Origin of the sequence: Cohnella baijiui, from assembly GCF_020731285.1 — a bacterium.
Classification (GTDB): domain Bacteria; phylum Bacillota; class Bacilli; order Paenibacillales; family Paenibacillaceae; genus Cohnella.
The window spans coordinates 1-57,671 of the sequence record NZ_JAJFOW010000008.1 but is presented as its reverse complement, the minus strand read 5'-3'; the positions used below and the strand labels follow the sequence as shown (position 1 = coordinate 57,671).

Annotated in this window: 47 protein-coding genes and 3 pseudogenes (1 of these 50 running past the window's edge); 45 read left to right on the top strand and 5 right to left on the bottom strand. The window is 50.9% G+C overall.

What is annotated here, in order from left to right; all coding sequences use genetic code 11:
- The 5 genes from LKX83_RS10910 to LKX83_RS10890 form a co-directional block, all read left to right on the top strand.
- A protein-coding gene (locus LKX83_RS10910) for an aminoglycoside phosphotransferase family protein (protein WP_227882218.1) crosses the window boundary here: on the top strand, nt 1-449 show its 3' portion. The gene continues 463 nt to the left of window position 1, outside the view; the window shows 449 of its 912 coding nt (coding positions 464-912); the start codon falls outside the window, past its left edge; it ends in the stop codon at nt 447-449.
- A gap of 688 nt (nt 450-1,137) precedes the next feature.
- A complete protein-coding gene (locus LKX83_RS10905; RefSeq protein ID WP_227882217.1) occupies nt 1,138-1,530 on the top strand; it encodes an OsmC family protein in 393 nt (130 codons plus the stop codon).
- Between the two features lie 67 nt (nt 1,531-1,597).
- Complete coding sequence (locus LKX83_RS10900; protein ID WP_227882216.1) at nt 1,598-2,587, top strand: sigma-70 family RNA polymerase sigma factor; 990 nt, start codon at nt 1,598-1,600, stop codon at nt 2,585-2,587.
- Nucleotides 2,588-2,691: 104 nt separating this feature from the next.
- Nucleotides 2,692-3,111 (top strand): GNAT family N-acetyltransferase, encoded by a 420-nt coding sequence (locus tag LKX83_RS10895; protein ID WP_227882215.1) that lies wholly within the window; start codon nt 2,692-2,694, stop codon nt 3,109-3,111.
- 264 nt (nt 3,112-3,375) lie between these two features.
- On the top strand, nt 3,376-4,017 hold the full coding sequence (locus LKX83_RS10890) for a DedA family protein (RefSeq protein WP_227882214.1): 642 nt from the start codon (nt 3,376-3,378) through the stop codon (nt 4,015-4,017).
- Between the two features lie 364 nt (nt 4,018-4,381).
- Here LKX83_RS10890 and LKX83_RS10885 read toward each other — a convergent pair whose 3' ends face one another.
- Nucleotides 4,382-5,251 (bottom strand): AraC family transcriptional regulator, encoded by an 870-nt coding sequence (locus LKX83_RS10885; RefSeq protein WP_227882213.1) that lies wholly within the window; start codon nt 5,249-5,251, stop codon nt 4,382-4,384.
- Between the two features lie 205 nt (nt 5,252-5,456).
- On the opposite strand from LKX83_RS10885, the gene LKX83_RS10880 reads away from it, so the two are divergent.
- From LKX83_RS10880 to LKX83_RS10830, 11 genes are all read left to right on the top strand, one after another.
- Nucleotides 5,457-6,833 carry an ABC transporter substrate-binding protein gene (locus LKX83_RS10880; RefSeq protein WP_227882212.1) on the top strand — a complete coding sequence of 459 codons (1,377 nt, stop codon included), beginning with the start codon at nt 5,457-5,459 and terminating at the stop codon, nt 6,831-6,833.
- Between the two features lie 55 nt (nt 6,834-6,888).
- Complete coding sequence (locus LKX83_RS10875; RefSeq protein WP_227882211.1) at nt 6,889-7,818, top strand: carbohydrate ABC transporter permease; 930 nt, start codon at nt 6,889-6,891, stop codon at nt 7,816-7,818.
- Between the two features lie 11 nt (nt 7,819-7,829).
- Entirely contained in the window at nt 7,830-8,699 is an 870-nt protein-coding gene (locus tag LKX83_RS10870; protein WP_227882210.1) for a carbohydrate ABC transporter permease, read from the top strand.
- 33 nt (nt 8,700-8,732) lie between these two features.
- A complete protein-coding gene (locus tag LKX83_RS10865) occupies nt 8,733-9,809 on the top strand; it encodes a family 43 glycosylhydrolase (protein ID WP_227882209.1) in 1,077 nt (358 codons plus the stop codon).
- A gap of 60 nt (nt 9,810-9,869) precedes the next feature.
- Nucleotides 9,870-11,885, top strand: coding sequence for a glycoside hydrolase family 172 protein (locus LKX83_RS10860; RefSeq protein WP_227882208.1), 2,016 nt, complete (start codon nt 9,870-9,872; stop codon nt 11,883-11,885).
- Nucleotides 11,886-12,635: 750 nt separating this feature from the next.
- Entirely contained in the window at nt 12,636-13,781 is a 1,146-nt protein-coding gene (locus LKX83_RS10855; protein ID WP_227882207.1) for an ABC transporter substrate-binding protein, read from the top strand.
- A 129-nt stretch (nt 13,782-13,910) separates the two neighbouring features.
- The gene (locus LKX83_RS10850) at nt 13,911-14,837 is read left to right on the top strand and encodes a carbohydrate ABC transporter permease (protein WP_227882206.1); all 927 of its coding nucleotides are present in this window, start codon (nt 13,911-13,913) and stop codon (nt 14,835-14,837) included.
- A gap of 1 nt (nt 14,838) precedes the next feature.
- Entirely contained in the window at nt 14,839-15,672 is an 834-nt protein-coding gene (locus LKX83_RS10845; RefSeq protein WP_227882205.1) for a carbohydrate ABC transporter permease, read from the top strand.
- 311 nt (nt 15,673-15,983) lie between these two features.
- Nucleotides 15,984-18,989 carry an efflux RND transporter permease subunit gene (locus LKX83_RS10840; protein ID WP_227882204.1) on the top strand — a complete coding sequence of 1,002 codons (3,006 nt, stop codon included), beginning with the start codon at nt 15,984-15,986 and terminating at the stop codon, nt 18,987-18,989.
- A 159-nt stretch (nt 18,990-19,148) separates the two neighbouring features.
- Entirely contained in the window at nt 19,149-20,648 is a 1,500-nt protein-coding gene (locus tag LKX83_RS10835; RefSeq protein ID WP_227882203.1) for a sensor histidine kinase, read from the top strand.
- Nucleotides 20,620-21,309 (top strand): response regulator transcription factor, encoded by a 690-nt coding sequence (locus tag LKX83_RS10830; protein ID WP_227882202.1) that lies wholly within the window; start codon nt 20,620-20,622, stop codon nt 21,307-21,309. The genes LKX83_RS10835 and LKX83_RS10830 overlap by 29 nt, the downstream gene beginning before the upstream one ends.
- A gap of 479 nt (nt 21,310-21,788) precedes the next feature.
- On the opposite strand, the gene LKX83_RS10825 is transcribed toward LKX83_RS10830, so the two are convergent.
- Nucleotides 21,789-22,547 (bottom strand): Crp/Fnr family transcriptional regulator, encoded by a 759-nt coding sequence (locus tag LKX83_RS10825; RefSeq protein ID WP_227882201.1) that lies wholly within the window; start codon nt 22,545-22,547, stop codon nt 21,789-21,791.
- Nucleotides 22,548-22,707: 160 nt separating this feature from the next.
- Here LKX83_RS10825 and LKX83_RS10820 point away from each other — a divergent pair, with 160 nt between their 5' ends.
- The 14 genes and pseudogenes from LKX83_RS10820 (at nt 22,708) to LKX83_RS34295 (ending at nt 36,389) form a co-directional block, all read left to right on the top strand.
- On the top strand, nt 22,708-23,220 hold the full coding sequence (locus LKX83_RS10820) for a GAF domain-containing protein (protein ID WP_227882200.1): 513 nt from the start codon (nt 22,708-22,710) through the stop codon (nt 23,218-23,220).
- A gap of 90 nt (nt 23,221-23,310) precedes the next feature.
- Nucleotides 23,311-23,964, top strand: coding sequence for a response regulator transcription factor (locus LKX83_RS10815; RefSeq protein WP_304518326.1), 654 nt, complete (start codon nt 23,311-23,313; stop codon nt 23,962-23,964).
- Entirely contained in the window at nt 23,957-25,033 is a 1,077-nt protein-coding gene (locus LKX83_RS10810) for a PAS domain-containing sensor histidine kinase (protein ID WP_227882199.1), read from the top strand. The genes LKX83_RS10815 and LKX83_RS10810 overlap by 8 nt, the downstream gene beginning before the upstream one ends.
- Before the next feature lie 259 nt (nt 25,034-25,292).
- Nucleotides 25,293-25,811, top strand: coding sequence for a hemerythrin domain-containing protein (locus tag LKX83_RS10805; protein ID WP_227882198.1), 519 nt, complete (start codon nt 25,293-25,295; stop codon nt 25,809-25,811).
- Between the two features lie 211 nt (nt 25,812-26,022).
- The gene (gene adhE, locus LKX83_RS10800) at nt 26,023-28,629 is read left to right on the top strand and encodes a bifunctional acetaldehyde-CoA/alcohol dehydrogenase (RefSeq protein ID WP_227882197.1); all 2,607 of its coding nucleotides are present in this window, start codon (nt 26,023-26,025) and stop codon (nt 28,627-28,629) included.
- 34 nt (nt 28,630-28,663) lie between these two features.
- The gene (pflB, locus tag LKX83_RS10795) at nt 28,664-30,940 is read left to right on the top strand and encodes a formate C-acetyltransferase (RefSeq protein WP_227882196.1); all 2,277 of its coding nucleotides are present in this window, start codon (nt 28,664-28,666) and stop codon (nt 30,938-30,940) included.
- A 56-nt stretch (nt 30,941-30,996) separates the two neighbouring features.
- A complete protein-coding gene (gene pflA / locus LKX83_RS10790) occupies nt 30,997-31,740 on the top strand; it encodes a pyruvate formate-lyase-activating protein (protein WP_227882195.1) in 744 nt (247 codons plus the stop codon).
- A gap of 495 nt (nt 31,741-32,235) precedes the next feature.
- Nucleotides 32,236-32,791, top strand: a pseudogene (locus LKX83_RS10785) (hypothetical protein); the annotation flags it as partial.
- Nucleotides 32,692-32,901, top strand: a complete 210-nt coding sequence (locus LKX83_RS10780; RefSeq protein WP_370639065.1) for a Rieske (2Fe-2S) protein — start codon at nt 32,692-32,694, stop codon at nt 32,899-32,901. The pseudogene LKX83_RS10785 and the gene LKX83_RS10780, both read left to right, overlap by 100 nt.
- Nucleotides 32,902-32,926: 25 nt before the next feature.
- The gene (locus LKX83_RS10775) at nt 32,927-33,721 is read left to right on the top strand and encodes a formate/nitrite transporter family protein (protein ID WP_227882194.1); all 795 of its coding nucleotides are present in this window, start codon (nt 32,927-32,929) and stop codon (nt 33,719-33,721) included.
- A gap of 360 nt (nt 33,722-34,081) precedes the next feature.
- Entirely contained in the window at nt 34,082-35,050 is a 969-nt protein-coding gene (gene pfkA, locus LKX83_RS10770) for a 6-phosphofructokinase (protein ID WP_227882193.1), read from the top strand.
- Nucleotides 35,051-35,184: 134 nt separating this feature from the next.
- Nucleotides 35,185-35,823 (top strand): molybdenum cofactor guanylyltransferase, encoded by a 639-nt coding sequence (gene mobA, locus LKX83_RS10765; protein WP_227882192.1) that lies wholly within the window; start codon nt 35,185-35,187, stop codon nt 35,821-35,823.
- A gap of 105 nt (nt 35,824-35,928) precedes the next feature.
- Nucleotides 35,929-36,012, top strand: a pseudogene (locus LKX83_RS34300) (hypothetical protein); the annotation flags it as partial.
- A 5-nt stretch (nt 36,013-36,017) separates the two neighbouring features.
- Nucleotides 36,018-36,389 (top strand): hypothetical protein, encoded by a 372-nt coding sequence (locus tag LKX83_RS34295; protein ID WP_370639066.1) that lies wholly within the window; start codon nt 36,018-36,020, stop codon nt 36,387-36,389.
- On the opposite strand, the gene LKX83_RS10755 is transcribed toward LKX83_RS34295, so the two are convergent.
- Entirely contained in the window at nt 36,359-36,814 is a 456-nt protein-coding gene (locus tag LKX83_RS10755) for a MarR family winged helix-turn-helix transcriptional regulator (protein ID WP_227882191.1), read from the bottom strand. The genes LKX83_RS34295 and LKX83_RS10755 overlap by 31 nt on opposite strands.
- Before the next feature lie 137 nt (nt 36,815-36,951).
- Between LKX83_RS10755 and LKX83_RS10750 the strand changes: the two genes are divergently transcribed.
- The 14 genes and pseudogenes from LKX83_RS10750 (at nt 36,952) to LKX83_RS10680 (ending at nt 54,802) form a co-directional block, all read left to right on the top strand.
- The gene (locus LKX83_RS10750; protein ID WP_227882190.1) at nt 36,952-37,470 is read left to right on the top strand and encodes a hypothetical protein; all 519 of its coding nucleotides are present in this window, start codon (nt 36,952-36,954) and stop codon (nt 37,468-37,470) included.
- A 247-nt stretch (nt 37,471-37,717) separates the two neighbouring features.
- Nucleotides 37,718-39,124 carry a response regulator transcription factor gene (locus LKX83_RS10745; RefSeq protein ID WP_227882189.1) on the top strand — a complete coding sequence of 469 codons (1,407 nt, stop codon included), beginning with the start codon at nt 37,718-37,720 and terminating at the stop codon, nt 39,122-39,124.
- The gene (locus LKX83_RS34290; protein WP_227882188.1) at nt 39,121-40,857 is read left to right on the top strand and encodes a sensor histidine kinase; all 1,737 of its coding nucleotides are present in this window, start codon (nt 39,121-39,123) and stop codon (nt 40,855-40,857) included. The genes LKX83_RS10745 and LKX83_RS34290 overlap by 4 nt, the downstream gene beginning before the upstream one ends.
- A 178-nt stretch (nt 40,858-41,035) precedes the next feature.
- Nucleotides 41,036-42,709, top strand: a complete 1,674-nt coding sequence (locus tag LKX83_RS10735; protein WP_227882187.1) for an extracellular solute-binding protein — start codon at nt 41,036-41,038, stop codon at nt 42,707-42,709.
- Between the two features lie 76 nt (nt 42,710-42,785).
- A complete protein-coding gene (locus tag LKX83_RS10730) occupies nt 42,786-43,676 on the top strand; it encodes an ABC transporter permease (protein WP_227882186.1) in 891 nt (296 codons plus the stop codon).
- An 18-nt stretch (nt 43,677-43,694) separates the two neighbouring features.
- Nucleotides 43,695-44,579 carry a carbohydrate ABC transporter permease gene (locus LKX83_RS10725; RefSeq protein WP_227882185.1) on the top strand — a complete coding sequence of 295 codons (885 nt, stop codon included), beginning with the start codon at nt 43,695-43,697 and terminating at the stop codon, nt 44,577-44,579.
- Between the two features lie 62 nt (nt 44,580-44,641).
- On the top strand, nt 44,642-45,802 hold the full coding sequence (locus tag LKX83_RS10720) for a serine hydrolase domain-containing protein (RefSeq protein ID WP_227882184.1): 1,161 nt from the start codon (nt 44,642-44,644) through the stop codon (nt 45,800-45,802).
- Nucleotides 45,803-45,806: 4 nt separating this feature from the next.
- Nucleotides 45,807-47,336 (top strand): discoidin domain-containing protein, encoded by a 1,530-nt coding sequence (locus tag LKX83_RS10715; RefSeq protein WP_227882183.1) that lies wholly within the window; start codon nt 45,807-45,809, stop codon nt 47,334-47,336.
- Nucleotides 47,337-47,354: 18 nt separating this feature from the next.
- Nucleotides 47,355-48,800, top strand: a complete 1,446-nt coding sequence (locus tag LKX83_RS10710; protein WP_227882182.1) for a hypothetical protein — start codon at nt 47,355-47,357, stop codon at nt 48,798-48,800.
- On the top strand, nt 48,797-50,944 hold the full coding sequence (locus LKX83_RS10705; protein WP_227882181.1) for a DUF5054 domain-containing protein: 2,148 nt from the start codon (nt 48,797-48,799) through the stop codon (nt 50,942-50,944). The genes LKX83_RS10710 and LKX83_RS10705 overlap by 4 nt, the downstream gene beginning before the upstream one ends.
- A 411-nt stretch (nt 50,945-51,355) precedes the next feature.
- Nucleotides 51,356-52,237: an alpha/beta fold hydrolase gene (locus LKX83_RS10695; RefSeq protein ID WP_227882180.1), complete on the top strand. Its 882-nt coding sequence runs from the start codon at nt 51,356-51,358 to the stop codon at nt 52,235-52,237.
- A 130-nt stretch (nt 52,238-52,367) separates the two neighbouring features.
- Nucleotides 52,368-52,937 (top strand): dihydrofolate reductase family protein, encoded by a 570-nt coding sequence (locus LKX83_RS10690; protein WP_227882179.1) that lies wholly within the window; start codon nt 52,368-52,370, stop codon nt 52,935-52,937.
- 183 nt (nt 52,938-53,120) lie between these two features.
- Nucleotides 53,121-53,530, top strand: a pseudogene (locus tag LKX83_RS10685) (hypothetical protein); the annotation flags it as partial.
- 186 nt (nt 53,531-53,716) lie between these two features.
- Entirely contained in the window at nt 53,717-54,802 is a 1,086-nt protein-coding gene (locus tag LKX83_RS10680; RefSeq protein WP_227882178.1) for a copper amine oxidase N-terminal domain-containing protein, read from the top strand.
- Nucleotides 54,803-54,885: 83 nt separating this feature from the next.
- On the opposite strand, the gene LKX83_RS10675 is transcribed toward LKX83_RS10680, so the two are convergent.
- Nucleotides 54,886-55,479 (bottom strand): dihydrofolate reductase family protein, encoded by a 594-nt coding sequence (locus LKX83_RS10675; protein ID WP_227882177.1) that lies wholly within the window; start codon nt 55,477-55,479, stop codon nt 54,886-54,888.
- A 1,211-nt stretch (nt 55,480-56,690) separates the two neighbouring features.
- Between LKX83_RS10675 and LKX83_RS10670 the strand changes: the two genes are divergently transcribed.
- Entirely contained in the window at nt 56,691-57,227 is a 537-nt protein-coding gene (locus tag LKX83_RS10670; RefSeq protein WP_227882176.1) for a dihydrofolate reductase family protein, read from the top strand.
- A 140-nt stretch (nt 57,228-57,367) separates the two neighbouring features.
- Here LKX83_RS10670 and LKX83_RS10665 read toward each other — a convergent pair.
- The coding region (locus tag LKX83_RS10665; RefSeq protein WP_227882175.1) for a hypothetical protein at nt 57,368-57,671 on the bottom strand (304 nt) is incomplete at its 5' end.

Genomic DNA, 57,671 nt, shown 5'->3' with positions numbered 1-57,671 from the left:
TTGAACGATACCGCGAGCGATTTGACGACGTGAACATTGCCGCGCCATTACCTGAGAGTTGGGTAGAAAATGCTGAGGAATGTCTGTCGTATCTGATCGCGACTACCAGTGAAAATTTCCTATTGCATGGCGACCTGCACCATGGGAACATCCTTAGCCATGGCGAAGAGAAATGGGCTGTCATTGACCCCAAAGGCATAATCGGAGACATTCATTTTGATACGATCCAGTATCTGCTTAATTACGAAGATCGAGGCGGTGACTGTGATCAAGTGCTTCGGAATCGGATTGCGATGATGGTCGACCGCCTTGGCTTGGATCGTCGCCGGATTTCAATGTGGGGCGTGGCGCGAGGAGTGCTTGAAGCGATCTGGACAATTGAAGATGGCGGAATGGATTGGCATAGAGGCATCCAAATTACGGAGCGGTTTTCTAAAATTCTGGATTGAGTAGCTTTATAATGAAATACGAATTCAGCTAGGTTGAAGCCAGCATGGGAAGGCAGCTGGCAGATACTAAACTGCACCTCCAACTGTTAGATGGTGTCTAACGGTTGGGGTTGCATTCCTCTAGACATGTAGGGTTAGAGGTTCCGATCTTTTTATTGCTGCAGCAATATCCAACTTAAACTTCGCAAAAAGCCGTTTTAAAGCGCATTCTAGCTTCATATTTATCGTGAAATTGAGTTTCGTACCATTTTGTAACTGTATGGATTCTGAACTGCAGCTGCATCGTTTACATTTACATTCTGGAGTAAACGTCTTTATCCGTTCTCCATTTATGAGTCCACTAATAACCGTTTTTTTCCAAAAGACGCCTTTTGACTAACGACATTCCCGTTGATTAGTTTTGTCCTTATCGTTGCCAGGCTTTGATTACCCATCCTCAGACTTGTAAAAGAATACTAGTGTTCCCAAAGAATGTGGTGACACCTTTTTTGTTTTAATGAAGGTGGCCATTGTACTACCTCCTTTAGCATAGACAGTACGGCGCAACTTGGTAGCAAAGCTGATCAAAATATTATGATTTATTATAGGTAATATCTATTGAGTGTATTACTTTGATATATTTCACTAATATCGCTATAAAGAGTTATCCTCGTTATAAGTGAAAAACTATATAGCTGGAGGGAATAGATTGGTTATCTCAACTAGTGGAAGTGAAGCTTATATGACCGAGCTTTTTAATGGCACTTCGAAAAATGATTCAGATGTTACCGAAGAGAAGGGGGGAAGTGGTAAATATTTCAGACCACATGATCTGATCGAATCCGGCTATGCTTCATGTTTGAATATTACAACGAGAATGGTGTTGGATTCTATGAATTTATCTTATGACGGGGTTACTGTTAAAGTTGAACTAGATAGAAGCAATGAAGAAAAGACTATTTTTAAGTATCTAATTGATATTTCCGGATCCATCGATAAAGAAACCAGAGAGGAGGTACTGAAAAGGGTAGTGAACTGTCCAGTCAAAAAAACATTATCTAAACAGCTGGAATTTATTAATGAATGCAATATTATTGAATAAGAATCTCGCTGATTGTTAATGAACGGTTTTATTCGATAATTGCGTCTTTAATTATAGAGGTGATCAATTGGCTGAAAAATCGGATGTTGAACTGGTGAGAAAATCCTCGTTCGGGGATCGCGAAGCATTCGCCGAGTTGGTGCGGAGATACTCTAATTACATTTACGGAACGGCTTACAGTTTATTAGGTGACTTTCATGCTGCGCAAGACGTAGCCCAGGAGACGTTTGTTAAGGCTTGGTTCGGGCTCGAACGGTTGCAGGATTATGAAAAGTTTGGAAGCTGGATGGCAAGTATAGCAAGAAGAATCTGTCATGATCGATTTAGAAAACGCAAGTTAGCTGAAGAGCCTCTAGCAGAAGCTGCAGAAATTCCAAACGCGGTATCTCTAGATGAATTTATTGTTCAGCGAGCCGACTCTCATGCCTTGTGGTCGGCGCTTACCGTTCTGGACGAGAAGTATCGCACGACCACGCTGTTGTATTACATGAGCGGAATGAATGCGAGAGAAATCGCCAAGGTGTTGGAAGTACCGATAGGAACGATTGAGAGCCGTCTCAAAAGATCAAAAATTTTATTAAAAAAGGAGCTGATTCACTTAATGGAAAGTACACAGGAGAATAAACTTGGCGAAGAATTCGTCCGTAAAGTCAAGGCGCGCATCAAAAACGCACTTCAAGTTAGGCTAGTTTTAGATATGAGCAAAGCCAAGGATTATTATATCAATGTATTGGGATTTACCGTGGACGGTTGGGGGCACACAGAGCGGGAAGGGGTGGGATTTCTGCTTCAGCAAGCGGAGAGGAAGGAGGATGTAAGGCCAAACGTCAAGCCATCGAAAATGGAACTTGGCGATTGGCAGGGTCCACCTACCAGTTGGGATACGTATGCTTACTCAGATTTTGATGGCGTTCAAGCGTTGTATGAAGAGTTTCGGGCAAAAGGTGCAATGATTGCTTACGATCCGATCGTCGAAGATATGGGAGAAAGACAGTGGAAAGAATTCGCGGTGAGGGATTTGGACGGTTATATAATTGTTTTTGGCGGAGGAAATTAAATCAATACTTTCCGTTAATATCGTTATATAGAGGTCGCCCCTAATAGATAATCACTGTTTCATTACGCTTTGGGTACAAATATTAATGATTAGGAGAGCATGAAATGATTAAAGAATTAGTGCACGAAAAAGAATGGATTGAAGCATTTGCAATTATGAAAGAACTAAGAACTAATCTAAACCAAAGTACATATCTTGATTTTCTTCAAAGTATGAGGAAAGAAGGATATAAACTGTTTGCATTATATGACAATGAACAAATCGTTGCATTAACTGGCATAATCATGCTAACCACTTTTTATTTTGGAAAGCATGTATTCGTATATGACTTAGTTACCAAATCGTCAGAGCGTTCTAAGGGATATGGTGAAGAACTACTTGCGCATATCCATCAATACGCTAAAGATAATGGATGTGGAATTATAGCTTTGGAGTCTGGGTTATCCCGTGTGGATGCTCATAGGTTCTATGAAACGAAGATGGGTTATGAAAAGGTTGCTTACTCTTTCACAAAAGTTCTTTAAACAAGTTAAGCGCTCATGTTGCTCGACTTGACTAACTTGCGTGTAGTGTGTCGGATGCCAAAAACATTATCCCATTAAAAGCCGCGATAATTGCGGCTTTTTTTAATTATGGGATTAAGCCTTGTCATTTGTGCCAAACATCGACCCCGACTATTGTCCAAGAAATAACTGTCCCCGGGTCTGTTCATCGACTGCAAGACGGTGGGTTATACTGACGAAGACTTAAGACAAGGTCATAAATCGCCTGCCAAGGAGCTAGAATATATGGAATGGATGAACGCACTGTTCGAGCAGTACGGGTACGGTTTGCTGTTTTTCGGATTGTTTGCGGAATCGCTGGCGCTGCCGTTCCCCGGCGAACTGGCTATGGCGATCGCCGGCCATTTGGCGTATTTCGGAAATTCGAACTATTGGCTAGATATGATGTATGCTTTTCTTGGCGCGACGATCGGCACGACCATTACGTATGCGTTGGGCCGCAAACTCGGTACGCCGTTTATTGAGAAATATGGTAAATATATATTTCTGAACAAGCAGCGTTTCACCATGCTGGCCGATTGGTTCGGCAAATACGGAAGCAAAATTTTGCTGATCAGCTATTTCATTCCGGGCTTCCGTCATTTTACGGGATATATGTCGGGCGTGCTTCGCATTCGATTCCGCACCTTCTTGTTGTTCAACCATTTAGGCGCGCTTATGTGGGTCATCGCTTATGTATCGATTGGACGGTTGTTCGGAGCGCAGTTTGAGAAGCTGTTACATCTGATCTCGACTTATTCGCGGATTGCCGTGGCGATCCTGGTCGTTGTTTTGACTCTCGTTCTGTTCTTCAAAATCCGCCGGGCTCGGCTTGCGAAAAAAGCCGGGCTGGCGGAAGCGCCCGAAACGGCATTCGCGGAAATGTAATTGGTGGAGCCTGAATGGATGAGGGGTTGCTTTTATGCGAACATACGTTTCATAGTTATGGTTATGGCGACGGTTCGGGTTTCGGAAGAACATGTATCGCAGCTTTTTTAATGATTGTGAAAAAACCATCAATCAACGTTTTTGTGAGCCCCTAAAAGCTCTTTGCGACGGAATTTACGTCCAAAGAGCTTTTTACGTGTATACAGCTAGATATTAATTCTAAGACGTAATTCCGCCATCATAGCCTCAGCTTGCTACTGGATCTTCATTCAGCAGCTTCCTGTATGTCAGCATCCAAATCAGCGTTACCAGCATATGATCGTATTCATCCTTCTTCACGGTTAATCTTGATTGGCATTAAGCATCAGTTTTTTTTCCTGTAATAGGAGGGAGGAACGTTCTCCACTTTTCGGAAAGCCCTGCTGAAGGCATAGAGGCTTTGGAAGCCAATGCTTTCTGCAATATGGGATAAGGGGAGATTCGTGAACTGAATCATTTGCTTGGCCTTTTCCAGACGGATCGTGACATGGTATTGGATCGGCGTCATGCCGTAGGCTTTTTTGAAAAGTCTGCACAAGTAATATTTGCTTAAATTGGCGAGGTCGGACAATTCATCCAGCGTGATTTCGTGATCTGTATGATGGCTGATGTAGTTCTTGACACGGTCGAGCTGCTCCCATTTGGATAAGAGGTGAGCATTGTTTTGCCAATGGATTTCCCGAAGCAGTTGAATCCACAACTGGACAAACAGACCTTTGGCCGCAATGTCGCGATAAGGAAATTTCTGCTCCAACTCGAAAATGATATCGTAGATCAGCTTCTCGATTACGATCGGGCGGTTTAGCCGGATATGGTTTGGAAGCGGGGACTCGAGATGAGGCGTGATATCCTCGCGGAAGCTTGCGCGCTCCTGTTCCGTCATCGCTTTCAAAGGCTTGTAGGATACTTTAACCGCCGGGCTATCGGGCTGATAGAACAAATCGAAGTGGACGTGCGGCTGGTGAAGCCTCTGGTTGTTGAGCAGCAAGATGGAGTGCGTTTGCATCGGCTTGAACAGGAAGATGTCGCCGGGTATCCCGTTGTAGACCTGGTCCTCCACCGTAACCTTAATCTCGCCGTCTTTGACATATAACAGCTCGTAATCATAGATGACCCGCTCCGTGATAACGAAGGGAGGATCAATGATACTGTCCCAGGCTACGCGTACATAGGGTGATAGAACGTTCATATCCATGTGAATCCCTCCTGTGCCAAATATAGCATAAATGAGGATCCGGTTGGACGAATGAAGAGAGCAATTTTGGTTAAAAAGTTAGTCAAGATGGATATGTGATTCCAGATTTATTTATTCTAAAATCGGTACTAAGCCGCATGAAGCACCAAAGCTTAGCCGGAGAAAACATGGCAATATAGCGCTTACAATTAGGGAGGATACCAAAATGAGATTATCCAGCCAAAGAGGAATTCAACTGCTGCTAAGCATTCTGCTTGTCCAAGGTCTGCTTACCGGTTGTTCCGGCAACGGGGGCAACAGCGGGCAAGGAGCGACGGAGAACGGAGGGGCATCCCAGACGGGCAAGGCTGAGACGAAAGTAGACGGCAAGGTAACGACGATCAAATTTTCCGGCTGGGGCGAGCCCAACGAGAAGAAGCTGTACGAGGACTTGATCAAGCAATTTGAGAGCGAGAATCCTGACATCAAAGTGCAGTACATTCATATTCCGGCCGATTATGCGGGGAAAATGAATACCGTTCTAGCAGGCGGCAACGCGCCAGACGTATTCTATGCCGGCGACGGCGATATCGCCCGTTGGATTAAGCTGGGAGTCATCAAAAACATCCAACAGCAGGTCGATGCAACAGGCTTTGATCTCAGCGGCATGTTTGATTCTGCAGTTTCCCGTTACCGTTATGACGGCGCGAAAATGGGCAGTGGTGATTTGTATGCGCTTCCAATGGATGTGGCCGGCACTGTGCTTTATTACAATAAGCAGTTGTTTGATGAGGCGAACGTTCCATATCCAAGCGCGGAAACGCCGATGACCTTCGAGCAGTTGGTTGAAGTCGGCAAGAAACTGACGAAGGACAGCAATGGTGACGGCAAGCCGGATCAATACGGCATGGGACCGGCTTGGTGGGAGGGATTCGTATGGGGCAATGGAGGCAAGATTTTAAGCGACGACCGCAAGGAATTCATGCTTAACGAGGACAAATCCGTCGAAGCGCTCCAATTCGCGGCGGATATGCGCAATGTTCATCGCATCAGCCCGGATGCGAGAGCGCTGCAGGCGATGAATGACGGGCAAATGTTTGAAACGGGGAAACTTGCCATGATGATCGGCGGAAGATGGTCCGTACCTGTATTCCGGAAATTGAAATTCGATTGGGACGTGGCTCCGATTCCGGCTAATGGCGAATGGAGTGGATGGAGCGCGTCTACGGGGTATGCCGTATATGAGAAAACGAAATATCCGGATCAGGCGTTCAAATTCGCTGCTTTCCTGGCAGGAGAGGAAGCCAACAAAATTCGCAGCGAACAGGGCTTGACGATGCCGGTTTACAAAGCAATGGCCAACTCAGAAGTCTTTCTGACGCCGGGCGCCAAGCCGGAGCATAGCGAAGTCTTCCTCCAAGCGGTGGAGCATGAGCAGGCGGGACCTTGGACATATGTGCCTAACAATAAATGGTGGGATATCGTGAACCAGAATCTCGGGCAGATGTGGGAAGGTAAAAAAACAGCCAAGGAATTGATGGACAGCATTAAGCCGGAAGTAGAGAAAGCGATTAAGGAAGGGAACCCGGAATTGTTTCAGTGAGTATTCACGGGGGAGGGGGATTCCCCCTCTCTCTTCATGAAAAGAGGGGATCGTCATGGCGAACAGCCAAAGCTATAGCCACCGTAAACTGCATTCTGCTGCCCCCGGCAAAGCACGACGTTTCAAGAAGGAATATCTTTGGGCATATCTGTTTATTGCGGCCCCGATCATCGGGTTCATGATATTTGGCTTTATTCCGATCTGTTACTCCGTTTATATCAGCTTCACCCAGTTCGACGGCTTTTCTTCACCGGAATTTAACGCGTTGGACAATTATCAGGAACTGTTTAAAGATCCTTTGATTCGAAAAACGGCGCTCAACACCTGTTATGCGGCCCTGGGCATACCGATTGGGATGGCTCTTTCGCTTGGCATTGCCATTGCCCTGAACCAGAAGATAGCCGGGATCAACTTCTTCCGAACCGCTTTCTTCTTGCCGGCCATCAGTTCGGTCGTCGCGCTGACGTTGCTCTGGAAGTGGGTATTCAATTCGGATTTCGGCATCCTGAATCAACTGCTCGGATACTTCGGCATCCATGGTCCCGCCTGGCTGAATGAAGAAGCCTGGGCCATGCCTGCGATGATTATTCAAGGTGTCTGGGGAGGGCTTGGGTTCAACATGGTGCTGTACCTGGCTGCACTTCAAGGCGTGCCGTCCTCCCTATATGAAGCAGCCGAAATGGACGGCGCCGGAGGCTTACAGAAGCTTCGCCATATTACGATTCCGGGAATTTCACCGACCACGTTTTTTATCATCGTCACGTCCATTATCGGTGCATTGCAGGATTTCGTGAGGTTCCGGATCATGACGGGCGGCGGGCCTAATTTCTCGACGATGACCACTGTTTACTATTTGTTCGAGAATGCCTTCCGCTACATGAATATGGGCTTTGCCTCCGCGATGGCCTGGGGGCTGGGAATCGTAATTATGATTATCACGCTGCTTAATTTCGTCCTGTCCAGACGTTGGGTGCATTACGAATGAGGGGGAGCATCATGACGGTTGCCAAAGCATTCTCTATGCCTTCCGGTAGACGCGAGAATATCGGGTTTTTCAAAAAGACCGCGGCATACGTTTTTCTGATATCCGGTTCACTGGTGATGGCGGTTCCTTTTCTGTGGATGCTATCGACTTCGCTGAAGGAGCCCGGCGTCGTCTTTGAAGTGCCTCCGAAGTGGATTCCGGAAACGATCATCTGGGACAATTACAGACTGGTGCTGATGGAGTCAAATCTGCTTAACGGGTTCTTAAATACACTGGCGGTTACCTTGCCGCCCACTTTTGTAGGACTATTCGCAAGCGCGCTTGCGGCCTATGCATTCGGACGCATGCAATTCCCAGGCAAAAATGTGCTGTTTCTCGCGCTGCTGGCGACCATGATGATTCCCGGGGTCGTGTTAATGGTGCCTTCCTTTATCATATACAAGTATTTGGGCTGGATCGACAGCTGGAAGCCGCTGATCATTCCCGGTATGTTCGGTGCGGCCGGAACCGTTTTTTTCCTGCGGCAGTTTTTTAAGACGATCCCAAGCGAACTGGAGGATGCCGCCAAAATAGACGGCTTGACACCGCTCGGCATTTTCCTGCGCATCATGGTTCCATTATCCAAGCCGGCCCTGGCCACTCAGGCGATATTCGGTTTTCTTGGCGGTTACAACGACTATATGGGTCCGCTCATTTACTTGAATTCCCCCGAGAAGTATACGCTGCAGCTCGTGCTCGCCACGTTCCAAGACAATTACAACGCCGAATGGACGCTGATTATGGCCGGTTCGGTGATTGCGCTTATACCGACGATTATCCTGTTCTTTTTCGCGCAGAAATATTTTATTGAAGGCATTGCGATGACAGGGATGAAAGGCTAGCGAACGATCGAACCGTAAAGAAGGTGTGTTGGTATGAAGAAGTCCGGCAGGATAAGAGGGTATGCAATCGCTGTTACAGTTGCTATTGTTCTCGTTGCCGCGGTTGCGATATGGATGAATCTTCGAGAACGGCCTGAGGAGGGCAAAAGAGTGAATTATACAAATCCTGTATTTGAACCTGTATTCGCGGATCCTTCCGTGATTCGAGGTGACGATGGATATGTTTATGCCTATGGTACGGAGGACGATTGGGGGGACGGGAAAGGATCGCGCATCGTACCTGTGCTTCGATCGAAAGATATGACCCGGTGGGACTATGTCGGGGAAGCCTTTGAGCAGAAGCCCGATTGGATGGACGGCGGAGTGTGGGCGCCGGACGTCGCTCAGTTTCAGGGCAAATATTATATGTATTACACGATGTCGTTGTGGGGCGATCAAAATCCAGGCATCGGGCTGGCCATTGCGGATTCGCCGCAAGGACCTTTTGCCGATCAAGGCAAGATCCTTAGCAGCGACGAGATGGAAGCGTATTCGATCGATCCGATGTTTATTGTAGATGAAGGTCAGCCGTATTTGTTCTTCGGCGGCATTACCTCAGGCATCTTCGGCGTACCGTTGTCCGCTGACGGACGATCCGTTGCCGGGGAGAAGTTTCAAATCTCCGGAACCGGATATGAGGCACCGTATATAATCAAACGGGGAAAGTATTATTACTTCTTCGGCTCAGCCGGCGCCTGCTGTGAAGGTGCGGACAGCACTTACCGCGTTGGCGTTGCCAGAGCGGAGTCGCTTCATGGCCCGTACCTGAATCAGGCCGGCGAGGATATTCGCTATTCGGAAGGCAGCACGATTCTGGGCGGTTATTTTCCCGCAGATGCGGAGCACCCCTTTGTCGGGCCGGGCCATAATTCGGTGATCGCGGACGATGAGGGGACAGACTGGATTGTCTACCATGCGATCGACATCAACTATCCGAAATTCGGCCATGGGGTGACAAGACGCCCTTTGATGATCGATAAGCTGGTTTGGAAGGACGGCTGGCCATCCGTAGAGGGGGCCGTTCCCAGCAATGGAGAGATGCCTGGGCCAATATTTCATGGCAAGCGTTAGGACTGGCGGCAGCGGACTTTTCCGAAACCGGCGGTTTTCGCGGAGAGGGGGGCAGATCGAATGCAGCGGATTCCCCCTCGTCAAATGCGGTTATTCAGCCTTGCCTTTGCCTTGACTGCGCTCCTCGGAGCGCTTGCATGGTATGTCAGGGAGGAAGGCATGCAGGGAAGTAGCGCTTCGACGCAAATCGAGCCTTACGGCTTGGAAGCGATGGAGAGGCTTGACCGATTGCCTTATGTGCAGCCGTATACCTATGCCGGCGGAGCGTCCAGCTATGACCGGAGCGAAGGCAATGCCGACGGCTTCGGAGCAAGCAATTTTCTGTATCAGGACGAGAACGGTGAACAAGTCATGCTCGACCTGAAGGGACCGGGGACGATATACCGGATGTGGTTTACCGGTTTCGATTCCATGTCGGCCGACATTAAGATTTATTTCGACGGAGAGCCGACGCCCCGCGTGAGCATGAAGTTACAGGAGATGCTGAACGGGGCGAACGAGCCATTCCTTGCCCCGCTTGTGGTGGGTGATGCGGACTCCAGCGGCGGCTTTGTCAGTTATTTGCCGCTCTCGTTCGCGAAGTCGGTGAAAATTACAACGAATGGGATGGGGGACAGCTTTTTCTACAACATCGGTTATCATATGTATTCTCCCGATACGGCGGTAAAGACTTGGGATGGCAGTGAAGACAGCGGAGAAGCGCGAAAGATCTGGGAAGCAGCGGGCACGAGTCCGTTCAGTGAAGAGGGAACGGAGCTTGAATCGGGAACGGTTCGTTTGCCGGACAGCGGTTCGGAGGCGGACCTTCTCAACATAGCCGGTCCCGGTGAGATTTTATCCTTGAAGCTGCGCATCCCGGGGCTGGCCCCTGATACGGGACAGTCGGAGGTTCTGAACAGCATCCGTCTGCGCATGTATTGGGACGGAGAATCCGAACCGGCGGTAGATGCACCGTTAGGCGCTTTTTTTGCAATGGGGCAATTCGGACCTTATGGAACGAGAGCCCTGCCGGTCGGGATGGACGATTCGGGTACGATGTATGCTTATTTTCCGATGCCCTTCGAACGGGAGACAAGAGTGAAGCTGGTCAATACCGGGGCCGGGGCGGTGGGGGATATTTCTTATGAAATACGTCATGTGCCATTCGAGGATTCGTTCCGCGATGTCGGTTACTTCAAAACCCGCTTCACCGAACTCGCGGCGGAAGCGTATGACCAGAAGGATCTGCTCGTGTTGGACGAACAGGGAGCAGGGCAATTTGTCGGGGTGGTTCAGTCCCTCCGTTCGGAATTGAACCAGGGCCCGGCTGACCGGTGGCATTTGGAAGGCGATGAGAAAATATTCGTCAACGATAGCCTAAGCCCGGCGATCCACGGAACCGGAACGGAAGATTTCTATAACGGAGGCTGGTATTTCAATAAGGGGCTGTTTACGCAGCCGCTGGCCGGGTACACCGCCTTCCGGATCGACGATGATGTGGACTCTACCGCCATGTATCGCTTCATGCTGCAGGATACCGTTCCTTTTTTAAACGGGATACGCGTGTGGATTGAGCATGGGGCGGCGAATGACGTAACCGAGCAGGTCTGGCTTCTGGCTTATTACTATCATCAACCTCGGAGCCGAGCCGTATTGACGGATACGCTTGATGTAGGGGACGCGGCAAGCGAACAGGACCATGCTTATGAAATGACGAAGCCCTACTGGAACGGAACGAGCGCCTATCAGTATGAAGGCGTAAAGGTGAATGAATTGATCACGGATCGCGGTCGTGCTTTTACGGGCTACAGTACCTTTACGTTGGATCTGAACCCTGACAACGAGGGAGCGCTGCTGCGCAGGCGCTTCGATCAGACCATTGAGAACCAATCGGCCAAGATCTATGTGGATGATGCGTACGCAGGAATATGGTACAGGGCAGGAAGCAATGGTACCCATAGCTGGCGGGACGATGATTTCCCGATTCCGTCAGCTTTAACGAAGGGGAAGGATCGGATTCGCGTCAAAGTAGCGTATGTCGACACGTCGGTGGCATGGAACGAGTACCGGTATAGTATCTATTCGCTGCTGCCTTAGGAAAGGGATTGGCCAAAATACCCTCAAGCGACCTTTGGGTCGCGACGGATAGAATTGTACTGCTAGAGGACTTCTTAGAGCAGATAAGAGTCTCGGCTAGTCGTCTTCGAAAAAAGTCTTTGCTCGCCATCGGCGGCTGCAAAGGCTTTTTTATTGTCGTCGAGTGTCGATTAATGCCATTAACCATCTGATCGGACAGCTCCGGACGTACGACGGCACCGAACTGCTCTTCCGTCAGCAAGCCACTCTTCAGGGCGGCTTCTTTGAGCGACAATCCATTCTTTTATCCGACGTCGATCAAGCCCACCGACCAAATCGCCGGGTATGCCCGGAGCATGTTCATGCGATTCAAATACCGCTTTTCCTCATCTTCCGGAACAGGTGACAGCGCCCTTTTTCTGCCCCATTAAGCCTATCTTTGCATGGTTTGAATGCCAACAAATGGAGAAAGGTGGAATGAAATGATCCGACTGGGAGAAGGGAGTAATGTCTTCAATTTATCAATCCGTGGCGCCATACTGCAAAGACTGCTTTAATTTTGCTGGGCTATAATGACAACGAATTAGAACGCTTACATAACTGAGGGGATGGAATGAAATGGCCAAACGTAGAGGGGCTCTCCTAGCATTACTCGCGACTATTGTTTTTGCCGCAGGCTGCTCCAAAGAAAAAGAGAACGTTAATCCGGCTAACTCTGACAGCGCTTCCAGTCCGGCGGCAAGCATCGCGGCTTCCGCTGAGAAGGTCACCTTGAAGGTATGGGGGGACTTAATCAACCAAGCCATCGCGGAGGAGCCGTTCAAGAAGATCAACGAAGCCTTCATGGCCAAACATCCGAACATCAAGATCGACTACGAGTTCGCCCAGAACGAAGATTCGCTCAACGTCGCCCTGCAGGCAAATACGTTGCCGGATGCCTTCTTCGTTCAAGGCAACAAATCTACCAAAATGAAAGAGATGGCGAAAGCCGGGCAGATCATTCCGCTCGACGAATACAAAATTGACAGCAGCAGATTCCCGGAAGAAGCGATTAACTACACGTTGGTTGACGGGAAGATGTACAGTTCTCTTCCGTCTTTCTTCGACTATGCCATGATCTACTACAACAAAGACATCTTTGCGAAATACAGCTTGGAGGCGCCGAAGACGTGGGATGACTTCCTCAAAACGCTGGATACCCTCGTCGCGAACGGGGTAACGCCGATCGCGGTAGGCGGTAACGGAGACTTCGACCGTTATTGGCCGATTCAGGAGATGGCCCCCGCCTTCATCAATGAAGACATGATCAACCTGTACGAAGGGAAACCGATCGACGAAGCACGCATGACCGAGCTTTTCGACGCCTACCGCATGTTCGTAGATAAAGGTTATTACGGTAAAGATTTCGTCGCGATGGACGGCAAAGCCGCGCAGCTTGCCTTCACGAACGGCAAGACGGCGATGATCTTCGACGGAACCTGGAACAACACGATCTATGAGCAAACGTCGCTGAACATCGGACGGTTCGCGATGCCCGGCAAGGACGGCGTCCGGTACGCCCAGGAAGGCATGAACAACCTCACGACCTATGCGGTGGCTGCGACCAGCAAACACCCGAAAGAAGCGGCGGAATACGTGAAATTCCTCAGCAGCCTCGAAGCGGCACAAATTGTCGAGGATGCAAACGGACACGTGCCGATCGTGAAAGACATCAAGCCGAAAGGCGAAATCGTAGCCGAATTCTCCGCATTCGACAAAGTCGGCAAAAACATCTATCACGCCTTCTCGGCCGCAGCGAATGAGAAGTCGAAACCGCAGGACCTGTTGCTCACGGAAATATTGCCGAAGCTGATGTTGAAGAAGATAACCGGAGCGGAAGCGACGCAAATTCTGCAGCAAGAACTAGCCAAAAAATAGAGGTCTTGGAAGCCGTCATGCCGTCCGTAGGGTCTACTGAAAGCATGACGGCTTTTCGCTAACGATTCGTCCTCTAAAGAGGACGGCGAAGCCGTTTTTACTTGTTACCCGAGGAAAGTGGGGTCAGGCATGTCCTTTCTTGCAAAAAGACCGTTTTTGCTGTTTCTGTTGCCCGGATTTATCATCTACTCGCTGTTCGTCGTCTACCCCATCGTGGCAGCCGCAAGCATAAGCTTTTTCCGCTGGAATGGCATCGGCCCGAAGACGTTCGTCGGTCTGGACAACTACATTGAATTGTTCACGAGCTCGGAGATGATGTCGCAATTTTCGAACGCCTTGCTGAACAGTCTTCGGATTTTCGTCCTGACGGTTTTGATTCTCATTCCCTTACAGATCATCGCCGCCTACTTAATTTATAACCAGGTGAAAGGGTACAAGTTTTTTCGGGTGGCCGTTTTTTCGCCCCAATTTATATCGACGCCGGTAATCGTCTTTATTTTTATGCTGTTGCTGGACAGCAACGTGGGCGTCTTCAACAAATTGCTGGAATGGATCGGTCTGGGCGAATACGTCCGGCCGTGGCTGGGTTTGCCCGGATACGGCATGAACATCGTGTGGCTGATGATGTCTTGGTCCGGCTTCGGCGTCGGCATGATTTTCTTCCTCGGAGCCATGAAGATGATCTCGAAGGAGTCTCTGGAGGCAGGGTACCTGGACGGGGCCGGATTCTGGAAGCGGCTGTTCAGCATCATCCTGCCCCAGATGAAAATTACGATTCTGAATATGATTTTGATTACGTACATTGTCTCCATGACCGTATTCGACTTCAACTATATTCTGGGAGGCGTCTCCGGGGGGGTCGACCACGACGTGGACGTGATGGCGCTGCTGTTCTATCGGATCGCGTTCGGCGAATCCAGAAATCCTCTCGGAGGCAACATCAGCGAGAATTCAATGGGGCTCGGATCCACGGTTGCATGCGTATTGTTTCTCTTGATTTTCGTCATGTCCATGCTCCAGGTCTGGTTGACATATCGCCGCAGGGAGGAGGTCTGACATGATCGGCGTTTCCGAAAAGAAGAAGTCGGCAACCGCAGCTTCCGTCCTGCTGTGGATCTACTCGTGCTTTACCGTGTTCGTGCTCGGGTATATGGTTTATCATTCCTTAAGGCCCAAAAGCGAATTGCTGACGAATACGTTCGGCATTCCGAAATCGCTCGGTTTCGATACGTATATCAAGATGTTCACGGAGCAGAAGTTTCACCGTTACTTCCTCAACAGCACGCTCATCCTTGGCGCGACGCTGGTGCTCATCGTCATTTTTGCGTCCATGGTCTCCTACGCGCTCGGACGGTACAAATTCAAGTTCAAGAACGTGCTGCAGGTTTATTTTCTGCTAGGACTCATGTTCCCCGCATCGCTGGGCGTGCTCCCGCTCTTCTTGCTCATGAAAGACCTGCATCTGCTGAATTCGTATGCATCCGTCATTCTGGTCTTGTCGGCGGGCATCTCCATGCCGGTGCTGCTGTTGACGGATTTCTTCGCCAAGATGCCGGGTGAGATCTATGAATCGGCCATTTTGGACGGGGCGTCCGAATGGAAAACGTTCTATCGAATCATGTTCCCGCTGGCGAGCCCGGTCATTTTCAGCATTTGCATCGTCATGTCCGTACAGATCTGGAACCAGTTTTTCATGCCGCTTATTTTCCTTCAGAACGACTCGCACAAGACCGTGCCGCTGATCGTCATGAAGTACACGAGCAATCTCATGCTGTCGATGGACAAAGCGATGGTAGCTTCGGTTATCGCCACGGTACCGATTTTGGTCCTCTTCATGATTTTCTCCGAAAAGATTTTGGACGGCGTCGCCTCGGGCGGAGTCAAGGGTTGATCATTCATTGAGCCGGCGCGCCGGCTCTCGATGGCTTTAAATGGCTGAAGCATGGACGGAGGGAGTTTCAGTAAGGCCCCCTTGAAAACGTGAGTCAAGGTAACAATTAATATTTGATGTTTGTATTACTCGAATATTGACCGAATGAAGCCCGCGTAAATCGCGGGCTTTTTTAATTAGCGCGCCTAGCCAAGTTAGGCACAACGTGATTTTATTCTTTTGTTACATTTTCGTTAGTGGGGGTTTAGAGACAGCAATTATGCTGAAGTACGAATAGGAACTGAAATAACAAACTTGAAAGGGGAATGGTAATGCAATCTTTCATTCAAGGAGTTTTCAAAAACAAAGCGGCGATGATACTTCTGATCGTCATGGTACTCGGATTAGGGGTATTCAGCTACTTGAAGCTGCCAATGGAGTTTTTGCCGGAGGCGGATAATACGCAAGTGACAGTGACGGCGATTGGGCCAGGCTATGACGCTGCGATCATAGAGCAAAGAGTGACGAATCCGCTTGAGCAGTCGGTGGCGGCCGTTAAAGGAAAAACGAACGTATTCTCCACATCGGGCGATGGTTTCTCGCAAGTCAATATCCATTTTGATTCGAACACGGACATGAAAGAAGCGAAAACGGAGGTAGAACGTGCCGTTGCCGCCGTAAAACTGCCGGAGAGAGTATCGTTGCCATATGTCATTCAATACAATACTTCCATGATTCCGATATCTTTCATCACGTTGACGTATGCGAGCGACAATTTATCTGATGCGAAGAAAGAACAATTGGAACAGCGCGTCATTGATTCATTCCAAGCGATTGACGGCGTTGGCAGCGTTCAGTTGTCCGGCGAGATCAAGTCCAAGGTGAGTATCATACCGGATCCCGTAAAATTGAAAGCCAATGGCGTTCCATTCCAGGCATTTTACGGAGTTCTTCAAGGTCGCGAGGCATTCGCTTCAATCGGCGAGCAAAAGATCGGCGGCACGAACGTCAATTTGAATGTTTTTGCCGAATTGAACGATCTAGAAGCGCTTAAGAAGCTGCCGGTAGCAAACGAAGTGACGCTTGGAGATGTGGCCGATGTCAGGCTTGTTCCAGACGATGAGAGCATCAATCATTTCAACGGAAAGCCATCCCTCTCACTGATCGTTTCCAAAGCCTCCAACGCTAACGCTGTCCGAGTCGGAGAAGGGATCAAGGAAACGGTTGAGAAATGGAATGATGAAAGCAAGGACGTCAAGCTAAACATCATCATGAATACCTCCGATCAGATCGTTCACTCCGTTAATAGTATGTTACAAGAAGTTTTGATCGGCGCGTTATTCGCTACATTCGTCATCCTGATTTTCATGCGGAACATCCGGGGCACATTGGTGACAGTCGTATCGATCCCTCTTTCGCTTGCGGTGACGCTATACTTGCTGGATTTATCAGGAATCACACTTAATATTTTGACGCTCGGGGGTGTGGCGGTCGCAGTCGGACGCTTGGTGGACGATAGTATCGTCGTCATCGAGAATATTTTCCGCCGCTTGCAGAAAGAGAAATTTTCGGTGGAGCTCATCATCCAAGCAACGCTGGAAGTGTCCCGCGCCATTACGGCTTCCACTTTGACGACAGTTGCGGTGTTCCTGCCGATGGGCCTGCTGCGCGGCTCACTGCAATCGTTCCTGCTCCCGTTCGCATTGACGGTAACGTATTCATTGATTTCCTCGCTGCTCGTCGCTTTGGCGATCGTTCCGCTTCTTAGCGCCGGCGTTCTGAAAAACGCCAAAATAAAAGAGCATGCGCCTTCCAAACGGTTCACCTCATTCCTTCATTGGAATTTGCGCTTCAAATGGATTCCTATTTTAATCGCGTTCGTCCTGCTAGTCGGATCCATCGGAACGTACTTTTCGATGCCCAAAGGCGTAATCGATTCCTCGAATGCTGAAAATTTGATCATCACGCTCGAATACGATCCGGACACGCCGGTTGATCAAGTAACCGCAAACGGTAAGAAGCTTGAATCGTTCCTGCTTAAACAGGAAGGTCAAGAATGGGTGAGAATGTTGATCGGCAATAGTTCCGATGCGGCCAAATGGGGCAATGTCACATCTCCGACGTTAGTCACGTATACGCTTGGCATGAAAAAAGGCGCCGATGCGGAGAAATTGATCGAAGCCGTCAAAGAGGAACGAATTCATTTTCCGAATGCCAACTTGAATGCCGGCAAAGGCAATCTTTTCGGTGAAAGCAGTTCGACGCAAGTGTTTGTCGACATCACGGGCGACAACATGGATCAAATCACGAAAACAGCCGGGCAAGTGATGGAGAAAATCAAGCTGATCCAGGATGTACTTAAAGTTGGGAGCAATCAGGAGCAGAAAAAAACCGTCTACACGCTCGAAGTCGACCCGTCCCTGGCTAAGGGCGGAGACATCGCTCAGCAATTGCAAGGAATGCTCAACCCGGTACCGATCGGCGAGTTGAATGGTAACGGCCAGTCACAGCCCGTCATTCTCGAGCCCGCATTTGCTCCGGCAACCGAAAACGACCTTTCGGGACTAACGGTGATGACGGAACAAGGACCGCAGGCGGTATCGAGTGTCGCCAAGTGGGTAAAAGCAGAAAAAGCGACGAAGTACTTCCACAGAGACGGCAAGAACTATGTCCGCGTCACCGCAACGGTGGAGCCAAGCCAGTTGTCCATTGTCGGGGCGAAAATAGCGGACGAAATGAAGAAGATTACGCCTCCTGAAGGCGTCGAGTTGAACGTTGGGGGAGCATCGGCCAATCAGGCGGGCGATTTCACCAGTCTATTCATGATGATGCTCGTTTCCATTGGTATCGTATATCTCATCATGGTCTTCACGTTCAAAACCCTCCGCGCTCCGATTGCGGTTCTCTCTTCGCTGTTGTTCGTACCGATCGGTGCCGTTCTCGGTATTCTGATCTCCGGGATCACTCCCGATTACACCGCGATTTTCGGTGTCATTATGCTAGTCGGCATAGTCGTAACGAACGCCATCGTCTTGATCGACCGCGTGCGGCATAATGAAGAATCGATGTCGATCCGAGAAGCGATTCTGGAAGCGGCCGGAACACGGATAAGACCGATATTGATGACCGCGGTCGCCACTGTCTGCGCGATGCTGCCGCTTGTATTCGGTGCATCGGAAAGCGGAAGCATCGTTTCGCAAAGCCTTGCGATCGTTGTAATTGGAGGCTTGTCCGTTGCTACGCTGCTGACGCTCGTTATCGTGCCGTGTATCTATGAACTTCTCTTTTTCCGGAAGTCTTCACGTCAGCAACGAGTAGCTCATACAAGTAATATCTAGAATCTAACTAGAAGCTTCGCTTTCAGAAGCCGCCGGGAACTGTGACAGGTTCCCGGCTATCCACTTTTTGGTTGCCTAATGGGAAGCAGTAGTGTATCTTTTGGATGATTTGCTAAGAAAGATCCGGTAGCATTCAATCTCATGCAAGGAGAATACATGATGTCCATAAAATTGAGACTTTTGCTCTCCTACATCGCCATGTTTATGGTCCCTATCATGATTTTCGTGTTATTTTCCGCTTTTCTTATTGCCGTATTTTACAAAGACATCAAGTCGCTTGAGGACGCCTCATCCAATAATGCCGGGAAGCCCTGGTTTCAAATCGTTAGCGATTATTTCGATAAAAAGAATGAGCTGGTCGGCGGAATCCGATTTTTGGCAAAATACGATCCCGACCGATTGGCTGACAATATATTTTTAACGAAAACAGATGAGCAATTGAGGAATCTGCGAGAAGGGCTTGTCATCGTAACTGATGATCGTGTAACGTTTGCCTCCAAACTCGCGGATGGAATCGATTTGAAGGAGGAGCTTCAGCACCTTGACACGAACCGTTGGGGACAAAATATAAACAACACCTATTCAGTGGAACGGATTGATTTTCATTTCAGCGATGATCGTTCCGGAACCGTCTATATCCTGACGGATTTTAAGCAGTTTTTCGGATTTATTTCAAAATTTTTCCCTTCCATTTTCCTGTCTCTGTTAGTCGCGATCATTCTCACGAACGGGCTGCTTACATTCTTTGTTTCCCGAAGCATCATCAAACCGTTATATGCGTTGAAACAAGCCGCCGAACATATTCAAGAAGGAGATCTTGAACATGAGGTGAAGATGGGAAGGAGAGATGAAATTGGCAAGTTGGGCGATGCATTCGAAGAGATGAGACGACGATTGAAGGCATCCATTCAACTGCAGAATCAGTACGAGGAAAACCGCAAAGAGTTGATTTCCAACATTTCACATGATTTGAAAACGCCGATCACCGGAATTAAGGCTTGTATTGACGGTATTTTCGACGGAATCGCCGATACGGATCAAAAGCGCAATAAGTATTTGAGGATGGTATACAAGAAAGCGACTGATATGGACCAATTAATCGATGAATTATTTTTGTTTTCCAAGCTTGATCTGAAACGACTTCCTTTCCATTTCATGAAGATCGATATTTCGGATTATTTACGTGACTTTGTAGAAGATCTTAGGCATGACCCGCAGAAGCAGGGTGTGTTGATCGATTTTCGCTGCGAGGGAAGCCATCCGGTTTATGTGCTGGTAGACATGGAGAAGCTGCGCAGAGTTATGGCAAATATAGTAGATAACGGTATAAAATATACGACCAGAGAACCTAAAGAAATCCGAATCGAACTTGTTGATCAAGAACAAGAAGTAACGGTAAGCGTACGAGACAACGGGATGGGAATTTCCGAGGACGCGCTTGCTCACATCTTTGATCGATTTTACCGGGTGGAACATTCGAGAAATAAAAAGACCGGAGGCAGCGGTTTGGGACTTGCGATCGTGAAACATATCGTAGAGGAGCATGGCGGAAAAGTTTGGGCGCAAAGCGCATTAGGGGAAGGAACCGCCATTTTCTTCACATTACCCAAAGGGAGCGGATTGGACGGCCATGAAGCGGATACTGATCATCGAGGATGAGGATATCATTGCGGAAGTGGAAAAAGATTATTTTGAGGCAAGCGGATTTTCGGTCGAAATCGCGCAAAGCGGAGACATCGGTTTGCAGAAAGCCATTCACGAAGAGTATGACTTGATCATTCTAGATTTATTGCTTCCGGAAACCGACGGATTCGAAATTTGCAAGCAAGTTCGCAAGAGTAAGAACATTCCGGTACTCATCGTCTCTTCCAAGATAGAGGAAATCGATAAAATCCGCGGTTTCGGTCTCGGTGCGGACGATTATGTGACGAAGCCGTTTAATATGGGTGAATTAGTGGCAAGAGTAAAGGCGCATCTTGCCCGTTATGAACGGCTGACTCAATCCGATGTCCCCCAAAAAGACGAAATTCGAACCGAGGCAATTCACATTGACAAACGCTCCAGACAAGTGTTCGTTAATGGAACTGAAGCGTTTTTAACCTCTAAGGAGTACGATCTGCTTCTTTTTTTGATGCAAAATCCCAATCATGTATTCAGTAAGGACGAATTGTTCATGAAAATATGGGGGATGGACTCGCTGGGCGATATCGCCACCGTCACTGTGCATATAAGCAGACTTCGAGAAAAGATTGAGCCGGATCCTTCCAATCCGCAATATATTGAGACTGTATGGGGGGTAGGATACCGTCTCAAAGTTTAAGGGAAAGTAATAATCACCAATCTGGATACATGCAAACATTGATAGTCTAAAGACTCCTACCGGTTTTGTCTCAAGCATTGTACGAAGGACGGACTCAAAAGTTGAGTCCGTCTTTGCGTTTCTTTGCGATCATATTTTGTCACATAAACGCTTCCGATTGGGTGTCCTGTTTGGGTTCAGTTTATGTTGTCGAAAAGAAGCCGCTAGACTAGATAATCTAGTAGTTTAGCAGCTCTATTCCGTAGGAGAGATTTGATAGTAGGTAACGATGAAACGCTAATCCCAGAAGAGGGGCACTTCCTCTTTGAACCTGCGGCCGCCGCACGTTTCGCAGACGGTTGGGGGACAGTCTGGGCATGGTACTTGGCATCCCGATCACGTCTTACGTAGCGGATCAGTTTACACTTGAGGGACAGGATTATTGATGGTATTGCGCTTCGTACGAGGTCGGATAAGCATTGGAATCAGAATCATCGCTTTTAAATACGGCAAACTTCCTTTGGGCAAGCCGGGCAGGCAGGACAATGACAAATCGATTTTAAAGCATTGAGATTCTGAATGATTAAACGACCTTTACGGATATCGATTACGCCTTCCTCTCGTAATCCGTTCAACATCCGATTCACACTTTCACGTGTTGTTCCAATGAATTCGGCCAACTCGGCGTTTGTTAGCTTGAGGCTGATCTTAATCCCCTCCGCGCCTAAAACGCCATAAGAGTTTGCAAGCCGAATCAGCGTTGATGCCAAAGCACCTGGTTTGCCGAACAACAAGAGATCCCGGAATTTCGATTCCGTTACCTTGTGCATAAGCGCCATCCAGCTCATAAACCGAACGGCGAAATCACCGTGTCGGTAAAGCAGGATCTCCAAATCCCTCCATTGGATGACCCCAAGCTCTGTGTCCTCCATGACTTCTGCGCTGAAGCTGCGTACCGCATTCAACCCATCCCCCGGTTCGCAGAGCATATCCCCGGCTTGCAGGATCGAAAGAATAAAATCTTTGCCGTCCTCCGTTGATTTCCGCAGCTTCACTTTTCCTGATTTAATGTAATAAAGCTTGCCAGTCGGCTCGCCTTCCCAGAACAAATAGCTGCCGGCTTCCGCGGTTTTGGGGTACATCAGCTCCACAACACGATCGAACTGCTCTCCCGAAAAAAAGTTGCGTATCCCCAAAGGATTATTATTTGTTCCCTCATTCTCGCTCCTCTTTTTCAGCGATCCTGCCGCGTTTGCCATGTTCCCAACTCCTTCTTATCGATGAACTCATCATATCGTCTCCGGCAACCAAAAGTTATAGGGGAATCACCTGAAAGGAAGAGGAGAAATCCCTTAACTTTCTCAGGGAAAAGGGGATCGTTGTTGCACATAATTGAAATTAACTCAGGGAGTTCCCCGAATGACTTTCTTGGTCCCACAGGCTACACTTGAAATAGAGTTTGATCGAACCGAGGAGAAAGAAGGAATGACGATGAGCCTCGAACACGAGTGGGAACAGGAGATGAAGCTTCTGCTTTCCGATCTAGGTTGCGACTTCTGTTCGGTAGGTATTCTCGATACGAAAAGCAGAATTCTAACTTGGAAATTGGCAGTCGGCAACATGAGCGATCGGTACCAACAAATCTCAGAGAAACCAGGAAGGGGATTCCATAAGTCCGTAATCAAGATCGGTCGGGCCATGGCCTTCCAAATGGCGGAACTGGTTGCCAACAGGCAAATGCAAGAATATCCGATATTGATGTCCGAGCACCTGCGATCGGCATATGCGGTACCGATCATGGAAGGACATCAAGTCGTTGGCGTGTTGCTTATTGGCAACCGTAGCAACCGGGTTTTCCAACCGGAGGACAGAATTCGCGCTGCTTCGGCGGGCGAGTGCGTTGCAGAATCACTTGCCGCAATGCGATCGTAATATGCAGGCTTCCCAACGTTACTAAAACTTTTAACACTGAGATTATGATAAAATGGTTTAAATGCTCGACGTCCGAGAGGAGAGAATCAATTGGTCCGCATCATGGTAGTGGATGACCATGCCGTCGTCAGATCCGGTTTGATGATGCTATTGGACGGGAAAAACGACATGTCGATCGTGGGTGAAGCTGCAGACGGAGACGAAGCTCTCGCCAAGGCGAAAGAACTAAAGCCCGATGTCGTGCTGATGGATTTGAGTATGCCCCACGGAAAGGATGGCTTAACCGCAACTGCAGAACTGAAGAAGCTTTTGCCGGATACTGCCGTTTTGATTCTAACGATGCATGACGACGAGGAGTACCTGCTCCGGGCCATTCAAGCCGGAGCATCTGGCTATATCCTCAAGAGTGCCCCGCATGAAGAGCTGCTCTCCGCCATCCGTCTGATTTCCACAGGAAGCGCATATTTATACCCGGATGCAACAAAGCGGCTTATGAGCGATTACTTGGAGAAAATGAAAAATGGTGAGAATGGTAGTGCGTTCGAGTTACTTTCAGACCGCGAAAAAGAGATTTTGGCCAAGATTGCGCAAGGGTACTCCAACAAGGAGATTGCAGAGCAACTCTTCATCAGTGTAAAAACGGTCGAATCCCATAAAAGCAACCTGATGGAGAAACTGAAATTGAAAACTCGACCGGACCTTGTTAAATATGCGATGAAAAAGGGGATGTTAAACTTTGAATGATACCCCCGATTTCAATTGGTACATCGATGATCCCGCATTGCTTAGTGAACTGCAACGATCGCTTAAGCAGTTGGCAGACGTGAAATTCGCCCTCGACGAGGCTTCTATAGTGGCCGTGACCGACCGGAAAGGCCGCATTCTGTACGTTAACGATAAATTTTGCCAAATATCCGGTTACGCAAAGAAAGAACTGCTCGGACAGGATCACCGGCTGATTAATTCCGGCTATCACCATAAAGATTTTTTTCGCCAGCTATGGAATACGATCTCTTCCGGAAAGGTCTGGCATGGGGAAATTAAAAACCGGGCCAAGAACGGGGCTTATTATTGGGTTGATACGACCATCGTGCCATTCGTGGACGCAGAGGGCATGCCCTACCAGTACTTGGCGATCCGGCATGAGGTCACCCAGCTCAAAAATACGGAGGAAGCGCTGCAGTCGACGTTGTCCCAAATGATGCAAATCCAGGAGGAAGAGCGCAGACGTTTTTCGCGAGATCTTCATGACGGCATCGGACAGAGCCTGTTTTCGCTCAAAATTTCGATCGACCGCATGATCTCCGAGGGAGGCGACCAACGTCTACGTCAGCTCGGAGAGGAAATTTCTCTGCTAATGGCGGAGGTAAGGGGATTGGCATGGGAGCTGCGCCCTTCTGTGCTGGACGATCTGGGTGTTGTCCCCGCCCTTCGGACGTATATCGGAAATCACGAAAGCCATTACGGAATGCGAATCCGCTTTGACAGCAACCTAAACAAACGGTTGAATTTACTGATTGAGACCACCATTTACCGGATTGTCACTGAAGCTTTGACCAATGCCGGGAAATACGCTAGCGTTTCCGAGGCAAATGTGACGTTGAGAGACATGGGGGATACAGTGGAAGCGGTCGTCGAGGACCACGGAACCGGCTTCGATCCCGAAGAGTTAAGACGCGGCGTAGGTCTCTTCAGTATGGAGGAACGCGCTAAAGCTGCCGCCGGCGAATTGGAGATCCGCTCTTCACCCGATCAAGGTACCGTAGTGAAGCTAACTTTACCGGTCCGTCCGGCCAGCGTCGAAGAAGACTAAAACGAGCTTTATACGAAAACCGCTCCGGATTGCAGCTATTATGCTGCATAGAGTGGCTTTTTTTTTGATATGAACATTTGATGACGGACTATAATTCATGATAAATATCACAGTGTGAGCAAGAAATACACCTTATTCTGAACATAGATTGATCTTAAAGGAGGACATTCGATGATCAAAATGAATTATTTTGTGAATAATTTCACATGATTTCGGTTGGTTATAAGTTGTATACTTTAATGAAAGCGAGGAATCCACCATGGTGGTGCACGATGCGACAGATAAACGATTGATTTCGGAGGATACGAAACTGCTGTTGCTGGAAAAGGCCGTCGTTCGGGCCAGACTGGATCTCGAGACGCTGAAGAAAGAGTTGATCGAGGTATACGATAAAGCATGCATCGTTCGCAAGGATGAAAATATCAATCGTTTAAATCAGGAACTTCATGAATTAAACCAGACGTTAAAACATTTCCTGCGAGATTGGTGTAATCACAACGAGTGGGAGGAAACTGATCTCTATCCATACGCGGTGTGGTACTTTGGAGAGGATCCCCAGTTGTTCGACTACATGGAGCAAGATCATAAGATGGCGGAGCTCTATATTCACGCTTTCCTGCAGACGTTGAACAGGACGACCGTTCCGGTCAGCCAAAAGACTGCACGAAGGATGGCTTCGTATTTGTTACAAGCATACGCATTTTTGAAAATCAAATTTAAAGAGGAAGAGGATATTCTGACTGCGTTGGAGGACCACTCGAACCGCTTTCATTTTTAATAACAGTTAATGTGAAAACATTCACAATTCATTTCGATTTCTGTGACGAACCGCACATCCGAAAAAGAAACGGACCACCATAATGAGCGTATACGGCTGCCGCAATTATGTTGCTAAGCTCCGAATGGAAGACGAAACGAGATTGCCGTTTGCCGGGAAAGTTGATGGATCATATCGCGTACAGCGGCTCTTAACCTAGGAGGCAGATGAAATGTCCATGAAGGAAAAGACGCAAGAAATGATTGTCGGGGCTCAGGAAGAAGTAAACACTCTAGCTGCGAGAGCACGACAAGCTCTCGAAGCTTACATGGAGCTGGATCAGGAACAAGTCGACCGGATCGTTCAAGCGATGGCGCTTGCGGGACTCGACCGTCATATGCCTCTCGCGAAGTTGGCGTTCGAGGAGACCGGACGCGGGGTCTACGAAGACAAGATTACGAAGAATCTATTCGCAACAGAGTATATTTACCACAGCATCAAGAACGAGAAGACGGTCGGCATCATCGAAGAAAACGGGTATGAGAACTATCGCAAGGTGGCGGAGCCTGTCGGCGTGATTGCCGGCATCACGCCCGTCACCAATCCGACCTCGACCACGATGTTCAAAGCACTCATTGCAGTCAAGACGCGCAACCCGATCATATTCACCTTCCACCCGTCCGCTCAGCGGTCCAGCCGAGAAGCCGCCAAGACTCTTCTTGACGCCGCAGTCACGGCAGGCGCGCCGGAGCACTGCATCCAGTGGATCGAACATCCTTCTGTCGAAGCGACGCAGCTGCTCATGAATCACCCGGGCGTATCGCTCGTCTTGGCAACAGGAGGCTCCGCGATGGTAAAAGCCGCTTACAGCACTGGCAAACCCGCCCTCGGCGTCGGCCCCGGAAACGTGCCTTGCTTCATCGAGCGTACCGCAGACCTCGAACAGGCCGTGACCGATCTCATTCTCTCCAAGACATTCGATAACGGTATGATTTGCGCCTCGGAGCAGGCGGTCATCCTCGACGAGCCGATCTATGCAGCCGCGAAAAAGCTGATGGAGGCGAACGGTTGTTACTTCCTCAATAAGGAAGAAACCGAAGCGGTCTCTCGCTTGGTCATCAACCCGGAGAAATGCGCGGTTAACGCCGTTATCGTCGGACAGCCCGCCGTCAAAATCGCCGAAATGGCGGGCTTTAAGGTGCCTGAGAACACGAAAATCCTCGTCGCGGAGCTAACGGGCGTCGGAGAGAAGTACCCGCTGTCCGCTGAGAAACTGAGCCCCGTGCTAGCTTGTTACAAAGTGAAAACCGCGGAGCAGGGAATTGAGCGCGCTGCTCAGGTAGTTGCCTACGGCGGAATGGGCCACTCCTCCGTCATCCATACGAAGGACCAATCGTTCATCACCGCGTTTTCTGCACGGCTGCAAACCGGTCGCATTATCGTCAATGCGCCTTCCACCCATGGCGCAATCGGAGACATTTACAATACAAACCTGCCGTCGCTCACGCTTGGCTGCGGCTCCTACGGAAGCAATTCGACGACCTCTAACGTGACCGCAGTCAACTTGATTAACGTCAAGCGTGTGGCGTATCGCACGCTGAACATGCAATGGTTCAAGGTACCACCGAAAATCTATTTCGAGCGAGGAGCCACGCAGTATTTGGAGAAAATGCCGGACATCAGCCGGGTCATGATCGTTACCGACGCCGCCATGGTGAAGCTGGGATACGCGGAGAAGGTCGAATACTATCTTCGGAAGCGCAGAATGCCTGTCGCCATCGAAGTATTCTCGGATGTCGAGCCCGACCCTTCCGTGGACACCGTAACACGGGGCACGCAGCTGATGGCCCAATTCAAGCCTGACTGCATTATCGCCTTAGGCGGCGGATCCCCAATGGATGCGGCAAAAGCGATGTGGTTGTTCTACGAATATCCGGACACCAGTTTTGATTCGCTCAAGCAGAAGTTCATGGATATTCGCAAGCGGATCTATAAATATCCACGGCTTGGCCAGAAAGCACGATTCGTGGCCATTCCAACGACGTCGGGTACCGGATCGGAGGTCACCTCGTTCGCGGTGATCACCGACAAGCATAAGGGCCACACGAAATATCCGTTGGCCGACTATGAATTGACTCCGGACGTTGCAATCATCGACCCGGACTATGTGTACAGCCTGCCGAAGACGGCGGTCGCCGATACGGGCATGGACGTGCTAACCCATGCGATCGAGGCTTACGTCTCCGTAATGGCGAGCGACTTCACCGACGGACTCGCGCTTAAAGCCGTTCAACTTGTCTTCGAGAACATTGAAGCGTCCTATCACCGCGCCGACCCGAAAGCTCGGGAGAAAATGCACAACGCTTCGACCATTGCCGGAATGGCGTTCGCCAATGCCTTCCTAGGCATCAATCATAGCTTGGCGCACAAATGGGGCGGTGCGTACCATACGGCACATGGCCGAACCAATGCGATCCTCATGCCGCATGTCATCCGGTACAATGCGCAGCAGCCGACGAAATTCGCTTCGTTCCCGAAGTACGACCACTTCGTGGCGGACAAACGCTACGCGGATCTGGCCCGGCTGCTCGGACTGCCGGCACGCACCACAGAGGAAGGCGTGAACAGCCTGATTGATGCTATTCGCGGCCTCAATCGGTCGCTCGACATTCCGGAATCGTTCCAGGCGCTCGGTTTCGATGCCGCCGATTTCGAATCCAAGGTCGATTATTTGGCGGACCGGGCGTTCGAGGATCAATGCACGACCGCCAACCCTCGGATGCCGCTAGTGACGGAGCTCGCCGACGTCTACCGCAGCGCGTTTTACGGCAAATTTTAAAACATCCTAAGCGACAAATCAGGAGGGATCTTACATGTCCGCAAATGAACAAGAACTGCGCTCCACAACGGAACCTGTGCAATTCGAAGGCTGGAGAACGTTCCGCTCCGGCAGATGGCAGCGTCATATTGACGTGAACGACTTTCTTACTATGAATCTGACTCCGTACGAAGGGGATGAATCCTTCCTTGCGGGACCGACGGAAGCGACCCGGAAGCTTTGGGATGCGATACTGCTGCTAATGAAGAAGGAGCGCGATAACGGGGGCGTTCTGGATGTGGACACGGACAACGTGTCCACGATCACCTCGCATGCACCGGGCTACATCGACCGTTCGCTGGAGAAGATCGTCGGACTGCAGACGGATGCTCCGCTTAAGAGGTCCGTTCAGCCCTTCGGCGGCATCCGGATGGTCATCGATGCCTGCAAAGCTTACGGGTATGAGCTGCCGGAAGAGATGATCCGTACGTTCACCGATCTTCGAAAGACACATAACCAAGGCGTGTTCGACGCCTATACGACGGAAATGAGAACGGCCCGCAAAGCCGGCATCATCACAGGTCTTCCGGATGCTTACGGCCGTGGCCGAATTATTGGCGATTATCGTCGAGTGGCTCTGTACGGCATCGACCGTCTAGTTGCAGAGAAGAAGGAAGACCTGCTCCAGCTTGAAACGGATGTAATGAATGAAAGCACGATACGGGCAAGGGAAGAACTGTCCGAGCAAATTCGCGCGCTGGGCGAGCTGAAGGTTATGGCGAAAACCTACGGCTACGACATCAGCCGTCCGGCCGCGACGGCGGCGGAGGCGATTCAGTGGCTGTACTTCGGCTACCTGGCAGCCATCAAGGAACAGAACGGCGCGGCGATGAGCTTGGGACGGATATCCAGCTTCCTCGACATTTATATCGAACGCGACAAGAAGGAAGGAACGCTGAGCGAAGAAGAAGCTCAAGAGCTTGTGGACCATTTCGTCATGAAGCTTCGCTTGGTCAAATTCTTAAGAACGACCGATTACAATGAGCTGTTCAGCGGCGACCCGACATGGGTAACCGAGTCGATCGGCGGCATGGGAAACGACGGCCGAACTCGCGTGACCCGTTCGTCGTTCCGATTCCTTCACACCTTATACAACCTGGGTCCGGCACCGGAGCCGAACTTGACGGTGCTGTGGTCGACCCGACTGCCGGAGGGCTTCAAAAATTATTGCGCCAAAGTGTCGATAGACACCAGCTCGATCCAGTACGAGAATGACGACCTTATGCGCCCCATATACGGAGACGACTACGGCATCGCCTGCTGCGTATCGGCGATGCGGATCGGCAAGCAAATGCAGTTCTTCGGGGCACGGGCGAACCTGGCCAAAGCCCTGCTCTACGCGATAAACGGGGGTAAAGACGAAAAGCTCGGCGATCAGGTCGGGCCGGCCATTGCACCGTTGACCGGCGAGACGCTGGATTATGAAGAAGTAATGCGCCGATACGACGACATGCTGGAATGGCTCGCGCGTCTGTACATGAACACTTTGAACGTCATCCATTATATGCATGACAAATATTGCTACGAGCGTCTGGAGATGGCGCTTCACGATAAGGAGAGCATCCGAACAATGGCTTGCGGGATTGCCGGCTTGTCGGTCGTCGCCGATTCGCTCAGCGCCATCAAATACGCTAAGGTCCGTCCGATCCGAAATGAACAAGGGCTGGCCGTAGACTTCGAGATTGAAGGCGAATATCCGCAATACGGAAACAATGACGATCGAGTGGACGGCATTGCGGTGAAATTGACGGAGGCGTTCATGGATAAGCTCCGCAAGCATCAGGCATACCGTGACGCCATCCCGACACAGTCGGTGCTCACGATCACTTCGAACGTCGTATACGGCAAGAAAACGGGCAGCACGCCGGACGGTCGTAAAGCCGGCCAGCCGTTCGCGCCGGGAGCCAACCCGATGCACGGACGCGACCGCAAGGGAGCCCTCGCATCGCTGAGCTCGGTCGCCAAGCTTCCGTACGAGAGCAGCCTGGACGGCATCTCGAACACGTTCTCGCTGGTTCCCAAGGCTCTCGGACGCGAGGCGGACACCCGTGTCATGAACCTCGTCTCGCTACTTGACGGTTATGCGGCGAAGAAGGGCCATCATCTCAACGTGAACGTCTTCAACCGGGAACAGCTGCTGGATGCCATGGAACACCCGGAGCAATATCCGCAGCTTACGATTCGCGTATCGGGGTATGCGGTCAACTTCATCAAACTGACGAGAGAGCAGCAGATGGACGTCATCAGCCGGACCTTCCACGGTGCCATCTAACGCCTGCGGACAACGGATTCGGCCGCGTGTCGAATGTCGGGAGAGGAGAAAAAGACATGAAACATACAGGCAGAATACACTCCATCGAGACGTTCGGCACGGTCGACGGTCCGGGAATCCGGTTCGTACTCTTCCTTCAAGGCTGCGCGCTGAAATGCCGATACTGTCATAATCCCGATTCTTGGGATACGGAGGGAGGCAAGCTGCGAACGGTTGACGAGATATTGGCCGAAATCGAATCATACGTCGATTATTACAAACGGTCCGGCGGAGGGATTACCGTCTCCGGAGGGGAGCCGACCTTACAGGCGCCGTTCGTCGCCGAACTGTTCCGGGCGTGCAAGGATCGTTGGAATCTTCATACCGCGCTAGATTCCTCCGGATTTTGCGAGCCGTCGCACGCCGAAGCGCTGCTGAGCGTCACCGATCTCGTGTTGCTCGACCTGAAATTGATGGACCAGAGAGGACACGTCGATCTTACGACGCAGCCGAACGATCGGACGATCGCATTCGCCAAGCGCCTGTCGCAGAGGGGGAACCGAATGTGGGTCCGTCGCGTCTTGGTGCCGGGCTTCACGGACCGGCCGGAGGACCTGATCGATCTGGGAAGCTTTATCGGAGAGTTATACGGGGTGGAGAAGGTGGAAGTGCTCCCGTATCACCGAATGGGAGTGTACAAATGGCAGCAGCTCGGAATTCCTTACACGCTAGTCGGGGTTAAGGAGCCGGGACCGGAAGAAGTACAGCGTGCGTACCGGCTTATCGAACAGGGCCGCAGCATGGCGTCAGGCGCCCAATAGGGCGACCCTCCTTGCCATGAGGACAATAATAGGTACCTGACGGGATAAACGTCAGGTACCTATTCGTTGTCACCAACTAAGTTTCGATTCCAGGCCCGCAATCCTATTTGCAGACATTGGACCGGCACAAGTGACAACCGTCACATTCGACGCATCGGGGTTCCATTACAATGACATCAAGACATACGGCAATGGAGGTTATCCGATGACACAAACAACGTACGGACGACGCAAACTGGTCCTCGTCGGCAACGGAATGGCTGGCGTGGGGGCGCTGGAACAAATCTTAAAGCTTACCCGGTCTTTCGATATTTCGGTATACGGTGAAGAACCGTACCCTAATTATAACCGCATCCAGCTGTCCTACATGCTGGAGGGCTCCAAACAGATCGATGAAATCATCCTGAACGACAGATCGTGGTATCGGGAGAATGGCATCGAACTGCATACCGGAACCCGAATTAAGTGCATCGACACGACGGAGAAATTCATTTACAGGACGGCACGTTCAGCGTCATTCCCCGCATGTACGGCGGCGTTACGTCGCCGGGGGAGCTACGGAAAATCGCAGATGTGGCCGAGAAATACGACGTCAAAACCGTGAAGGTGACGGGCGGCCAGCGGCTGGACCTGCTCGGCGTGAAGAAAGAGGATCTTCCGGCGATCTGGGCGGATCTCGGCATGCCGTCGGGTTACGGTTACGCGAAGATCGCAATTCTGCCGATTCGGTACGCAGGATTCGATGGGCTGCAAGGTGAAGACGGATGAAGAACTGGTCGAGATCTGCTCCGCCTTCATCCAATATTACCGAGAGAACGCTCAACACGCCGAACGCACGTCGGATTTCGTAGAACGGATTGGCCTTGAGACGGTGCGTCAGACCGTTGTCGACGATGCCGATGGACGTGCGGTATTGGCGGCCTGGCCGTATTCCGAACGACGGATGGCCGGCTGTTCGCGCTGGAGAACCGCACTCCGCACGCCAAAGGAGGAACGCTCGCGGAAGCGATCCTCAGCGGTCATTACATCTATTGTCCGATTAGGGATTTGAAAATCTGCTTGGAGACGGGAGAGGCTCAGGCTCCGGACACCGGCCTTGCCCATACGTTCGAAGTGCGCACAACTAACGACATCGTCAACGTTGTTCTGCCGAGGCTGTAAGCTTCACCACTGAGGGGGAAACAATATGTTCCAGGATACGATCCGGGAAATGGTGCATGCTGCCAAGCAGAAGAAAGATCTGATGGACCGCAGCCCGCTCCGTTACTTTCTTTCCGCCATGCTAGCCGGCGCTTATGTCGGGATCGGCATCGTGCTCATCATGAATGTGGGAGCGCCTTTTTATGCCATCCATTCTCCCGCTACAAGCATCGTGATGGGCGCCTCCTTCGGGATTGCCTTGACGCTTGTCATCATTGCGGGTTCCGAGTTGTTTACCGGCAACAATATGTACTTTACGCTCAGTACGCTCGCAAAGGCTACGACCTGGAAGGATATGCTGAAGAATTGGGGCCTCGTGTTCATCGGCAACTTGGCGGGTGCGATGGTGCTTGCGTTCATCGTCGTGAGGGCAGACATTTTCCACGGCATTACCGCGGATCATGTTCTGATGGAGGCAGCCAAGAAAAAAATGACGCTCGGAACCTCGCAGCTGTTCTTCCGCGGCATCTTATGTAACTGGCTTGTCTGTCTGGCCATCTGGACTTCCAAACGCGTCACAAATGACGCGGCAAAGCTCATTCTGATCTGGTGGATGCTGTATGCCTTCATTGCTTCGGGTTATGAACACAGCGTCGCCAATATGACGATATTCGGTCTCGCACTGCTGTTGCCCCATCCCGACACGATCACCATCGCCGGTTGGCTGCACAATATGATACCGGTCACCCTCGGGAATATTGTAGGCGGCGGGTTGTTCCTCGGCACGATTTATTGGCTGATCTCGCCTTATCGAGAGAGGGATTTGAACATATCGGTCTGATGGGATATTGAGGGGATAGGTTTGACCCGGGAAAAGGAACCACTTTACGACACATGGATGCTGAACCTGCGATTCGCCCTGATTTTGCTGGTCTTCACGGCCTCAAGCATCGAACCCATACGGGCGTTTCGCAGGATTACAACCTTTGCATACATGGATTTCCGCTCGGCTTGATGCCGAGTTGTTTTCGTTTTGTCTTTTCCTCGATGTAACAGCTTAGTGTCGACTCTACCTAAACGTGATGTTTTTCACAGAACGCAGTGCGAGCATGCTCTAACATGGACTCAAACAATACGGAATAAGGATGCAGGATGATAGCGGACTTGGGCAAGCGAATTTAAGATGAAGGGAGAATTATATATGCGTTCCGTAAACAAGATTGCTTTATTGACCAGCGGAGGAGATTCACAAGGGATGAATGCCGCGGTACGCGCCGTCGTGCGCAGCGCGTTGTTTCGAGGGATTGAGGTTTACGGGATTCAACATGGGTATCAGGGCCTTCTTAACGAAGACTTGCATCCGATGGACTTGCGTAGCGTTGGAGACATTATCCAACGCGGAGGCACCATTCTTCAGACTGCTCGTTGCAAGGAGTTCCATACGCCGGAAGGCCAGAGGCGCGGTGCCGATTGTCTTCGCAAAAATGGCATCGACGGTTTGGTCGTCATAGGCGGCGACGGATCTTACCGGGGAGCCAACGATCTGAGCAAGCTGGGCATCAAGACGATGGGTCTGCCGGGAACGATCGACAACGACATCTCATTCACCGACTTCACTATCGGTTTCGATACGGCGGTCAGTATCGTCGTTGACGCCATTAATAAACTGCGAGATACGATGTCTTCTCACGAGCGTTCCTCGATCGTTGAAGTCATGGGTCGGCATTGCGGAGACATCGCTTTGTACGCTGGTCTGGCCAGCGGCGCCGAGTCGATTCTCGTGCCGGAAGTACCGTTCGACGTCCGAGAGATCTCTGGGCGCATGAAGGAGAACTTCCAGAAAGGAAAGCGGCACAGTATCATCATCGTCGCTGAAGGTGTGGGCCGGGGCGACAACATCGCCAGACAATTACAAGAATACAGCGGCATTGACGCGCGCGTAACCGTGCTTGGACATATTCAGCGCGGCGGCGCGCCGACGCACAACGACCGGATTCTGGCGAGCCGTCTTGGCGACTTTGCCGTGCAGAAGCTGATAGAAGGCGATTCCGGCAAAGCCTGCGGCACGATCAAAGGCGAATTGGTCACGACGGATATCGAACAAGTCGTTACCACCAAGAAGGACTTCAATATGGAATTATACAATTTGGCGATTCGCTTGGCGCAATAATATATTTTCTGCATGTGACTTCGGCAAAGAATAAGACCTCGGTTGCGGCCAGAAAGAAAATGCGATCTGATTGTGAAATAGATTAGATAGACAGCCGCATGAAGTGACGGGCTGAAAAAGGAGGAATTAACACCATGACTTCATCCACGATAACTGGAGCGATACTGTCCGGCGGGCCCAATTCTTTAATCTTCGGAAAAGCAAAATCCGGATTGCGAGTGGGAAATGGCTCCCTCATTGACCGACAAGTCCGAATTATGAGAGAGATTTGTTCGGAGATTATTGTCGTCACCGACAATCCATTGCAATTGATGGACAATCTCGATCCAAAGGTCCGCTTGATCACAGATTATTTTACGGAATGCGGCCCTGTGGGAGGGATACATGCGGCATTGAATCTAGCACGGCATCCATTCGTTTGGATTGTCGGATGTGATATGCCGTTTATCTCTACGGAGGTTACTCGCCGTTTGATCCAAAACCGAGCAGAAAAGTATGACGCCCTTATTCCAATTACGCAAAAACATCTGTTTCCTCTTCACGGCCTTTATCGTAAAAATTGCGCAGATAAAATAACCAGGATGCTTGAATCTAAAGAAACAACCAAAGAACAATTCCTTGAGCGAATGGATTGGTTGGGAATCGAAATGGATAATTTGATAAATAAACAGGGGATAGACGATTTCACATACGTCATACAAAGTGAAGATGACCTCAAACATGCGCAAGAATTGCTTGACCAGCGTTTATGCTTTGGAGAAATACAGGAGTGATAACCTGCGTGTTGTTCTATCAAAGGGATTCATTCGAGTTGAAATAGAAAGGATGGCAGCATTACTTTAGGCTACCCTGATAAGCTGAGAACAAAAATACTTGTCATGTTTTCAAGCGCGTATATATTACCTGCTTTAATCGGCCCTTATATCGCAGGGCTTTTAGCGGAGCACTTGTCCTGGAGATTTGTTTTTTGGCTGGTGCTTCCATTCATTGGCTTGGCTGTCTTGCTGACTCTCCCCGCTTTCCGCAAACTTTCAGTGAGAGACAACGTAGCCTCAAAAACAGCCGCAAGGAAGGATATGCGGTTTTGCTGGCCATTGGAGCGGGCTTACTGCTGGCCGGACTCGGTTTCATCACCAACTCTGTTTTAAGAGCGCGTAACGAGTACGTTAAGAAACCAGCCCCCCTGTCGTGGGAGCTGGTTTCGTTTTTCATTGGAGTCGCAGGCCGCCCTGATCCCTGGGACGTTTATTCGTTCGTCAACAAACGTAAAGTCTCATCGATAGCACGGCATGTCCAAGCCAGTGCAAGCTACTCCCGTATTTTGATCGTTTCTTTCTGAAAGATATCTATGCTGTTGCGCATAAAGTCTTCGAGAATGGCGAACTCTTGGGCATTGTATTTCGAAAACAACGTCCCCATGACTTGTCCGAACGATTGGAATAGAGGAGCAAGCTCGGAAGCAACCTTATCCGAATTTAGTTTAATGATGACTTTGCGCCGATCTTGCGCGTCTTTGTCGCGGAAAACATAATCTTTCTTCTCAAGCCTATCGACTACGGTTGTAACCATTCCGCTGGAAAGCCCCGTGATTTCAGCTATTTTGCCCGCTGTAACCCCTTCCCCGATAATGCCAAGCACTTTGTAATCCGTCAGATTAAGTCCCACTTTATCTGCGAGGCTTTGGTGAAACATGATGAGCGCCAAGCTAAACTGTTGGCCTAATTGATTGCTTGCAGATTGCACCTGCTCAAATTCGCTTGACAAACCGATCACCTCCGCTTTATTATCTCTATTATAGAGATAATCTAATTTAGATATACTAAAATTTAGACAATCTCTATTTTGGAGTTATTATCAGTGTTCATTATAACACAAAAATCAAAACAGTAGGAGGGGTAAGATTGTTTTTCGTCACGGCTTTGGAAACGTTGGGTACGTCTTACGCGTTTTATTTCGCGTCCGTGCTTTGTTTCGGCATCTCGTTGCCCATTACCGTCGTACGCACGTATCAAGCCTTATACCAGAAGGAGATCAAAAGGTCCGTATTGGTTTCAACGGAAATCGCAGTGGAGCTGTTAAGAATCGTACAATATATATTGTTCATCGCTTATGGCACTAATACTCCCCTAGGATCGTTATTTTCGCCAGGATCGTGGAAGACGATGTTTGCCGGAATTCGGCAATTGGATTGGATTCCGTTTTTGTGGGACTTGCTCGGATTCATAGTCGTATTCGGTCTATACAACGCTCTGTTGTTTGCGATTCTCAAGCCATCCATCGTGCAAAAGTTGATGGATCATGTAGGCATTAAGCGTTTCGAAGTTTCAGCAGTCCGAACTGCTGCCATGCTTGCCTACAAGAACCTTTTCTTGATTCCCGTAAGCATGATCTATTTGTTCAAAATTTTGAACCTCTATTAATCCGTTCGAACACCGTTCTTGACTTTCGGGGCCTATCGCTTGCGACAGTCGGCTCCCTCGGGCTTGCATGGGGACTTATTCGCAGCAACAGCGCTGGCTGGAATAGCCCGGAAGTGTTATCGGCTTTGGATTGTTATTCTTGGCACAGTTTCTACAGATCGCAACGCCAGCATCCGATACACTTCCTCGACAGCCGTTCACGATTTGAATATACTGGAACCAAATATTCGACAGGGGGAAAGCCGCAATGATGAAAGCGCTTATCGTGGATGATGAGAAATTAGTGCGCATGGGCTTCATCTCCGTGATGCCTTGGGAGAAATTCGATATTTGCGTCGTCGGGGAAGCGGGCAACGGGAAGAAGGCGCTTGAATGGATGGAGCAGAATCAAGTGGATCTGGTGTTCGTAGACCTTACGATGCCGGTCATGAACGGGTTCGAATTGATGAGCGAGATGCGCGCGCGTTACCCTTATACCTGGATCGTCGTTTTGACCTGCCATCAGGATTTCGGTTACGTTCAGGAAGCTTTGCGCATGGGCGCGATCGATTTTATCGTGAAGACTCAGCTTGAAGTAGACAGCATGGACGAGGTGCTGACGCGCATCGTCGGCAGAATTCACTACGAAATCACGGCCAAGCAGCCGGCCACTCCCGCGAAGCAGGAGAAGACGATTGTCGGGGGCTGGCTGCTCGTTCATCTCCAAGGTACGCCGGAGGCGGGTGCGGTCGCCCGGCTGCAGAGCGCCTGCGACGGCGAGCTGATGGAAGTCGATCCATCCGCCTGGTTGCTGCCGTGGAGCGGCGACCGGCAGGAGATGCCGCCCTTGCCTCCGGTGTCGTTTGACAAGGAGTGGACCCTGATCAAAGTGGACGAGACCCAAGGGGTTTCGCCGGCGACGATTATCCGCACATTGCGCAAGCATCTTCCCACATATCTTTACTACGTCTATGAAGCTCGCCGTCACGAATACGAACTAAGTTTCCCGACGCTTGCCCAGGTCGATATAGGCAAACGGGCGCGGGAGCAGCAAGCGCTTCTGGAGCAATGGCAGTCGCTGCATTGGCTGTATGACGACGCTCAATTCGAGGCTCTTTGCCACGCAACGGTCATTCTGAGACCGGACGTTGAGCAGCTTCGCTGCGAGATCGCTGTCGGCCTGGGGCGCTGCATCGTTTTGACGAGCGAGGAAAAATTGAATTCGTATCTTCAGTCCCTGTCCATGCAAAAGCATTGGCATAGGGATGTAGAGCAGCTCGAAGAAATTCGCAAGTTCATGCGGTCGTGCATGCGAAAATATCCTTATTTCCCCGACATTGTCGTCGGCATCCTACATGCGATTCACTATATCAATCAGACGGATGACTTCGAGATCAGCCGCGACGAAGCGGCCGCGAAGTTCAACCTAAGCCAAGGATACTTCAGCCAATGCTTCAAGGAGATTGTCGGACAGTCGTTCGGGCATTATTTGCGGGAACGCAAGATGATCCGAGCGCAAGACCTGCTTGTTCGCACGAACCTACCCATCTACACGATTGCCGAGCGGATCGGCTTTAAAGACGAGAAGTATTTCAGCAAAATGTTCCGCAGCTACAGGGGAGCCGCGCCTGCGGAATACCGCAAGGCGATGAAGGGGAGAGATTCCGCACCGTGATTAACCTTTTCTTTCGCTCGCTGTTCGCTTCTCTGAGAGCGAGATTGGTCGTCGTGTTGCTGCTGAATACGCTCCTCCCCTTGCTGCTGCTCGGAACGGTCTCCTACTCGTTCATCCAATCGATCTTCGAGAATAAAATCGACAGCGGTATCCGCGACGCGCTAAGACAAACGAAGATCGGGTTGGAAAATACGTTTAACAGCATGGAATACGTCTCTTTGCAGCTATCGACCGATGGCAGTATCGGAGAGAAGTTGCAGCGGTTTCTGAATTCGTCCAGCGTAGCGGAGCAAGTTCGCATTTCCGACGAAATCATCCGAACGATCAACGTCGTCAATTTCTCCAATCCCAACCTCGGGCTGCTCGTCTATTATTTCCCCCACACCCATGAAGCAAGATTTTCGAGCATGATGGTCTCCCCAAACTTCAATCTGCAGAATCTCCCTCTGCTGTCGAGTGTGAAGGGCGAATCCTTCTACGGACCGCATCAGACAGCGTATCGCTATGGCACGAATACAGTTTTCTCGCTTGCCAGACCAATCGAGATTGAAGGGTACGGCCGCGACGATATCTACGTGTATATCGAGACGAACGCGAAGCTGTTCGAGAAGCTGCTGAATCCGAACGTGTACGGAATGAAGGCATCACACCTGTTGTTGAACTCGGAAGGGAAAGTGTATTACAGCGGGAATCCGCAGCAATTTCCGGTCGGCAGCGGGCAGACGCTAGCTTCCGGGACAAGCGGCAAGATTAGTGAAAGCGGTTACTACGTGTTCGAGGATCGGAGCGATCAAGGCTGGAGCCTCGCGGTTGCGATCACGAAGCAGGATTTTTACAGCGGATTCTACGAATGGCTGCTTACCTACGGTGCCATCGGCTTCCTCTGCTTGTTCGCCAGCATGCTGCTGGCGCTGCTGGTGTGGCGCTCCGTCTATCGGCCGATCACGAAGATTCAGAGAGAAATTCATTTCATGGCCACCGACGAGTCCAGGAGAAAGCCGAATTGGACGGGGATTCATGAATTCGATCGGGTGCTTGTCGAGTTCGATCAGACGACGAATCGCATCTATCGCTTGTTCGGAGAGATCGAGCAGAAGGAACGGGAGAAAGCGCAATTGGGGCTGGAGAAGCTCATGCACCAGATCAACCCGCACTTCATTCACAATACGCTCAATACGGTTCAATGGATCGCGCGGATGAACGGGGAGCGGGAGATCGATCGCCTGGTCTCGATCTTTACCCGCATCCTCCATTACAACCTCGCCAAGGAGGGCGGCATCGTTCCTCTGCGCGACGAAGTGGAGGCGCTTAAGGACTACGTGGCGTTACAGCAAATTCGGTATGACCATCCGTTTATCGTTCATTTTCAGATAGACGAAGGCCTGCTAGACGTGGTCCGAATTCCGCGTTTTATTTTGCAGCCGCTGATTGAGAATGCCTTGTATCACGGCTTGGGTGATCGGGACGGCTCCATCGACTTGCGTATCGACAAGCAAGCGGAGGAACTGGTTATTCAGGTTGCCGACAACGGGGCGGGGATGACGAAGGAGGCGGCGGCGCAGTTATTCGCGGCGGAGCGGGACGAGAGCCGCAAAGCCGGCCTCGGGATCGGTTTGAACTATGTGTATCGCGTCATCAAGGCGCATTACGGAGAAGCGAGCGACATTCATATCGACTCGGAGATCGGGCAAGGCACGACGATTACGTTGCGGGTTCCTGTGAATCCGGCATGATCCGATAGGCGGAAAACCGTCAGTCAACGGGTGAAAAAAGTCAATTTGCCTTCGATTGTCCCAAGCTTACCGATTTTCGTATCGTTTTCTCCCTATCCGCGCCCGTTTTCCCACCCGGTTCAAGCGGTATCCGCGCTATGATGGCCATGCAAGCAAATCAGATATTGGGGGAGAACAAATGAAAGCAACGAAGTTGGCATTCACACTGGCAACCGCGGTCGCTTTTATGACTGCGTGCAGCAATAACGGCGGACAGCAGGAGACGAGTTCGCCATCATCCTCGGCCGCTTCAACCGACGGCGGCAGCAGCCCTTCAGGCAATACCGTCCAATCGGGGGCGTTCAGCCGGTACGATCAGCCGGTATCGCTGGCAATCGGGAAGATGGTCAGCACGCAGGGCTCCAATCTGCCAAGCGGAGATACGGCCGACGATAACGAGTATTACCGCTATGTGGAGAAGAAATTGAACGTGAAAGTGACAAATGAATGGCGAGTGGAGAATCCGGAAGCCTACGCGCAGAAGCTGTCTGTCTCCATTGCCAGCAGGCAGCTCCCGGACGCGATCATCGTCGACGAGAAGCAGCTTCATCAACTGGCAGATGCCGGGCTGATCGAAGACCTTACCGATGTATACAAAGATTACGCCAGTCCGCAGATCAAAGGATACTACGAATCGTACGGCGACCGGGTGCTCAGCAGGGCGACGATCGACGGAAAGCTGATGGCATTCCCGAATACGCAGATCGGGGGTCAGCAGATTCTGACGTGGATTCGGCAGGATTGGCTCGATAAGCTGAATCTGCAGGAACCGAAGACGTTGGACGAACTGGCGGCCGTCGCCAAGGCGTTCGTCGACAACGATCCGGACGGCAACAATCAGAAGGATACGTACGGGTTCCTGGGCTCTGCCGCGCTATCCGGGTGGGGGACGTTCTGGGGCTTCGACCCGATCTTCGGCGCATTGCATGCCTATAGGGGGCAATGGCTACGCGACGCATCGGGCAATATCTCCTACAGCTCGATTCTTCCGGAGATGAAGACGGCGCTCGGCAAGCTTCATGATTACTACCAGGACGGCATTCTGGACAAGCAGTTCGCGATCCGGAGCGACCAGAACGACCAGGTAGCCAGTGGCAAAGCTGGCATTGTATTCGCGCCGTGGTGGATTCCGTACGGCGTCTTCTCGGATTCGATCAAGAATGATCCGAAAGCGGAATGGAAGCCGCTCTCCGTCCCGTTCGACGAGAAAGGGAAGTTCAACATCTACGATCAGAATCCGACTGCCCAGTTCCTGGTGGTCAAGAAGGGGTATGCTCATCCGGAAGCGATCGCTAAAGTGTTGAACGTGGAATATCAAGGAATTCGCCAGTTGGACCCGGATTCCAAGGACATTTATAAAGGTTTGAACGTCAACTGGGCAAACTGGCCGTTCACGCTGCAGATCGACTACGAGAATGTCGTATACGATACCTACGTTACGCTCAAGAAGGCGGTCGATGCCAAAGACCCTTCGTCGCTTCCCGGCGAGATGAAGGGATGGTACGACGCCATAATGAAAAACAATGAAAATCCGAAAAAGGACATTGCCGCTTGGGCGGACTCGACGGCGAGATTTCTTGCCGCTCCTCAGACCAAACCGGATAACCTGAACATCGAGCGCAACGTCTTCTTCGGTCAGACCAAATCGATGGATCTGAAGTGGGCGACGCTTCAGAAGCTTGAGAACGAGACTTTCCTGAAAATCATCGTCGGCGATGAGCCGGTCGACAAGTTCGATGACTTCGTCAAAGACTGGAAGCGGCTCGGCGGCGATCAAATTACGCAAGAAGTGGCGGCAGCCGTCAAGCCATAACCGTAAGCCGCCGGACAGGCGCTAGGTAAGTGTACCGGCGCCTCGTCTTGTTGCTTAGGATGGAAGGTGATCGTTCATGAAAAACAAGGGCTTGTGGATGCACTACCATCTCATGCTGCTGCCGGGAGCGATTCTGCTGTTTATTTTCAATATCGTCCCGATGTTCGGCATCGCAATCGCGTTTCAGGATTTCGTTCCGGGCAAGCTGTTCTGGAAGCAGAGATGGGCCGGTCTGGCCAACTTTGAATTTATGCTGCAAATTCCCGACAGCCGCCAAATTTTTATGAACACCTTGGTCATCGCCTCGCTCAAGATTGTCGCGGGCATTGTCATTCCGGTCACGTTTGCCCTGCTGCTGCACGAGGTGCGCACGCGTTGGTTCAAACGCTGGGTGCAGACGATCGTCTATTTGCCCCACTTCATGTCCTGGGTCATTCTGTCGGGGATTATTCTGACGATGTTCTCGCTCGACGGGATCGTCAATCAGGTCGTCACGCTGTTCGGGGCGAAGCCGATCATGTTCATGGCCAGCAATACGTGGTTCCGGCCGATTGTCGTGGCGTGCGATACATGGAAAGAGTTCGGCTTCGGCACGATCATTTATTTGGCCGCCCTGACGGGGATCAATCCGGCGTTATACGAAGCGGCCGAGATCGACGGGGCGAGCCGCCTGCAGAAATTGCGGTATATTACGCTGCCCGGCATTACGACGACGGTCGTCCTCTTGTCGACGCTGAGTCTAGGCAACGTCCTGAACGCGGGCTTCGATCAAATCTTTACCCTGTATAACCCGCTGGTGTACTCGACGGGCGACATTATCGATACGTATGTGTACCGCCTCGGCTTGATTCAGATGCAATACGGATTGGCGACGGCGATCGGGCTGTTCAAATCCGTTATCGCGATTGTTTTGATCGTGATCTCCTACCGGTTGGCGTACAAGTTTGCGAATTATCGAATTTTCTAGGCGGAAAGGAGATCCATCATGGTAAGGTCGCAAAGTGTTGGCGCCCGCCTTGCGGATACAAGCATCTTCGTGGTGCTGACCGTTGCCGCTCTGCTTTGCTTGTATCCGTTATGGTACACGATTATGCTTTCCTTCAGCGATAAGGCGGCCGCGAATGCCGGTTTTGTCCGTTTCTGGCCGGTCGGCTTCAACCTGTCGTCCTATCGGATCATTCTGGAGGATGCACAATTTTTCCGCGCATTCGGCGTTTCGGTCAAAAGAGTGCTGCTCGGCGGGGCGATCAACCTGATCCTAACGGTGCTGATGGCCTATCCTTTGTCGAAGGCGTTCCCCGGCCGCCACACCTACATGTGGTACATGGTGTTTTGCATGCTGTTCTCCGGCGGACTGATTCCCTCTTACGTCGTCGTGACGTCGCTCGGCTTGCAGAACAGCATCTGGGCGCTGGTCATTCCGGGAGCGGTTCCGATCTTTAACGTGATCCTCATTATGAATTTCTTCCGCAACCTGCCGAAAGAGTTGCACGAAGCCGCTTACGTCGACGGAGCCGGCCCCTGGTATACGCTTCTACGCATCAATCTCCCGTTATCGCTGCCGGGGCTTGCGACGGTGACGCTGTTCAGCATCGTCGGGCACTGGAATTCGTTCTTCGACGGCCTGATCTATATGAGCAAGCCCGACAATTATCCGTTGCAGACGTATATCCAGCAATTGGTCATCGTCATCGATCCGCAGCAGATGCAAAATTTGTCGACGGATCAGTTAATCCAGATGATGAAGGTATCGAACAAGACGCTAAATTCGGCCAAGCTGGTCGTCGCAATGATTCCGATCCTGCTTGTTTACCCGTTCCTCCAAAAGTACTTCGTGCATGGGATCGTGCTGGGATCGGTGAAAGAATAGCGTACGGCCGTCAAGCCGGTTTCTATTTTCGCGAGGAGCGCATATCTCCGGGAGGATGAACGATGGACTTCCAGCCGCTGGCCCGATTGATAGACCGCATCACCGCCTGGCGCATCCCGTGGGCGGAGGTGATGGTCATCCTCCGCAATGAGACGGTTTTTCATTATCGCAACGGCTATGCCGACCTGGAGCGAAGGACGCCGATTGCGGAACGGCAGATCGTCCATCTCTATTCGCTCACGAAGCTGATGACGTGCACGGCGGCGCTGCAACTGGTGGAGAGGGGGGCGATGCTGCTCGGCGATCCGCTCGCGGATTATTTGCCGGAATATGTCGAGATGAATGTTCGGAAGACGTTGCCGGACGGTCGACAGGCGGTGGAGAAGGCGGAGCGGCCGATTACGGTTCGCGATCTGTTCACGATGACGGCCGGCTTCTCCTACGATCTTGAGGCGCCTGCGATCCGGGAAATGGCAAGAAGCACGAATGGCCGCGCGCCGACCCGTTCCTTTGCAGCTGCGCTGGCTAAGGAGCCGCTGCTGTTCGAACCTGGCACAAGGTGGAGCTATGGCTTCGGTCACGACGTATTGGCTGCCTTAATCGAGGCGGTGGACGGCAGACGATTCGGCATATACGTGCGGGATGAGATTACGGAGCCCCTCGGCATGAGCGACACCGGCTTCGATCTCACGGATGAGCAACAAGGCCGGCTGGCGCCGCAGTACGCCTATCACGACGAAGCGGGCAGAGCCGTTCGCAAGGACGGGAACTCGTTCCGCCTCGGCTCGCAGTTTGAGAGCGGCGGGGCGGGGTTGCTGTCGACGGTGAGCGACTATGCGCTGTTCCTGAATGCGCTCACCAACTTGGGAACGGCTCCGAGTGGCGTGCGCATTCTGTCGCCGGCTATGGTGGAGCTGATGCGGACCGATCATTTGACCGCGCGAATGCGAGAGGATTTTCATGCTTTTCCTTGGGTGCCGTTCGTCGGCTACGGCTATGGGCTGGGCGTTCGTACGCATCTCTCTCCATCGCAAAGCGGGCTTCTAAGCTCGATTGGCGAATTCGGCTGGAGCGGCGCCGCCGGATGCTTGGCCGTCTGCGATCCTGCTTCCCGGCTGACGGTCATGTACGCCCAACAGTTGTTGAACAACCAGGAATCTTATGTGCATCCACGCTTGAAAAATACCGTCTATTCTTGTCTATCAAACGATGCGGAGGGATGAGGTTATGTATGGATTCGAACGGCTTCGCTTCTGGGCAGCTTTGCTTCTGGCCGTCGGTGTTGCGGGAATGACGTTTGGCGGGTGGGCGCCTTCCAAGGCGGCCGCAGATTCGACGAATCTGGCGCTAACCGCGACGGCTTCCGCCACCAGTGTGAACCCGAGCAACCCGGTGAGCCATCTGAATGACGGCATCGTGTCGACCAGTTATGTAAGCGCGGACAATCCGTCGTTTCCGCAATATGTAACCCTGACCTGGCCGAGCGGGCAAAAATTCAACAGCGTTCGCATCTCGGGATGGAATGCCCTCGGTCAGTTGCCGAAAAATTGGGACATTCAAGTGTCCGATGACGGCGCGACGAATTGGACGACCGTCGCTTCCTCCGGCGATGTGGCCTGGTCGACCAACGACTCCACGCTGGAGAGCAGGACGCTCAATTTCTCTCCGGTGACGAACAAGAAGGGCGTTCGGTTGAAAATAAACGGCGCTTATTTGGTCTGGAATCACTTCGCCATGAACGAGATGCGCGTCTTATCGACAGTCCCTCCGCCGAATGCCCGCAGTACGCTGGTGTTCAATCTGGACCAAGGCTTCGGCAACGGGATCGTCGTGAACAACGACCAGGTCGCGTTGCAGCGCATCATCGACGCCGTGCAGCCATTGCAAACCAAGTACAACGTCATCTTCGTCCTGAATCCGATGGTGCAAAACAAGACGAATCTGAAAGCGGTATTGGACACGTTGGCGGCGAACGGCATGTCATTCCTGCTTGAAGCGGCGTCTTCCGATGTCGAGACGTTAGGGAGTTGTACGGACACCTTTAACGCGCCCGCCGATCCGTATCACGGAATTGCCGCTTCGATCAGCGAATTGACCGGGTACAAAACGCGATACGGCAACTATTTCGCCGGATTGCGCATCTTCGAGATGTTCGGCCAGGACTTCACGATTCGCGCGGTCAAGACGACCGATCCGGACTGGGCGCTGCCCTGCTGGAAGATTCCGAGCGACAGCTTCTTCCAGATCAATCTGCTTGCGCCGTATGTAGCTTTCGCGGATCAGCACAATATGTTCGTTCAATGGTCCGATCCGGACTGGTATCGGAACCGGACTTGGGATGCGCCGCAAGCAACGAGCGAGCAGCAGTTGGCGAACTTGTTGAACACCTATCCGGGACGCGTGATCGTCACCTATGCCAATAATGAGATAGGCGCGCCGGCGAGCCGGATTTACGACTGGGCGAATGCGATTCAAGGCTTTGTCGATCAGGGAGCTTCGGGATACGGTCTATCCGACCAGTCCTGGGAATGCGGATCGAGCGAGGTGACTTGTCCGGCTTCGACGATTATCGATTGGGCACGGAGCGGGTTAAGCCAGGGCGCGTCGTACGTGCAGTTCGAACCGATCTGGTATTTCTTCCAGTTGCCCAGAGGCTCCTTCAGCTATGACAACTACACGACTTCGCCGGACTGGGTGAATCGGGGATACGCGACAAGCAACTTCACGGCGCTGAAAAACGCTCTGTTGGGACCTTGATTCGGGCAGGGGAGGATCATGAGAATACGAAAGAAAAAATCGCTGCTGATCGGTCTCACGATGCTGGTGCTGCTCGCGTTGCTTATCTTCGGCGGCCTGAAGTTTTTCGGAGCGCTGATAACTGACGGTGAAGAGCACGAAGTACCGGACGCCTCGAAAAAGACGCTGGTGTTCAACATCGACCAAGGCTTCGGCAACGGGATCGTCGTGAACAACGACCAGGTCGGGTTGCAGCGCATCTTGGATGCGATCAAGCCGTTGAAGACTCGCTATCGAGTGCTAGTCGTCTTGAACCCGATGGTGAAAAACAAGGAGAACCTCCAGGCGGTATTGGATACGCTGGCTGCCAATGACATGCCGTTCCTGTTGGATGCGGTATCCTCCGACGTCGAAACGTTGGGCAGTTGCACAATGGATACGTTCAACGCACCCGCGGACCCGTATCATGGAGTCGCCGCTTCGGTAGACGAATTGGCCGGGTACAAGAGCAAATACGGAGACGAATTTGCCGGGCTGCGCATCTTCGAGGTGTTCGGTCAGGATTTCACGATTCGGGCGGTCAAGACGACCGACCCGGACTGGGCGCTGCATTGCTGGAAGATTCCGGACGGCCGCTTCTTCCAGTCGAGCATAATCGAACCCTACTTGGCGTTCGCCAAGCAGAACGGCATGTTCGTCCAATGGTCCGACGCGCATTGGTATGCGCTTCATTCTTGGGACGGGCCGCAAGCAGAGAACGAACGGCAATTGTCGGATTGGACAGCCAAGTATCCGGGGATGGTGACCGTCACCTATGCCAACAACGAAGTAGGCAAGCCGGATGACAGAATCGGCAATTGGCAGACTGCGGTCCAAAGCTTCGTCGATCAAGGCGCCGCGGGATACGGCTTGTCCGATCAATCGTGGAATTGCGAGTCAAGCGACGAGGAGGATTGCCCTGCCTCGTATATGATAGACTGGGCGTTGAGCGGGCTGGGCCAGGGGGCTTCATTCGTTCAATTAGAGCCCAGTTGGTATTTCTTCCAGTTGCCTAAGGGCATCTTCACATCCTCGGATTACACCGCCTCGCCGAAATGGGAGAATCGAGGGTACCCGACAGAGTCCTTTACCGCTCTGTACGATGCGCTGATGCAGAACGCCTCTTGGCCGGCATCCGGTAATCTGACCGCAACGGACGTGACGGAATCGAGCGCAACGTTGAACTGGACGGCCGCCTCGAACGCTTCGTACTTTAAGGTTTACCGCGATGGCGCGGAGCTGGCTACGGTCAATTGGTCGACGGCCAGCTTCCAGGCGATGGATCTGAAGCCGGAGTCGAATCGAGCTGTACGTCAGCAGCGGCGCGGACGGCAAGAAGCTGCTGTCGGAGACGGTTCGGTTCCCGAGCAAGTAGGAAAGGATAACGGTTCGATCGCAGATGGAGTGTTAGATCAATCGAGATTGAAGACAGGTGAATCCTTATGAGGAAAGTGGAACGCGTTCATGTCGTATTCAAGACGCATCTAGATATCGGCTTTACCGATCTGGCGGAGCGCGTGGTCGATCGCTACATGCGCTTGTTTATTCCGCAGGCATTGACACTTGCGGAGCAGTTAGAAGCGGAGGGAGGAGCGGATAGGTTCCTATGGACCACCGGCTCCTGGCTGATCCATGAATATTTCAATCGTGCCGATACGGATCATGCTCGAATGGAAAAAGCGATTCACAAGGGGCATATCGCCTGGCACGGGCTTCCGTTCACGACGCACACGGAACTGATCGATCCGTCGCTGTTTGCTTACGGCTTGTCCATCGCCTCCCGGCTCGACCGGCAGTTCGGCAGGAAGACGATCGCGGCCAAGATGACCGACGTGCCGGGCCATACGCGGGGCATCGTCCCGCTAATGGCCGAACAGGGAATCCGTTATTTGCACATCGGCGTGAACCCTGCATCCAAGGTGCCCGATGTGCCCGAATTGTTCGTTTGGCAAGGAGCGGACGGTTCGCGGCTGCTCGTCAATTATGCCAAGGAATACGGCGCTGCGCTGGAGCTCGACGATTTCCATGAAGTGCTCGTCTTCGCCCATACGGGGGACAATCTGGGTCCCCCGTCCTGCGAGCGAATCCGGGCGGATTTTGCCCGGTTGCGGGAACGATACCCCGGCGCGGTCATTCAGGCTTCGACGATGGACGCGTTCGCCCGGCGGCTGCTTGAACACGAGGACCGCCTGCCGGTCGTCCGGGAGGAGATCGGGGACACCTGGATTCACGGAACGGGTTCGGATCCGCGGAAGGTGGCGATTTACCGGGCGCTGTCGCGGCTGCGCCGTAAGTGGCTGGCGGAAGGCCGTCTGGACCCGGAGAGCAAGGCGCACGACGCGTTGTCCGATAATCTGCTCCTGACGGCGGAGCATACGTGGGGGCTGGATGAGAAGACGCATCTATCCGACTACATGAATTATGCCCGCCGCGACTTCGAACGCGCGCGCGCGGCCGACTTCGTAGGGAGCGATGCCGTTCCCGCCAAATACCGACATTTCGGCGCGTTCGCCATGCTGAATGACCATCACGCGGAGGACCATGCCGTCGCATGCGTGGACGAGTCCGCCAACGAGGAGCCGAAGAGGGGATCGTTCCGCAGCATGGAGCAGTCATGGGAGGAACAGCGAAGCTACGCGGACCGGGCCGTCGCCGCGCTTCCACCCTCGCTGGGGGAGGAGGCGCGGGCGGCGTTGGCTGCGCTTGCGCCGACGACGGCGATTCCGGAAGGGGCGGCGGACATTCGTCCGGGAGTTCGTTATACACTTGGCGCCTTTACGGTATGTTTCGGCGCCGATGGCTCCCTGATAGAACTGACGGATCGGCGAGGCAAGCATTGGGCGGACGATCGGCATCGCCTCGGCGCATTCCGTTATGAATCGTTCGGGGAGCAGGCGTATAGCGCGTGGCTGGAGCAGTATTTGGAGCATCGGCGGCAGACCCAAGCTTGGTCGGAAGCGGACTTCGGCAAGCCGGGCTTGGAGTTTGCCGATCCAAAGCCGGTTCACCGACGGTACTCGCCTTCGCTCGTTCGAATGGCGCGGCAGAGCGAAGCGGGACTGGAGCGAATCTTCGTCAAGCTGGCGATGCCGGAGGAGACCGTGCGCTTGATGGGTGCTCCTGCGGAGGTGCTGTTGGAGTATCGGTTGGCGCGGTCGGACGACGAGGTGGAGGTGGACGTGAATTGGACCGGCAAACCGGCCAATCGGCAGCCGGAAGCGCTCTGGCTGTCGTTCGCGCCGAAGGTGGACAATCCGAACCTGTGGAAGCTGGACAAGTTGGGAGATCGAATCTCGCCGTTGGAGGTGGTCAAGGGCGGGAACCGCTCGCTTCATGCGGTCGACAGCGGGCTATATTACGAAGGCGCGGACGGCACGGCCGTAGTCCGCACGCTCGATGCGCCGCTGGTGGCGCCGGGCGAGCCGAAGCTGCTGCAGCACACGAATGCGTTCGCGCCGCTGGAGGGCGGGTTCCACTTTCTGCTCTACAACAACACATGGGGAACGAACTTTCCGATGTGGTACGAGGATGACGGACGTTTCCGCTTCAAGCTGATTCTATCCAGCTACGCAAAAATGAAGATGTCCTAATTGGGAAAAGTTTAGCAAATAGGGAGCCAAGGATCGAGCTTGCAGCGATTCTTGGCTTTTTTGGGATTGGATTGAAAATAAACCGGCAACAGAGAAACTAAGTGTCGGATGACCAGAATATGTTCCTATTTCTGTTTGATGACAAATGAGCTGAAATATAGTTTGACGGACCGTGAGAGATATAGGCAGTACAAATCGGATCTGGCTCACCGTGCCAAATGCCCGATGCTTCAGGAATGCACCAAATCACGGAACAACAGAAAGTAATAACGAGGCAAGTCCGGCAAGGCAGCAAGGAACGGGTAAGTGCGAATTCCCGAAGTAAATCGGGTAAATATCTATACCGGTTGCGATACCAAATCAATGAACGAAGCTTCACGGACGCTAAAATTCATTGAAAGGATGTTGATTATGGCAATTGGAAATGTAACCCACAACATAGTTTCCCTCGAGGGTATAAAACTGTTTTATCGGGAGGCTGGTTCGCCTCTGAATCCTGCAATACTTTTGCTTCATGGGTTTCCCAGTTCCTCCCATACTTTCAGACAAGTCATGAGACCGTTGGCCGAAGGCGCATATGTCATAGCTCCGGATCTTCCGGGTTTTGGTTTCTCGGACTCGCCGCTTCCTTCTGACTACTCCTATACTTTTGAGAATATGGCTAAAGCAGTGCAGCAACTGCTTAATCACATTAGAGTAGAACAGTTTTATGTGTACTTGCATGATTTCGGTTGCCCAGTTGGCTATTTTTTGGCGCTATGGGAGCCGGAGAGGATACGGGGACTCATCATTCAAAACGGAAATGCACATAGGGTCGGACTTGGTGAAACGTGGAAAACGACATTAGAATATTGGGCGAATCCAACTTTGGAGAATAAGCAGAAAATTCCCTCTTGGCTTCATTTTGAAGGGACGAAAGCACAATATTTAGGAAGTCTGCCGGAAAGACTTCAACATCTGACACCTCCGGAATGTTGGCACTTGGATTGGGAACGAATGACAAGGAAGGGCAATATAGAGGCACAATGGCAGCTGTTTGAAGACTATAAATACCATGTTGAGCGTTTTCCTCTGATTCGTGAATTCCATCTTAAATATCAACCGCCACGTATCGTTCTTTGGGGACGTCATGACCCTTTTTTTAACGTTAAAGAAGTGCTTTGCTACAATGAAGAGTTAGAACGTTGCGAGATTCATATTTTAGATGGAGGGCATTTCCTTTTAGAGACCCATGATCTTGAATGTGTACGACTTATCAGGTCTTTTATCAAAGAGTTTGAAAAGTTCCATTAACTGAAAAAACGAAACAGGGGGATTCAGATTTCCACTTGAGCCTTACGTGACGTAATGATTTATAGTGAATGTAACAGCAAGATGAAACGCGGGCCAACGGCCATAAATCGAAATCAGAGGAGAAATAGACATGAGAAAACTCGTATTGTTCATGCATGTGTCGCTGGACGGGTATGCGTCGGATTCGAACGGAGGACTCGATTGGATTCCGTACGATGAGGAATTAGAGAAATACGCCGAGGAGATCGTATCTGAAGTCGGAGCTCCCGTTTACGGACGCACGACGTATCGCATGATGGAGAGCTACTGGCCCACGGTGCTGGATAATCCGAATGCGTCGAGGCACGGTATCGAGCATGCCAAATGGCTGCAGGATGTTAAGAAGATCGTCATTTCCGGCACGATGGACAAGGTGGAATGGAACAATACGATGCTGATCAAGGACAATATCGCAGAGGAAATCAAAGTACTCAAGGAGCAGCCCGGCAAAAATCTCGTTATCTTCGGCAGCCCGGGAGCGGCGAAGACGCTGCTTAAGCTCGGCCTGATCGACGAATTCCTGCTTACAATTTGTCCGGTCGTCCTGGGCGGCGGAAAATCGGTATTCGACGGCGACGGCGAGAAAATCAGGCTCAAGCTGCTGTCCAGCCGAACGCTCAAGTCGGGCATTATCGCGGCCCGCCATGAGTTGGAGAAATAGCCGTACAAGGTGTTCTAACGGGACACAATAGTTGAATAGCAACAAGAAGGCAGCCAATAATCAATCTGTCTTTGAGCGGTGTTTAGCTTGGAAGTGTCCATAAAGGGCAGGGATGACGTATGTTCATTCCTGCCCTTTTTGTATTTTCAAAAGGGTGAAATTACAGTTTTTAGGAGGGATTGAGTGAATACGTACATTGAACAAGCAAGTCAGCATATCCGGCTGCAAGAAGGGCCTCAGGTGATCGAGCAGCTACTACTCGAATGCTACTTGAACCCGGGGATTTCAACGAAAGAGTTAGCACGCAAAACGCTACTCCCTACCCCTTGTTTGAAGCAGCATGCATGGATCGGAAAGAAGATATTATGTGTCGGCGATGATGACCTGGTGAGTGAGTCTATTTGTCTGCTGCTGCAGATCCGCCCTATACGCTTCAGGGAATGGGGTTGTTCGTGTCACGCGGCATGCAGGCATTATAGAGGGAGAAGGGGTTGCCGATTTTTCTGTCATTTGCGCATAAATCGCCAGAGATTATGCTTGCCATGCAACGGGAATTTGTCCGCATGGGGCTGACGGTCAGCGCTAATTTCCCGGTCTTAGGGAGTTAGTTGAAGACGAAATGTTTACAGGTTCGTTACAAGTTCGAATTTTTTTGGAGATATCACCTCTATATACTGAAGTCTGTAAGGGAGCTTCAAACAAACATAGAAAGAAGTCAGAGAGAAAAAAAGGTTAGAAGTTAAAAAACAAAAAAACCAACTCAAAAAGGAGATAATAAAATGAACAAAAACATTAAAAGAACAGTAGCAACAATGATGATCGCAGGGATGACGGTTTCGGGAGCGGCTGGGGTATATGCCGGAACAAATATGCAGAAGATCAATGCGTTCCTGAACTACAGCATCGGCTTCAAAATCGACGGCAGCACTTATATTCCTAAAGACGAGAATGGCAATAAGCTGGCTCCAATTACTTATCATGACACCACTTACCTGCCGGTTCGCGCCCTTTCTAACGCATTGAACACACCAATCCAGTATGACAGCAAAACAAATACGATCTACATTGGTGCAAGCACAACAGACCAATGGGTACTGACAAATTACACAGCAGATCAGCTTGATGAAATCAAGAAAGCTTTTGCCGGCTTTGACGGATTCGAAGCTGCATATGCACCACAAATGATGATCAAAGGCGACGCCCTGCAAAAGGTAGCTGCTACTGAAGACGGCGTGAACCTGCTCTTCAAAAATATGACGGTGAATGTATCGCCGCGTGATTACTCTAGCGATTATGATGGTACAACCGTAACTTTATCGAACGGTGCAAATGCGAAATGGTACACCATTGGTGATACATCCATGTTGACCGTCAAAGTGGATGACCGTTATGTAACGGTAAGCTCCCCGAACAAATCGCTGAGCAAAGCCCAAGTGGAGAAAGTGGTGGTTAGCGTAGCTAAAGTTGGCGCAGTACAATCCGATCTGGCAACTGTAACGTACACAGCAGCTCAAACAAAAGCGATCAAAGACGAATTTGCCAAGTTTGACGGCTTCACAACTGCCTATGCTCCTACAAAAATGGCTAAAGACGATGCGTTCCAAAAAGTAGCGAGCGGTGACTCCGTGAGTTTCTCTTTCAAGCACATGAACGTACAAATCTCGCCGCGTGATTACTCAGTTGGTTATGATAGCACTAATGTAACGCTGTCAAACGGTGTGAAAGCAAAATGGTTTACACCAAGCGATACTGCAATGCTGAGCTTCCAAATTGACGATCGTTATGTAACAATCAGCTCGGCGGATAACAGCCTAACTAAAGCTCAAATTGAGCAAATCGCAACTGGTGTTGCTAAATTGAAATAAGCATACGTTTCGAGAATTCCCCGTACAGCTTCCCTAGCTGTGCGGGGAGTTTTTGTTTTGTTCCCGGAATGTTTGCAGGTTTGTTACAAACCCGAAACGGTGCCCATAACCTCGTAATCCAGTTTCATTGAACCACTTGTTTCATATATTTGAGTATTTAAGAGTTTCAAGTCGTTCCTAGCGGTAATGTTATCAAGGTAGCGCTTGCCGCTGCCAAGGATAACAGGATGGATTATCATGCTGATCTCATCCGCCAACTTGGCATTAATCAGACTCTGTACAAGACTGGAACTCGCCGTAACCATGATATCGCCTTGGATTTTATTTTTGAGCTTAGCAATATTCTGGCTCAAGTCACCGGCAAGCAGGGAAATAGTACTGCTATAATCCCCCCAGTACACTTCCCGTATATTCATATTGCGGGTTGCTACATACTTGGGCGTATTGTTCATGGCATCAGCAAAATCTCCCTCCATATACGGCCAAGCTTGTGATAAACCTTCATAGGTGACCCGACCCATCAAGATGGCTTCTGCCTGCTGGACCATAGTCAGAATGTCATTCCACGAATCTGTAATGCCAGGCATAGCCCAGCTTGTAAAATTGTTTTCGTCTCCATGTGGTTCTGTGAAAACACCATCCAATGTACTGTGTACCGATACAATTATTTTCCCCATTCATTTATCCTCTTTTCATATTGGAATTTTTGACTTCATGTGCCATAGTTCTTCAGTAATAAATCTTTGGATTTCATATCGCGCTGCATTCCCCAATGACGTTGCGGCATGTCTTCCGAAGGTTCTTTTTATTTCTTGTGAGCGGCTAACAATTCCATAATTTTTCGTCTTGCCGAAACAGCCAACGCTGAAAAGATGTCATTGGACATACATATTAAGTATTTTCCTCCTTTCAATAATTGTCTATCATCATGTACAATTCTATAATAAACTAATTGGTTTATAAAGTAAATTCTTAAATGATGGTGCGACATTTCAATCCAGCTACTCCCTGACATGACAGTCAAATTGACATGGCACAATGAGAAGACGATGTGCCCACTTGAAACACTAGTATTATCGATATCCGTCGAGGAAAAGAATTTACACTGATTTGACTCCGCGCACAGCGCGGAGTTTTTGTTTTGTAGTTGTAGTCGACCCGGCGCTGGATCGGGAGCCTTAAGCCTTGACGGCCAAGGTTTTTTTATTTGGCATGCCCAGTGAAGCACGCATTTTTTAGCCGATTAAATTCGATTTTGATAGCGATGAAAGGACAAAAGTTCAAATCCTACTTGGAGGAGAAGAGGGGGCGAGACCAAATAAGCTACGCCCCTTTTTAAAATGTTTTTTGATTTCTGCTCGTTGCTTGTTACGTCGTCATTCCAAGACCGCATGTTCAACGAGTTACTCATCAAGTCCATAAGGTTTTCTTAGTCTCGCGGCCACGGGTTAGCAGCTCGTCGAGCAAGTCGGCAATAGCCCAAAGGGATATTCCCCTTCATCACTGATATATGTATAAAATACTATAAAATATTAATTTACAAGTTTCGTTGACGATCTTATGTAATTTGTGGAAAATTATGATGAGAGATCTGGTTAAAACAAGAGTTTGAAAAGTTCCAATAACTGAAAAAACGGTAAAAGGAGAGAAAAAGTGAAGCAGCCGTGCTTCTTCGGCAGCTCGTTGAACTACCGGGAGAATTGTTTAATTTACCATCCTTCGGTAAACAAAAGTTGTATTCGGTCGGGCCAGGACTGTGCACATTAGCAATCCATGAGAAACCGGGCATGCTGTTGGAAGATAAAATGTAGACATAAAGGAGGATGCATATGGGACGTGTACTCCTGATGATGAATGTGCGAGAAAACCAGAGAGGAGAGTGAGTCGCATGGCAAAGATCGTTTTCGCATTGAACCAGTCTCTGGACGGGTTCGTCGACCACGACCACCCGGCATTTCAGCCCGACCCCGTGCTATTCCGTCATTTCATCGACGACGTGCGCGGCATGGCGGGCAGCTTGTACGGGCGCCGCATGTACGAGACCATGCGGGTTTGGGATGGAGACCATTTTGAATGGGATACGCCGGAGGGGGAATTCGCAGCGGCGTGGCAAAGCAAACCGAAGTGGGTGGTGTCGAGGACGTTAAAGTCCGTCGGTCCGAACGCTTCTCTGATCGAGGGCGACCTCGCAGCAGCCATACGTGGGCTGAAGGCTCAGCGTGAAGGGGAGATTGAAGTTGCCGGGCCGGAGTTGGCGCACAGTCTAACGGAGCTCGGTCTCGTTGATGAGTATCGACTCTATCTCCATCCAGTCGTGCTGGGTCACGGCAAGCCGTTCTTCGCCGGTCCGCGGCCGCCGCTGCGCCTCGTGGCAAGCGATCGAATTGGCGAGCAGGTTATCAGGTTGACCTACGTTCCAGCTTAGTTGACCCAGCGGCCTAAAGGGCACGTTACTTTAATAGGGATTCTCCGGCTGTAGCGGCAGTCAGAGGATCCCTTATTCTTTGAGTGTCGGATGACAAGAATATGTTCCGATTGCCGATAGCGGCCAAGAATGTCTTCCAATTACTGACGGCTCTCCGAGTGGAACCAGACGATGCACCAATCGTCGGCAGCTCGCAGTTGCGCACGACGAATACCGGCAAGCACGGGGAAATATGTAACCTGCGCACCATCGCGACCGATTGTAGACATGAATAAAACATGGAGGCCGGTAATCCTAACGGTACGGGTTTGGGCCCTCTTGTTCAATGCAATCCGGTACTCCGTGCAATCTTGAAATCCTGCGAATAAGCCAGTTTTCGTGCCAATTGAGCAGAAATTTTGCAAACAAAGTGACATCCTTTGCTTGTTCTCCTGCAACTGCGTC

Coding starts and splice junctions, on each gene's coding strand:
- LKX83_RS10725 (WP_227882185.1), top strand. CDS start 43,695: ATGGTAAGGTCGCAAAGTGTTGGCGCCCGCCTTGCGGATACAAGCATC.
- LKX83_RS10890 (WP_227882214.1), top strand. CDS start 3,376: ATGGAATGGATGAACGCACTGTTCGAGCAGTACGGGTACGGTTTGCTG.
- LKX83_RS10710 (WP_227882182.1), top strand. CDS start 47,355: ATGAGAATACGAAAGAAAAAATCGCTGCTGATCGGTCTCACGATGCTG.
- LKX83_RS10835 (WP_227882203.1), top strand. CDS start 19,149: ATGTCCATAAAATTGAGACTTTTGCTCTCCTACATCGCCATGTTTATG.
- LKX83_RS10670 (WP_227882176.1), top strand. CDS start 56,691: ATGGCAAAGATCGTTTTCGCATTGAACCAGTCTCTGGACGGGTTCGTC.
- mobA (WP_227882192.1), top strand. CDS start 35,185: ATGACTTCATCCACGATAACTGGAGCGATACTGTCCGGCGGGCCCAAT.
- LKX83_RS10820 (WP_227882200.1), top strand. CDS start 22,708: ATGACTTTCTTGGTCCCACAGGCTACACTTGAAATAGAGTTTGATCGA.
- LKX83_RS10730 (WP_227882186.1), top strand. CDS start 42,786: ATGAAAAACAAGGGCTTGTGGATGCACTACCATCTCATGCTGCTGCCG.
- LKX83_RS10875 (WP_227882211.1), top strand. CDS start 6,889: ATGGCGAACAGCCAAAGCTATAGCCACCGTAAACTGCATTCTGCTGCC.
- LKX83_RS10895 (WP_227882215.1), top strand. CDS start 2,692: ATGATTAAAGAATTAGTGCACGAAAAAGAATGGATTGAAGCATTTGCA.
- LKX83_RS10825 (WP_227882201.1), bottom strand. CDS start 22,547: ATGGCAAACGCGGCAGGATCGCTGAAAAAGAGGAGCGAGAATGAGGGA.
- LKX83_RS10720 (WP_227882184.1), top strand. CDS start 44,642: ATGGACTTCCAGCCGCTGGCCCGATTGATAGACCGCATCACCGCCTGG.
- LKX83_RS10680 (WP_227882178.1), top strand. CDS start 53,717: ATGAACAAAAACATTAAAAGAACAGTAGCAACAATGATGATCGCAGGG.
- LKX83_RS10775 (WP_227882194.1), top strand. CDS start 32,927: ATGTTCCAGGATACGATCCGGGAAATGGTGCATGCTGCCAAGCAGAAG.
- LKX83_RS10840 (WP_227882204.1), top strand. CDS start 15,984: ATGCAATCTTTCATTCAAGGAGTTTTCAAAAACAAAGCGGCGATGATA.
- LKX83_RS10745 (WP_227882189.1), top strand. CDS start 37,718: ATGATGAAAGCGCTTATCGTGGATGATGAGAAATTAGTGCGCATGGGC.
- LKX83_RS10865 (WP_227882209.1), top strand. CDS start 8,733: ATGAAGAAGTCCGGCAGGATAAGAGGGTATGCAATCGCTGTTACAGTT.
- pflA (WP_227882195.1), top strand. CDS start 30,997: ATGAAACATACAGGCAGAATACACTCCATCGAGACGTTCGGCACGGTC.
- adhE (WP_227882197.1), top strand. CDS start 26,023: ATGTCCATGAAGGAAAAGACGCAAGAAATGATTGTCGGGGCTCAGGAA.
- LKX83_RS10880 (WP_227882212.1), top strand. CDS start 5,457: ATGAGATTATCCAGCCAAAGAGGAATTCAACTGCTGCTAAGCATTCTG.
- LKX83_RS10695 (WP_227882180.1), top strand. CDS start 51,356: ATGGCAATTGGAAATGTAACCCACAACATAGTTTCCCTCGAGGGTATA.
- LKX83_RS10805 (WP_227882198.1), top strand. CDS start 25,293: ATGGTGGTGCACGATGCGACAGATAAACGATTGATTTCGGAGGATACG.
- LKX83_RS10850 (WP_227882206.1), top strand. CDS start 13,911: ATGTCCTTTCTTGCAAAAAGACCGTTTTTGCTGTTTCTGTTGCCCGGA.
- LKX83_RS10675 (WP_227882177.1), bottom strand. CDS start 55,479: ATGGGGAAAATAATTGTATCGGTACACAGTACATTGGATGGTGTTTTC.
- LKX83_RS10845 (WP_227882205.1), top strand. CDS start 14,839: ATGATCGGCGTTTCCGAAAAGAAGAAGTCGGCAACCGCAGCTTCCGTC.
- LKX83_RS10715 (WP_227882183.1), top strand. CDS start 45,807: ATGTATGGATTCGAACGGCTTCGCTTCTGGGCAGCTTTGCTTCTGGCC.
- pflB (WP_227882196.1), top strand. CDS start 28,664: ATGTCCGCAAATGAACAAGAACTGCGCTCCACAACGGAACCTGTGCAA.
- LKX83_RS10885 (WP_227882213.1), bottom strand. CDS start 5,251: ATGGATATGAACGTTCTATCACCCTATGTACGCGTAGCCTGGGACAGT.
- LKX83_RS10735 (WP_227882187.1), top strand. CDS start 41,036: ATGAAAGCAACGAAGTTGGCATTCACACTGGCAACCGCGGTCGCTTTT.
- LKX83_RS10690 (WP_227882179.1), top strand. CDS start 52,368: ATGAGAAAACTCGTATTGTTCATGCATGTGTCGCTGGACGGGTATGCG.
- LKX83_RS10830 (WP_227882202.1), top strand. CDS start 20,620: ATGAAGCGGATACTGATCATCGAGGATGAGGATATCATTGCGGAAGTG.
- LKX83_RS10705 (WP_227882181.1), top strand. CDS start 48,797: ATGAGGAAAGTGGAACGCGTTCATGTCGTATTCAAGACGCATCTAGAT.
- pfkA (WP_227882193.1), top strand. CDS start 34,082: ATGCGTTCCGTAAACAAGATTGCTTTATTGACCAGCGGAGGAGATTCA.
- LKX83_RS10860 (WP_227882208.1), top strand. CDS start 9,870: ATGCAGCGGATTCCCCCTCGTCAAATGCGGTTATTCAGCCTTGCCTTT.
- LKX83_RS10870 (WP_227882210.1), top strand. CDS start 7,830: ATGACGGTTGCCAAAGCATTCTCTATGCCTTCCGGTAGACGCGAGAAT.